At 65.4% G+C, this 55,207-nt stretch carries 56 protein-coding genes (2 of these 56 running past the window's edge); 22 read left to right on the forward strand and 34 right to left on the reverse strand.

The annotated features are described in order from the left end of the window. Nucleotides 1–90: the 3' portion of an acyl-CoA dehydrogenase family protein gene (locus ACM1PE_RS22985; RefSeq protein WP_419341063.1), read on the forward strand. 1,062 nt of this gene lie to the left of the window's left edge; only the last 90 of its 1,152 coding nucleotides appear in the window; the start codon falls outside the window, past its left edge; its stop codon occupies nt 88–90. An 18-nt stretch (nt 91–108) separates the two neighbouring features. On the opposite strand, the gene ACM1PE_RS22990 is transcribed toward ACM1PE_RS22985, so the two are convergent. The 4 genes from ACM1PE_RS22990 to ACM1PE_RS23005 all read right to left on the reverse strand — a co-directional run bounded on the left by ACM1PE_RS22990 (nt 109) and on the right by ACM1PE_RS23005 (nt 4,107). Next, nucleotides 109–1,047 (reverse strand): VOC family protein, encoded by a 939-nt coding sequence (locus ACM1PE_RS22990; RefSeq protein ID WP_118931318.1) that lies wholly within the window; start codon nt 1,045–1,047, stop codon nt 109–111. Between the two features lie 47 nt (nt 1,048–1,094). Next, complete coding sequence (locus tag ACM1PE_RS22995; protein WP_419341065.1) at nt 1,095–2,081, reverse strand: Bug family tripartite tricarboxylate transporter substrate binding protein; 987 nt, start codon at nt 2,079–2,081, stop codon at nt 1,095–1,097. 69 nt (nt 2,082–2,150) lie between these two features. Next, the gene (locus ACM1PE_RS23000) at nt 2,151–3,137 is read right to left on the reverse strand and encodes a Bug family tripartite tricarboxylate transporter substrate binding protein (RefSeq protein WP_419341067.1); all 987 of its coding nucleotides are present in this window, start codon (nt 3,135–3,137) and stop codon (nt 2,151–2,153) included. Nucleotides 3,138–3,252: 115 nt separating this feature from the next. After that, entirely contained in the window at nt 3,253–4,107 is an 855-nt protein-coding gene (locus ACM1PE_RS23005) for a fumarylacetoacetate hydrolase family protein (RefSeq protein WP_118931321.1), read from the reverse strand. Nucleotides 4,108–4,221: 114 nt separating this feature from the next. Here ACM1PE_RS23005 and ACM1PE_RS23010 point away from each other — a divergent pair, with 114 nt between their 5' ends. The 3 genes from ACM1PE_RS23010 to ACM1PE_RS23020 all read left to right on the forward strand — a co-directional run bounded on the left by ACM1PE_RS23010 (nt 4,222) and on the right by ACM1PE_RS23020 (nt 6,286). After that, the gene (locus ACM1PE_RS23010; protein ID WP_059371445.1) at nt 4,222–4,929 is read left to right on the forward strand and encodes a GntR family transcriptional regulator; all 708 of its coding nucleotides are present in this window, start codon (nt 4,222–4,224) and stop codon (nt 4,927–4,929) included. A 128-nt stretch (nt 4,930–5,057) separates the two neighbouring features. Next, nucleotides 5,058–5,678: an NAD(P)H-dependent oxidoreductase gene (locus tag ACM1PE_RS23015; RefSeq protein WP_059371444.1), complete on the forward strand. Its 621-nt coding sequence runs from the start codon at nt 5,058–5,060 to the stop codon at nt 5,676–5,678. Next, on the forward strand, nt 5,675–6,286 hold the full coding sequence (locus ACM1PE_RS23020; RefSeq protein ID WP_059371443.1) for a TetR/AcrR family transcriptional regulator: 612 nt from the start codon (nt 5,675–5,677) through the stop codon (nt 6,284–6,286). The genes ACM1PE_RS23015 and ACM1PE_RS23020 overlap by 4 nt, the downstream gene beginning before the upstream one ends. Nucleotide 6,287: 1 nt before the next feature. Here the strand turns inward: ACM1PE_RS23020 and ACM1PE_RS23025 are convergent, their stop codons facing one another. The 4 genes from ACM1PE_RS23025 to ACM1PE_RS23040 all read right to left on the reverse strand — a co-directional run bounded on the left by ACM1PE_RS23025 (nt 6,288) and on the right by ACM1PE_RS23040 (nt 9,524). Continuing rightward, nucleotides 6,288–7,301 carry a cyclase family protein gene (locus tag ACM1PE_RS23025; RefSeq protein ID WP_059371442.1) on the reverse strand — a complete coding sequence of 338 codons (1,014 nt, stop codon included), beginning with the start codon at nt 7,299–7,301 and terminating at the stop codon, nt 6,288–6,290. A gap of 85 nt (nt 7,302–7,386) precedes the next feature. Next, a complete protein-coding gene (locus ACM1PE_RS23030; RefSeq protein ID WP_419341071.1) occupies nt 7,387–8,064 on the reverse strand; it encodes a DsbA family oxidoreductase in 678 nt (225 codons plus the stop codon). 80 nt (nt 8,065–8,144) lie between these two features. Beyond that, complete coding sequence (locus ACM1PE_RS23035) at nt 8,145–9,053, reverse strand: LysR family transcriptional regulator (protein WP_419341072.1); 909 nt, start codon at nt 9,051–9,053, stop codon at nt 8,145–8,147. A gap of 6 nt (nt 9,054–9,059) precedes the next feature. Beyond that, the gene (locus ACM1PE_RS23040) at nt 9,060–9,524 is read right to left on the reverse strand and encodes a MarR family winged helix-turn-helix transcriptional regulator (protein WP_054451854.1); all 465 of its coding nucleotides are present in this window, start codon (nt 9,522–9,524) and stop codon (nt 9,060–9,062) included. Nucleotides 9,525–9,713: 189 nt separating this feature from the next. Between ACM1PE_RS23040 and ACM1PE_RS23045 the strand changes: the two genes are divergently transcribed. From ACM1PE_RS23045 to ACM1PE_RS23055, 3 genes are read left to right on the forward strand one after another with little or no spacing between them, the layout of a single operon-like run. Next, the gene (locus ACM1PE_RS23045; RefSeq protein WP_059371440.1) at nt 9,714–10,166 is read left to right on the forward strand and encodes an Ohr family peroxiredoxin; all 453 of its coding nucleotides are present in this window, start codon (nt 9,714–9,716) and stop codon (nt 10,164–10,166) included. Nucleotides 10,167–10,178: 12 nt separating this feature from the next. Beyond that, entirely contained in the window at nt 10,179–10,310 is a 132-nt protein-coding gene (locus tag ACM1PE_RS23050) for a hypothetical protein (protein WP_255423697.1), read from the forward strand. Between the two features lie 39 nt (nt 10,311–10,349). Continuing rightward, complete coding sequence (locus ACM1PE_RS23055; RefSeq protein ID WP_419341073.1) at nt 10,350–12,062, forward strand: redoxin domain-containing protein; 1,713 nt, start codon at nt 10,350–10,352, stop codon at nt 12,060–12,062. On the opposite strand, the gene ACM1PE_RS23060 is transcribed toward ACM1PE_RS23055, so the two are convergent. Together ACM1PE_RS23060 and ACM1PE_RS23065 are read right to left on the reverse strand one after the other, a co-directional pair. Then, the gene (locus ACM1PE_RS23060; RefSeq protein WP_419341075.1) at nt 12,049–12,969 is read right to left on the reverse strand and encodes a LysR substrate-binding domain-containing protein; all 921 of its coding nucleotides are present in this window, start codon (nt 12,967–12,969) and stop codon (nt 12,049–12,051) included. The genes ACM1PE_RS23055 and ACM1PE_RS23060 overlap by 14 nt on opposite strands. A 92-nt stretch (nt 12,970–13,061) precedes the next feature. After that, a complete protein-coding gene (locus ACM1PE_RS23065; protein WP_419341076.1) occupies nt 13,062–13,811 on the reverse strand; it encodes an SDR family oxidoreductase in 750 nt (249 codons plus the stop codon). A 179-nt stretch (nt 13,812–13,990) separates the two neighbouring features. On the opposite strand from ACM1PE_RS23065, the gene ACM1PE_RS23070 reads away from it, so the two are divergent. Next, nucleotides 13,991–15,598 carry a winged helix-turn-helix domain-containing tetratricopeptide repeat protein gene (locus ACM1PE_RS23070; RefSeq protein WP_306635628.1) on the forward strand — a complete coding sequence of 536 codons (1,608 nt, stop codon included), beginning with the start codon at nt 13,991–13,993 and terminating at the stop codon, nt 15,596–15,598. A 24-nt stretch (nt 15,599–15,622) separates the two neighbouring features. On the opposite strand, the gene ACM1PE_RS23075 is transcribed toward ACM1PE_RS23070, so the two are convergent. The 3 genes from ACM1PE_RS23075 to ACM1PE_RS23085 are packed head-to-tail and all read right to left on the reverse strand — an operon-like array spanning nt 15,623 to nt 19,683. Then, nucleotides 15,623–16,657 (reverse strand): HlyD family secretion protein, encoded by a 1,035-nt coding sequence (locus tag ACM1PE_RS23075; RefSeq protein WP_059371435.1) that lies wholly within the window; start codon nt 16,655–16,657, stop codon nt 15,623–15,625. A gap of 6 nt (nt 16,658–16,663) precedes the next feature. Beyond that, on the reverse strand, nt 16,664–18,226 hold the full coding sequence (locus ACM1PE_RS23080; protein WP_419341078.1) for an MFS transporter: 1,563 nt from the start codon (nt 18,224–18,226) through the stop codon (nt 16,664–16,666). Beyond that, nucleotides 18,223–19,683, reverse strand: a complete 1,461-nt coding sequence (locus ACM1PE_RS23085; RefSeq protein WP_419341079.1) for an efflux transporter outer membrane subunit — start codon at nt 19,681–19,683, stop codon at nt 18,223–18,225. Before ACM1PE_RS23085 ends, ACM1PE_RS23080 begins: the two co-directional genes overlap by 4 nt. 368 nt (nt 19,684–20,051) lie before the next feature. On the opposite strand from ACM1PE_RS23085, the gene ACM1PE_RS23090 reads away from it, so the two are divergent. The 4 genes from ACM1PE_RS23090 to ACM1PE_RS23105 are packed head-to-tail and all read left to right on the forward strand — an operon-like array spanning nt 20,052 to nt 24,591. Then, nucleotides 20,052–20,573, forward strand: a complete 522-nt coding sequence (locus tag ACM1PE_RS23090; RefSeq protein WP_054451863.1) for a spore coat U domain-containing protein — start codon at nt 20,052–20,054, stop codon at nt 20,571–20,573. A gap of 12 nt (nt 20,574–20,585) precedes the next feature. Continuing rightward, entirely contained in the window at nt 20,586–21,314 is a 729-nt protein-coding gene (locus ACM1PE_RS23095; RefSeq protein WP_306635620.1) for a molecular chaperone, read from the forward strand. Nucleotides 21,315–21,346: 32 nt separating this feature from the next. After that, complete coding sequence (locus ACM1PE_RS23100) at nt 21,347–23,626, forward strand: fimbria/pilus outer membrane usher protein (protein ID WP_419343856.1); 2,280 nt, start codon at nt 21,347–21,349, stop codon at nt 23,624–23,626. Continuing rightward, nucleotides 23,623–24,591 (forward strand): spore coat U domain-containing protein, encoded by a 969-nt coding sequence (locus ACM1PE_RS23105; protein WP_306635616.1) that lies wholly within the window; start codon nt 23,623–23,625, stop codon nt 24,589–24,591. Before ACM1PE_RS23100 ends, ACM1PE_RS23105 begins: the two co-directional genes overlap by 4 nt. 3 nt (nt 24,592–24,594) lie before the next feature. On the opposite strand, the gene ACM1PE_RS23110 is transcribed toward ACM1PE_RS23105, so the two are convergent. Continuing rightward, a complete protein-coding gene (locus ACM1PE_RS23110) occupies nt 24,595–24,828 on the reverse strand; it encodes a hypothetical protein (RefSeq protein ID WP_059371429.1) in 234 nt (77 codons plus the stop codon). A gap of 229 nt (nt 24,829–25,057) precedes the next feature. Between ACM1PE_RS23110 and ACM1PE_RS23115 the strand changes: the two genes are divergently transcribed. Next, the gene (locus ACM1PE_RS23115; RefSeq protein WP_059371502.1) at nt 25,058–27,421 is read left to right on the forward strand and encodes a mechanosensitive ion channel domain-containing protein; all 2,364 of its coding nucleotides are present in this window, start codon (nt 25,058–25,060) and stop codon (nt 27,419–27,421) included. A gap of 86 nt (nt 27,422–27,507) precedes the next feature. Here the strand turns inward: ACM1PE_RS23115 and ACM1PE_RS23120 are convergent, their stop codons facing one another. Beyond that, nucleotides 27,508–28,212, reverse strand: a complete 705-nt coding sequence (locus tag ACM1PE_RS23120) for a glutathione S-transferase family protein (protein WP_059371428.1) — start codon at nt 28,210–28,212, stop codon at nt 27,508–27,510. A gap of 104 nt (nt 28,213–28,316) precedes the next feature. Between ACM1PE_RS23120 and ACM1PE_RS23125 the strand changes: the two genes are divergently transcribed. Next, entirely contained in the window at nt 28,317–28,646 is a 330-nt protein-coding gene (locus ACM1PE_RS23125) for a winged helix-turn-helix transcriptional regulator (protein WP_059371427.1), read from the forward strand. A gap of 27 nt (nt 28,647–28,673) precedes the next feature. On the opposite strand, the gene fes is transcribed toward ACM1PE_RS23125, so the two are convergent. The 5 genes from fes to ACM1PE_RS23150 all read right to left on the reverse strand — a co-directional run bounded on the left by fes (nt 28,674) and on the right by ACM1PE_RS23150 (nt 34,786). Beyond that, on the reverse strand, nt 28,674–30,269 hold the full coding sequence (gene fes / locus ACM1PE_RS23130; protein WP_419341080.1) for an enterochelin esterase: 1,596 nt from the start codon (nt 30,267–30,269) through the stop codon (nt 28,674–28,676). 42 nt (nt 30,270–30,311) lie between these two features. After that, nucleotides 30,312–31,940 carry a PepSY-associated TM helix domain-containing protein gene (locus tag ACM1PE_RS23135; RefSeq protein ID WP_280014569.1) on the reverse strand — a complete coding sequence of 543 codons (1,629 nt, stop codon included), beginning with the start codon at nt 31,938–31,940 and terminating at the stop codon, nt 30,312–30,314. Between the two features lie 15 nt (nt 31,941–31,955). Beyond that, on the reverse strand, nt 31,956–32,246 hold the full coding sequence (locus tag ACM1PE_RS23140; RefSeq protein WP_419341081.1) for a hypothetical protein: 291 nt from the start codon (nt 32,244–32,246) through the stop codon (nt 31,956–31,958). Then, nucleotides 32,233–32,520, reverse strand: coding sequence for a hypothetical protein (locus tag ACM1PE_RS23145; protein WP_419341082.1), 288 nt, complete (start codon nt 32,518–32,520; stop codon nt 32,233–32,235). Before ACM1PE_RS23145 ends, ACM1PE_RS23140 begins: the two co-directional genes overlap by 14 nt. A gap of 91 nt (nt 32,521–32,611) precedes the next feature. After that, the gene (locus tag ACM1PE_RS23150; RefSeq protein ID WP_059371422.1) at nt 32,612–34,786 is read right to left on the reverse strand and encodes a TonB-dependent receptor; all 2,175 of its coding nucleotides are present in this window, start codon (nt 34,784–34,786) and stop codon (nt 32,612–32,614) included. Between the two features lie 332 nt (nt 34,787–35,118). Between ACM1PE_RS23150 and ACM1PE_RS23155 the strand changes: the two genes are divergently transcribed. After that, on the forward strand, nt 35,119–35,790 hold the full coding sequence (locus ACM1PE_RS23155; RefSeq protein ID WP_419341083.1) for a lysozyme inhibitor LprI family protein: 672 nt from the start codon (nt 35,119–35,121) through the stop codon (nt 35,788–35,790). A 61-nt stretch (nt 35,791–35,851) separates the two neighbouring features. Here ACM1PE_RS23155 and ACM1PE_RS23160 read toward each other — a convergent pair whose 3' ends face one another. Both ACM1PE_RS23160 and ACM1PE_RS23165 read right to left on the reverse strand, forming a co-directional pair. Continuing rightward, on the reverse strand, nt 35,852–36,751 hold the full coding sequence (locus tag ACM1PE_RS23160; RefSeq protein ID WP_419341085.1) for an arginase family protein: 900 nt from the start codon (nt 36,749–36,751) through the stop codon (nt 35,852–35,854). A gap of 148 nt (nt 36,752–36,899) precedes the next feature. Beyond that, on the reverse strand, nt 36,900–38,081 hold the full coding sequence (locus ACM1PE_RS23165) for an MFS transporter (protein ID WP_059371420.1): 1,182 nt from the start codon (nt 38,079–38,081) through the stop codon (nt 36,900–36,902). 358 nt (nt 38,082–38,439) lie between these two features. On the opposite strand from ACM1PE_RS23165, the gene ACM1PE_RS23170 reads away from it, so the two are divergent. Beyond that, the gene (locus ACM1PE_RS23170; RefSeq protein ID WP_419341086.1) at nt 38,440–39,621 is read left to right on the forward strand and encodes a GGDEF domain-containing protein; all 1,182 of its coding nucleotides are present in this window, start codon (nt 38,440–38,442) and stop codon (nt 39,619–39,621) included. 71 nt (nt 39,622–39,692) lie between these two features. Here the strand turns inward: ACM1PE_RS23170 and ACM1PE_RS23175 are convergent, their stop codons facing one another. The 8 genes from ACM1PE_RS23175 to ACM1PE_RS23210 all read right to left on the reverse strand — a co-directional run bounded on the left by ACM1PE_RS23175 (nt 39,693) and on the right by ACM1PE_RS23210 (nt 46,468). Beyond that, nucleotides 39,693–40,709, reverse strand: coding sequence for a hypothetical protein (locus ACM1PE_RS23175; protein ID WP_419341087.1), 1,017 nt, complete (start codon nt 40,707–40,709; stop codon nt 39,693–39,695). Between the two features lies 1 nt (nt 40,710). Then, on the reverse strand, nt 40,711–41,292 hold the full coding sequence (locus ACM1PE_RS23180; RefSeq protein WP_419341088.1) for an SMI1/KNR4 family protein: 582 nt from the start codon (nt 41,290–41,292) through the stop codon (nt 40,711–40,713). Nucleotides 41,293–41,423: 131 nt separating this feature from the next. Beyond that, a complete protein-coding gene (locus ACM1PE_RS23185) occupies nt 41,424–42,032 on the reverse strand; it encodes a hypothetical protein (RefSeq protein ID WP_419341089.1) in 609 nt (202 codons plus the stop codon). Between the two features lie 128 nt (nt 42,033–42,160). Next, on the reverse strand, nt 42,161–42,559 hold the full coding sequence (locus ACM1PE_RS23190; RefSeq protein ID WP_419341091.1) for a hypothetical protein: 399 nt from the start codon (nt 42,557–42,559) through the stop codon (nt 42,161–42,163). Between the two features lie 11 nt (nt 42,560–42,570). Continuing rightward, nucleotides 42,571–43,500, reverse strand: coding sequence for a DMT family transporter (locus ACM1PE_RS23195; protein WP_059371414.1), 930 nt, complete (start codon nt 43,498–43,500; stop codon nt 42,571–42,573). Between the two features lie 257 nt (nt 43,501–43,757). Further along, nucleotides 43,758–44,249: a chromate resistance protein ChrB domain-containing protein gene (locus tag ACM1PE_RS23200; RefSeq protein WP_419341092.1), complete on the reverse strand. Its 492-nt coding sequence runs from the start codon at nt 44,247–44,249 to the stop codon at nt 43,758–43,760. Nucleotides 44,250–44,271: 22 nt separating this feature from the next. Then, nucleotides 44,272–45,468, reverse strand: coding sequence for a chromate transporter (locus ACM1PE_RS23205; RefSeq protein ID WP_280014560.1), 1,197 nt, complete (start codon nt 45,466–45,468; stop codon nt 44,272–44,274). A 34-nt stretch (nt 45,469–45,502) separates the two neighbouring features. Then, entirely contained in the window at nt 45,503–46,468 is a 966-nt protein-coding gene (locus ACM1PE_RS23210) for a chromate resistance protein ChrB domain-containing protein (RefSeq protein ID WP_419341093.1), read from the reverse strand. 129 nt (nt 46,469–46,597) lie between these two features. Between ACM1PE_RS23210 and ACM1PE_RS23215 the strand changes: the two genes are divergently transcribed. From ACM1PE_RS23215 to ACM1PE_RS23225, 3 genes are all read left to right on the forward strand, one after another. Continuing rightward, nucleotides 46,598–46,876: a metal-sensing transcriptional repressor gene (locus ACM1PE_RS23215; protein ID WP_059371413.1), complete on the forward strand. Its 279-nt coding sequence runs from the start codon at nt 46,598–46,600 to the stop codon at nt 46,874–46,876. An 11-nt stretch (nt 46,877–46,887) separates the two neighbouring features. Further along, complete coding sequence (locus ACM1PE_RS23220) at nt 46,888–48,051, forward strand: nickel/cobalt efflux transporter (protein ID WP_419341095.1); 1,164 nt, start codon at nt 46,888–46,890, stop codon at nt 48,049–48,051. A gap of 75 nt (nt 48,052–48,126) precedes the next feature. Then, a complete protein-coding gene (locus ACM1PE_RS23225; protein WP_419341097.1) occupies nt 48,127–49,383 on the forward strand; it encodes an MFS transporter in 1,257 nt (418 codons plus the stop codon). Nucleotides 49,384–49,447: 64 nt separating this feature from the next. Here the strand turns inward: ACM1PE_RS23225 and ACM1PE_RS23230 are convergent, their stop codons facing one another. After that, entirely contained in the window at nt 49,448–50,425 is a 978-nt protein-coding gene (locus ACM1PE_RS23230) for an alpha/beta fold hydrolase (protein WP_419341098.1), read from the reverse strand. Nucleotides 50,426–50,497: 72 nt separating this feature from the next. Here ACM1PE_RS23230 and ACM1PE_RS23235 point away from each other — a divergent pair, with 72 nt between their 5' ends. Further along, nucleotides 50,498–50,923 (forward strand): RrF2 family transcriptional regulator, encoded by a 426-nt coding sequence (locus ACM1PE_RS23235; protein ID WP_059371409.1) that lies wholly within the window; start codon nt 50,498–50,500, stop codon nt 50,921–50,923. Nucleotides 50,924–50,948: 25 nt separating this feature from the next. Here the strand turns inward: ACM1PE_RS23235 and ACM1PE_RS23240 are convergent, their stop codons facing one another. The 3 genes from ACM1PE_RS23240 to ACM1PE_RS23250 all read right to left on the reverse strand — a co-directional run bounded on the left by ACM1PE_RS23240 (nt 50,949) and on the right by ACM1PE_RS23250 (nt 53,636). Beyond that, nucleotides 50,949–51,932 carry a Bug family tripartite tricarboxylate transporter substrate binding protein gene (locus tag ACM1PE_RS23240; protein ID WP_419341100.1) on the reverse strand — a complete coding sequence of 328 codons (984 nt, stop codon included), beginning with the start codon at nt 51,930–51,932 and terminating at the stop codon, nt 50,949–50,951. Between the two features lie 310 nt (nt 51,933–52,242). Then, complete coding sequence (locus ACM1PE_RS23245; protein ID WP_059371407.1) at nt 52,243–52,599, reverse strand: hypothetical protein; 357 nt, start codon at nt 52,597–52,599, stop codon at nt 52,243–52,245. Nucleotides 52,600–53,027: 428 nt separating this feature from the next. Beyond that, nucleotides 53,028–53,636: a TetR/AcrR family transcriptional regulator gene (locus ACM1PE_RS23250; protein ID WP_059371406.1), complete on the reverse strand. Its 609-nt coding sequence runs from the start codon at nt 53,634–53,636 to the stop codon at nt 53,028–53,030. Between the two features lie 114 nt (nt 53,637–53,750). On the opposite strand from ACM1PE_RS23250, the gene ACM1PE_RS23255 reads away from it, so the two are divergent. Together ACM1PE_RS23255 and gcvPA are read left to right on the forward strand one after the other, a co-directional pair. Further along, nucleotides 53,751–54,908, forward strand: a complete 1,158-nt coding sequence (locus ACM1PE_RS23255) for an NAD(+)/NADH kinase (RefSeq protein ID WP_059371405.1) — start codon at nt 53,751–53,753, stop codon at nt 54,906–54,908. Nucleotides 54,909–54,942: 34 nt separating this feature from the next. Next, nucleotides 54,943–55,207, forward strand: partial view of an aminomethyl-transferring glycine dehydrogenase subunit GcvPA gene (gene gcvPA, locus ACM1PE_RS23260; protein WP_059371404.1) — the beginning only. Its footprint extends 1,139 nt past the window's final position; 265 of the gene's 1,404 nt are visible here — the first part of the coding sequence; it begins with the start codon at nt 54,943–54,945; its stop codon lies off the right edge, out of view.

A 55,207-nucleotide genomic window follows, 5' to 3' on the forward strand; every position in this document is an offset into this window, starting at 1 on the left:
ACGCGCGGCGGCATGATTCCCGAAGGCACGACGGAAATCCAGACGCTGATCGCGGGGCGGGAGATCCTGGGGATGAACGCGATAGCCTGAAGGGGAGCGCGCCCGCCCTCAGGCATCCCGCTCATGATTGGTGATGAAGTCCGGCGGCAACGCCGGACCCCACACATACAGCGAATCCTCCGGCGGATAATCCGCCGACGGCCACTGCTGTCCTTCGGCGATGAAGTCGATGTCGTACGAATACTCGGCGTAGCTGCCCCAGGGATCGCGCACATAGCGGAAGTAGTTCGAACCCAACACATGCCGGCCCACGCCCCAACCGTCCGCATACCCCGCCGCGCCCATCTGCTCCATGCCCTGCCCCACCGCATCGATGGACGGCACGCACCAGCTGCTGTGATGCAGGCCCAGGCCATGCGACTTGGCCAGCGCAATCAGGTGGTGATCGCTGCCGTGCGGACTGTGGATGAAGGCGATGGCATCGCCCGAGGTATCCGACACGCGCAGCCCGAGCGCATCCACGTAGAACCGCGTGGCCCGGACCACGTCGGCGCTGAACAACAGGATGTGCGACAGGTACAACGGCCGCACCTGCCGCACCTGGCTGCGCGCGGGCGCGCGGCCAGCGCCGCTGCTGGCCTGGGGCGGCTCTTGCGGCGCGGGGGCCGACGGTGAAGACTTGGCTGCAATCCGCAATTGCAGGGCCAGCCCGTCGGGCGCCTCAATCCAGAGCCCTGCGGGGTCGGCGCCCTGCGGCGCGTCGCGGCGGGCGATACCCTGGCGGTCCAGATGCACGGCGAACCGTTCCAGGTCGTCCGCGTGGATCCCCATGCTTACCCACAGCAGGCGCTTGCGCGCGCCCCGCAAGATGCGCGCCCAGCGGTGCGGATGGCCATGGGTGTACAACGCCAGGCAGCCGCCTTCATCCCGCACGTCCAGGCCGAAGCTCGAATAGAAGCGTCTGGCCTCTTCGAGATCGGGAACGCTGAACACGAACTCGTCCACCGAGTGCACGGCGAGCGGCGCTGTCTGCGCATTCGATTGCATGTCTGCCTCCAAGAATCTTGTTCTGGTTTTGACAGGCTGGCCTGTCCTCACTGTTCGACGGCGACCTTCTGCGCCAGCCCCTGGTACAGCGCCGTCTCCGTCTGGTAGAAGTCCCGCATGTCCGCCACCGAGTTCTGCGCCACCAGCTCCATGCCGGTGGAAACAACATACTCGCGAAACGCGGCGTCTTCCATGGCCTGGACGATCGCGCGGTTCAGGCTGGCAACGGTCGCGTCCGGTGTCTTGGCCGGCACCAGAAAGGCGATCCACGTGCCGTACACGAAATCCCGCAGCTTTTCGCTGGATGCGGACAAGGGCGGCACTTGGGGCAGCTTGGGACTGGGCGCGGCGCCGGTCGTGGCGTAGGCCCGGATACGGCCGGACTCGATCAGGTCCAGTGTCGACCCGCCCAGCGGCAGGAAGCTCAGTTCTATCTGTCCGCCCATCAGGTCCTGCGTGACGGGCGGGACGCCCCGGTAGACGACGTGGTTGAGCTTGAACTGGCTTTGCCGCGCCCATTGCTCGCCCAATAGATGGATCATCGAGCCCGGACCGATGTGCCCGAAGTTCAGTCCCTTGTCCCCCTGGGCCTGCGCCAGCTGGGTCAGCTCGCCCAGGTTCTTGGCCGCCAGCGCGTTGCCGCCCGTCAGGATGTAGGGCAGCCGCGCCACCACCGCCACCGCGCGCAGGTTCTCCGCCCGATACTTCACATGCTGCATCGTGGCCGGGGTCAGGATGGGTTCGGTCTGGGACGCGATCAACAGCACGCGTCCATCCGCCGGCGCATTCAACACCCGTTGCGTGCCGATGGAACCGCCCGCCCCCGGTTGGTTCTCGACGATGATGGTCCTGCCCAGCGCGGCCTGCAGCAGCGGCTGCAGCTTGCGCGCGACGCCGTCCGTGGGATTGCCCACCGGCTGCGGAACGACAATGGAGACGGGTGGCGCGTCGGCCTGGGCGTGGGCATTCACGCACGCCAGGATGCCGATCAGGAACTGCAGGCTCGCGGTCACGCCGCTACGCAGTGCTTTCATTGCTGGCCTTTCTGGTTGGACTCGTTGGAAAGCCGAAGCTGCCGGGGATCAAAGATCCTCGCTACGGCATCACTCAAGCTGCAGGCGCGACACCATGGGGCCGAACTGGGCGAACTGACTTTTCAGCAAAGCGCTCATCTGCTCGGGACTGGAACCGCTGGCCTCGGCGCCCAGCTCGGCGAGGCGCTGGCGGATGGCGGGCTGCTGAACAGCCTTGGACACGGCCTGGCCGATGCGCGCCACGACGGCGTCGGGCGTCTGCGCCGGCGCGAGCAAACCGTTCCATCCCTCGGTATCGATGCCGGTAAAACCCAGTTCGCTGGCGGTGGGCGTGTCCGGCAGGGACGGCGAGCGTTGCGGCGACGTGACTGCCAGCGCGGTCAGGGAGCCGGCCCGGATGTCGCTCAAAGACGAAGACAATTGGTCGCCGCCCATCTGGATGCGGCCCGCCAGCATTTCGCCCTTCAAGGGCGCCGCGCCCTTGAAGGGCACGTGCGTCATGGACGCGCCCGTCTGCTCCTGGAACCACATGCCGAATACGTGGATGTACGAACCGGGTCCCGTGGAGCCGTAGGCGTAGTGGGTGGAAGGATTCTTCTTGAGCAGGTCCGCGAACTCCTTCAGGTTGCGGGCCGGCAGCGAAGGAGTGGACGTGATGACCAATGGCACGTTGGCCACCACGCTCACGCTGCGCAGGTCGGCCAGGGGATCGAAGTTGAGCCGTTTCGCGCCCTGCGCCACCAGGGCGGCCAGCGGATAGGAGATGTTGGCCATCAACACCGTGTAGCCGTCGGGCGCCGCCTTGGCGACGGCATCCGCGCCCAGCAGCCCGCCCACGCCCGGGCGGTTCTCGACCACCACGGGCTGCCCCAGCTCCTGCGACATGGGCGTTGCGATCAGCCGCGCGATCAGGTCGGTGGTTCCGCCTGCGGCAAACGGCACCACGATCTTCACTGGCCGCGTCGGCCAATCCGCGGCGCTGGCCACACCCAGGCTGGATGCCAGGCCCGCGGCCAACAACAGTCTGGCCCAACGGCGCCGGGCGGGATTGCTCACGGATGACTTCACAAAAGCAGTTGCGATTCGCATGTCTGGAGTTCCAAGAGTAGATCGTGGCCGTACGCCCCGGCGCGCCGATGGCGCCGGGACCGCTGCAGGCGTGGTGACAAACCTAGGCGGACTTCGCCTCGTCGCGAATGCGGTTGCGCAGCGTGCCGATGCGCTCGATATCCACCTCTACCGTGTCGCCGTCCTTCATGTAGAGCTTGGGCGTGCGCCCGAAGCCCACGCCCGCGGGGGTGCCGGAGAAAATGATGTCCCCGGCCTGCAAGGTAATGGCCTCGCTGACGGTCGAGATCACGGTGGCCACATCGAACAGCATGTCGCTGGTGTTGGACGATTGCATGGTCTCGCCATTGAGGCGGGTCTCGATCCGCAAACCGCTGCCGCCGGCCGGCAGCTCGTCGGCCGTGACCACGTACGGCCCCCAGGTTCCCGTGCCGTCGAAGTTCTTGCCCACCGTCCACTGCGGCGACTTGAACTGGTATTCGCGCACCGAGATTTCATTGCCCACGGCGTAGCCGAACACATGGTCCAGCGCCTGTTCCTTGGCGATCCTGCGTCCGCCCTTGCCCAGCACCACGACCATTTCGCCCTCGTAGTCCAGGGTATCGCTGATGGCCGGACGCTCCACCACGGCGTCATGCGCGCCCAGGCTGGTCGACACGCGCAAGAACAGCGTCGGGTAATCGGGCTGGTCGTACGGGCTTTCCTTGGTGTGGTCGGCGTAGTTCAAGCCGACGCACAGGATCTTGGGAGGTTCGATCGACGGCGACAGAAAGGTCGCGGTGGCCGGATCGATGAACTGCGTGGCCGCGGCGGCCAGGCGCTCCAAATCGGCCAGCGTCTTGCCCTGGCGCAGCAGGGTGCCCAGATCGACGCCCGGAGCGGACAGCAGCGCCAGGCGGCCCTGCACGAGTGCGGCGGCGCGAGGAGCGCCGTCGATTTGTAGGGTGGCCAGTTTCACGAGATCTCCTGATGGGTGAGGGTTGGACGAAGAATATGTAATCCACAAAAATATATATATTCTGGTTTTCCCTGGATAACTTGAGCTTCATAGATAAAAACTTTATCGTTTCGCATGACTTCCGTTTCCACCCCATTCCGGACCGCGGCATCGGCCCTGGCCAATGACATCCGCGCAGACATCATCACGGGCAGCCTGCCCCCGGGAGCACGTCTGCGCATCAAGGATCTCTGCGAACGCTACGACAGCGGGGCGATTCCGCTGCGAGAGGCGCTATCGCGCCTGGCGACCAGCGGATTCGTGGTCGCGGAAGACCAGCGCGGTTTCCGCGTGGCGGACGTCTCGGCGGAAGAACTGCTGGACATCACCGAAACCCGCATCCACATCGAATGCGAAGCGCTGCGCCGCGCCATCGCGCGCGGCAGCCTGGACTGGGAAGAGCGGCTGGCCGGCGCGCACTACCGCCTGAGTCGCCTGCCCCTGCACGCGGCGGACGGCTCCGGCTTGTCGGCTGAATGGGAACAAGCGCATTCCGCTTTCCATTCGGCGCTGATCAGCGGCAGCGATTCGAAGTCGCTCATCGCCATCGCCGAACTGCTGCGCGACCAGACGGCGCGCTATCGCTACCTGTCGGTACAGCTGAATGCCGGCGCCAAGAACGCCGCCTCCCCAAAGAAGGGCAAGGAACGCAACGTCGCCGACGAACACCGCAAACTGCTGGACGCCGCGCTGGCCCGCGACGCCGACACCGCCGCCGAGCTGCTGGCCCAACACCTGCGCCAGACCACCCAGCTGGTGCTGGCGCAAATTCCCAGCCACTAGCAAGCGCCCCGCCCTGCGCCGGGCGGTCGGCCTCCCAGGGAGCAGCGCCGCTACTCACGTCAAAATCTCAATCTACCAAAAGTAAGTTACTATCGGTAGGTTAATTATTTTGATGGAGCGTAGACGCCATGCATGCGCTAATCGTTGTTGCACATCCCGATCCCGCGTCGCTGACCCACGCGGTGGCGCGACAGGTCGCGGCAGGCATTTCCGCTGCCGATGCCGGACACACATTCGAGGTCGCCGACCTGGCCGCGGAAGGCTTCGACCCGCGGTTCACCCAGCCGGACGTGGCGCTGGCCATGGGCAAGGGGGAAGCCCTGCCGGAAGTCGCCGCGGAACATGCACGGCTCGAACGCGCGGATGCGCTGGCGCTGGTCTACCCCGTGTACTGGTGGTCCTTCCCGGGCCTGCTCAAGGGCTGGATCGACCGGGTGTTCACCCAAGGCTGGGCCTACGAAGACACGGACGGCAAGCTGGTCAAGAAGCTGCAACGCCTCGACGTGCACCTGGTCGCGCTGGGCGGCGCCAACCAGCGCACCTACGCTCGGCACGGCTACTTCGGCGCCATGAAGACGCAGATCGACCACGGCATCTTCGGCTACTGCGGCGCCAACGTGGTCACGTCTGAATTGCTGCTGCCGTCGGACGCGGGTTTTCCCGCCGCGCATCTCGACGCCGCCCGGACCCTAGGCCAGAAGATCTTCTCCTCGCGTGCTGTAATCCGCGAAGAGGAAGTCGAATCATGACCGCAAAAACACCAAGCCCCGCCAAAGCCGCCCCCCAGCGCCGCCTGTCGCGCGACGAGCGCCAGCGCCAACTGCTGGACGTCGCCTGGAAGCTGATCAGCGACGAAGGCACGGACGCCCTGACCCTGGGGCGGCTGGCCGCGGAAGCGGGCATCACCAAGCCCGTGGCCTACGACCACTTCGGCACGCGCAACGGTTTGCTGGTGGCGCTGTATCAGGACTTCGACGTCCGCCAGACCGCGCTCATCGACGCGGCGATCGCCGCCAGCAAGCCGGCCTTGAAGGAAAAGGCCCGGGTCATCGCCGCAGGCTACATCGAATGCGTCATGACGCAGGGACGCGAAATACCCGGCGTGCTGGCCGCGCTGGGCGGCTCCCCGGAACTGACCGCGGTAAAGCATCAATACCAACAGGCCTTCATCAAGAAATGCCAAGCCATACTTGCGCCTCATGCCGGACCCGCGGGAGTTTCGCTGGCCGGCATGTGGGCGATGCTGGGCGCGGCTGACGGCCTGGCGCACGCGGCTGTGGCCCGGGACATCAGCGTGGATCAGGCGCGCGACGAGTTGACGGATACCATCCTGGCGATGGTCAAGCGCAGCAAATAATTCAGCGCAGCGGCATCGCCACCGGACGCAGCGGCGCCGCATCGCCGCCGCGGATCTTCAGCGGCCCGCCGATGAAGGCGAATTCATAGACCTGGTCGCGCGACAGCTCGTCCAGCGCCGCCAGCTCGATGATGGGCACGCCCTTCTGCGCCAGCAGATAGGTATGCAGCGGCACATAGTCGTCGGACACCTCCGACGGGAAGGTCTCGAAACTGAGGTTGTCCGCCCCCAGAATCATGGCGCCGCCCTCCTCGACCAGATAACGCGCAGCGTCCAGGCCCATGCCCGGCGGCTTGGCCATGTAGGCCGCCGGATCGTTGTACAGCTTCATGCGGCCGGTGCGGATCAGGACAATGTCGCCCTCGCGCAGCTCGGTCTTCTGGCGCGCCAGCGCGGCTTTCAGGTCCTGTCGGGTAATGCGGTACTGGTCGGGCAGCATCTCCACGCCCTTGAGCGCGGCCACGTCGATCAATACGCCGCGCGCCACCAGCGGCGGGAACTTCTCGATGCCCGTGCGCTTCCAGCCGCGGTCCCCCAGATGTTCGTCGGCGCGAAAGCCATTCCAGATCTTGCCGTGGATGCCGAAATGGTTGAGCGCATCGATGTGCGTGCCGGTGTGGCTGTACATCGAGAACGCCGTGCCGGTGTAGCTGCGCATCGCGTTCATGTCCTTGCCCACGCCCATGGGGTCGTCGACTTCGGTGCCGCGCGGCGTGTGCGTCATCCAGAACTGGTAGTGCGGATCGCCCGCGTCCTGCCAACTGGGCATGCCCACGTAGTATTCCGTGGCCAGGTCATAGACCTTGCCGCCGGCCACGCGCGACATGACCGCGGCGCGCGATTCGGGCGTGATCAGGTTAAGGCGGCCGATCTCATCGTCCGGCCCCCAGGGGCTGATGCCCACTTGCTGTCCGGAGGCAGGCGCGCGGGCGGGTGCGCCGTGCGCGAGTACGTTGAAGCTCAAGGCGGCGCCCAGCGCCAGGCCAAGAAGTTTGCGGGTGTAGCGGATAGTCATGATGCACCTTGTGCGTGTGGTTTCCGTCCTGCGGACGGAAAAATGGAAAGAAGGAAAACGTGGGCGGCGCCCCGATGCGCGGCGATCAAGCCTCGACTGCGGGCATCAGCGCCCGCAGCCTGTCCCGCAGATCGGCCGTGGACATGGTGTGCAGGCGGGCCCGGTGCGGCCCGGCGATCAACGTGGGAATGGAGTCGATGGCCAGCCGCGCGGCGGCGGCGCGATCGGCCTGCACGCGCTGCAAGACCTCCTCGCCCCGCATGAGGGCGGCGAATTCGCCCCGGTCATGGCCCAGCCCGGCGGCGATGTCCAACAGCACCGCGCTATCGCCGACGTTGCGGTGCTCGCTCAAGTGGGCATGCTGGATCGCGTCGAACATGTCCCAATGGCCCGCGTCGCCGGCCAGCAACTGCGCGGCCTGGCAAGCCAGCGCCCCGGCCATCCCGCTGGGATAATCGAATGATTCGGCGCGCATGCCCTCGACGTCGATGCGCGGCTGGTCTTCATGGCGGGCGCAGGCTTCCCAATGGCCCAGGATCACCTGCTTGGCGCGCGGCATCGAGCCGAACACCTGGCACATCTGTTCAGGCGATTCTTGCAGCACGAAGCTGCGCTGGCGCACGGCAATGCCCAGTTCGGCCGCGACCTGGCGCAGGCGGGGAGACATGACATAGCACCAGCCGCAAACTACGTCATGGAAGAAGTCCACGGTCAGCGGCGCGGCGGGTGCGTAATTGGAGGTCGAAGTCATGATGGCGTCCATCTCGTTTCAATGGACGCCAGCTTAAGGACGGGCCGGCGCGGGAGTAAGGTGTCCGCCGGCAGGACTTTATTAGCTGCGCGTCAACAATCGCCGCGCATGGCCGCCGGCAGATGCTCCGCCATGAAATCCACAAAGGCCTTGACCTTGGGCTGCAGGTGGCGGCTGGTCGGATAGACCGCGTAGACATGGCGAGGCGCGGCGGGTTGTTGGGGCAAAACGCGCACCAGCCTGCCGCTGGCGATGGCGGGCGCGGCCAGGAACGACGGCAAGGCGCCTATGCCCAGCCCCTCTTCCAGCAGGTCCCGCAGCATCAGGCTGTTGTTGACCTGCACCAGCGCGGGTCCGGCCAACGGATCCGCCTGCTGGCCCGCATCCTCGTCCGCAACCGCGCCAGGGCTTTCGGCCAAGGTATAGCTGAGGATGTCATGCCCGCGCAGCGCGTCCACGCTCTCCGGACGGCCGCGGCTGTCGAGGTAGGACGGCGCCGCGCACAGCACCTGCGTCAGCGACGCCAGCCGGCGCGCAATCAGCGAAGAATCGTCCAGCTGCGCGCGCAACCGTATGGACACGTCAAAGCCCTGTCCCACCGCATCGACCAGCCGGTCTTCCATCGCCAGGTCCAGGCGCAGTTCCGGATATTGGCGCAGAAAGCGCGCCAGCAGCGGCGTCAGCACGCTCAAGGCAAACGAGACCGGCGCGTTCACGCGCAGCCGCCCCGACACCAGGCGGGACTCGCGCTTGACGGATTTTTCCAGCGCGTCCAATTCGTCCAGCAGCCGGCAGCATTCGGCGTAATAGGCCGCGCCCGTGTCGGTCAGGCTCATCTTGCGGGTGGTCCGCTGGATGAGCACGGCCCCCAGGTGGGCTTCCAGCGCCCGCAACTGCTTGCTGAGCCCGGCGGACGACATATCCAGCGCCTCGGCCGCCTTGGCCAGGCTGCCCAGTTCGACGATGCGCCGGAAGGCGCGCATGTAGTTGAAGGTGTCCACCTGCGTTCAACCGCCGTCCGGCCGCGCCGCCTCGACCAGGTTGTCGCGCAGCGCGACAACCTGCTCCCTCAACGCCGCGAACTGATCGCCCGTGAGACCGCAAGCATCGCTCAGGTTGATGCTTGCGGTCTTCTCGCGCAAGCGCCGCCCTTCGTCGGTCACGCGCACCCGGACCAGCCGCTCGTCCACCGAGTCGCGCACGCGTTCCAGATAGCCCATGCCTTCGAGCTTCTTGAGTATCGGCGTGAGGGTGTTGGATTCAAGAAAGAGCTTTTCGCCCAGGCTGCCGACCGTCTGATCGTCCTCTTCGAAGAGGGCAATCATCGTCACGTACTGCGTGTAGGTGAGCCCGAGCGCGTCGAGGATGGGGCGGTACACGCGGCCGAACGCCAGGTTGGTCGAATAAACCGCGAAACAGAGGAATTCCGCCAGCTTTCTCTGGGACGGATCGTTTGGGGTCTTGGGCTTCATGTGCACCTCGGTATCTGGTCTGCCTGATGGCGCCACTTTACATCGCATGCGATGCAGTCGTAAACGATTTGATACGAATTTCCTCGCTTCAGCCTCTTGACGCCAGGACTCGCGCTTCTTACCATGCGCTTCAATCGCATTCGATTTAATCGAATCCGATTTAAATTCCAACTGACAAGGAAGTTCGCCATGCCCGCCCGTATCCAGAAAGTCCTTTTGACCGGCAAGACCCATACGACCCTCTCTCGCAACTATGTCTCCCAGGGCGGCGAGGAACGGCTCGATATCCGTCTTTCGACTCCCAACAACCCGGGCCTGGTCCAGGCTTTCGAAGACATCCAGCCGCATCCGACCGCCGAGCAGCTTTTCGCGGGCGCCTGGTCCGCCTGCTACACCAGTGCGCTGGACGTCATCGCCAAACAGATGAAGGTGCAACTGCCGAACGATCGCGCGGTGGACGTGGAAGTGGATCTGGGCATGGCGGGCAGCGCCTACCTGCTCCAAGCCCGCTTCAACGTGTTCCTGCCCGGACTGGACCAGGCGCTGGCCGAGCAGATTGCCCACGCGGCCGATGAAATCTGCCCGTACTCGAAAGCCACGCGGGGCAACATCGACGTGGCCCTCAACGTCCATGCGGCCTGAAGGGGAACCGACATGCGCAAGCTCCTGCTCGTACTCATTCTGTTTGCCGGCGGGCTGGCGCATGAGCTGCGCAACCCGCTGAGCTGCCAGACCATCACGGCGCGCAACGACAGCGGCGCGCGCCGGCAAAAGCGCGAGTCCTGACTCTCGCGCCCCTCTCTCCTTGCGTCGCGGTGCCTACCCATGCTGATCATTCTTGTAGCTTTTCTTGGCGGCGTTCTCACCATCGTGAGCCCCTGCATCCTGCCCATCCTGCCCTTCGTGTTCGCACGCGGATCAGGTTCATTCCGGACCCATGCCTTGCCGCTGCTCGCGAGCATGGCCGTCGCGTTCGCGGCGGTCGCCAGCCTGGCGGCGTTCGGTGGCGCCTGGGTCGTGACGCTCAATGAGGGTGCGCGCTACGCCGCGATGGCACTGTTGGCGCTCTTCGGACTTGCGCTGCTGCTGCCCGCCGTGGGCGACTGGATGAGCCGGCCGCTGGTTGCGCTGGGCAATCGCCTGGCAGGCGCGGCTCCCGGCTCGCCGCGCGCGGCCGGGCTGCTTTCCATCGGGCTGGGCCTGGGCACCGGCCTGCTGTGGGCGCCGTGCGCCGGCCCCATCCTGGGACTGCTGCTTACCAGCGCGGCGCTCAACGGCGCGAACATCCAGACTTCCTTGCTGCTGCTGTCATTCGCCTGCGGCGCGGCGGTGGCGCTGGCCGCGGCGCTCTGGCTCGGACGCGGCATGGCCGCGACGTTGCACCGCTTCCTGCCTGCGGCCCAAGGCCTGCGCAGGGTGGCCGGCGCCGCCGTCATGGCCGCAGTTGCCGTTTCCGCGCTCGGATGGAACCCGGCGCTTCTCTCCAGCGCCTCTGCCTCGGGCGCAGCGCGGCTGGAGCAGCAATTGGTCGAACAGCTACGCCCGAACAATCCGGCCAAGACGTTCGCAGCCGCGAACGGTCCGCTGGCATCCCTGCAGGATGCCAACGGCTGGCTGAATTCGGAACCGTTGGACGCCGCCGATCTCGATGGCAAGATCGTGCTGGTCGATTTCTGGACCTATTCCTGCATCAACTGCCTGCGCACGCTCCCCTACCTGAAGGCCTGGCACGACAAGTACAAGGATGCCGGGTTGGAAGTGATAGGCGTGCATTCGCCTGAATTCGCTTTCGAGAAGAGCGCCTCCAATGTGCGCCGGGCGGTCGCGGACCTGGGCATTCAGTACCCCGTCGCCCTGGACAACGGGTTCCGGATTTGGCGAGCGTTCCGCAATCAGTCCTGGCCCGCCTTCTATCTGCTCGATGGCCAGGGCCGCGTGCGGTACACGGTCGCGGGCGAGCACGATTACCAGCAGACGGAACGCATGATCCAGCGCCTGCTCGCGGAAGCGGGCCGGACGCTGCCCGACGCCGATGCCACCCGGCCCGCGGCGCGCGGCGTGGAAGCGCCGCCGCAGTGGTCGACGCTGCGTTCGGGCGAAAGCTACCTGGGCTATGGCAAGGCCACGAGCTACGCACCGGGCGGCGCGCCGATCAGGCAGCATAAGGACACGGTCTACCAGCCCGCGGGCGAACTGGGCGCCAACCAATGGACGCTGGCCGGATCATGGCGGCTGGAGCCGGAACTTGCGGTGGCCACAGGCGCCAACGGCCGCGTCATCCAGCGCTTTCATGCGCGCGACCTGCACATGGTGCTGGGCCCTGCGGCGGACGGCCGGCCGGTGCGATTCCGCGTCACGCTGGACGGCCGGCCGCCGCTGGCGGATCACGGGGCCGACATCAATGAGCAGGGAGAGGGCGTCATCGAGGGGCACAAGCTTTATCAGCTCGTGCGGCAACAGACGCCGGACCGCGACCGCGTCTTCCAGATCGAGTTCCTGGAGCCCGGCGTTGAAGCCTACGCCTTTACTTTCGGCTGATGGCGATCTGGGGTTGCTTCGGAACGCCCTGCAGCAACCCCTTGAACGTGTCCAGGAACGCCTGGGCGCGCGCGGAGACCACGCGCGTCTGAGAGAGCGCATACAGGGTCGTGGGAGGCAGTTCCCACTCCGGCAACACACGCTCCAGCGTGCGCCGCGCCCCCCTGTGGTTCAGCAGCAGATCACAGGGCATCCATGCGATGCCCGCGCCTGCCATCGCCAGCTGCACATTGAGCAAGGCGCTCTCGGTCACCACCATCGATGAAACCGGAATGCGGCAACTCTCGCCGTTTCGGCGCAGTTCCCAGTCCGTCTCGGTCGCGACCACAAGCAACTCATGGTTGTGCAAATCCGCCGGGTCCCTGGGGCGCCCCACGGCGTTCAGGTAGGCGCGCGATGCGATCAGGACGCGCCTGAGCTCCAGCACCGGACGCTGGATAAGCAAAGAATCGCGCTGAGGACCGCCCCGGATCGACAATTCAAAAGGCATCGGATTGTGGCCCGTTTCCCCTCCCCCCACCACGATGTCGAGCCTGACCTTCGGATAATCCCGGCGCATCGCCGCGACCAGGATAGGCAGCAACGCAGTGAGACTGGAAGGAATCGAAACGCGCAGCGTTCCTTCGGGTCGGCCGACATACGATTGAATGACCTCGTGCGCATTGAGCGCGGCCTCGACGTGACCGACGCATTCCTCGAAATAGCGGACACCGGCTGTCGTGGTGGACACCTTGCGCGTCGTGCGTACCAACAGCTGAGCGCCCAGCTGGCTCTCCAGTATCGACAGCCGCCTGGAAACCGTCGAAACAGGCATGTCCAGCATTGCAGCGGCGGATGTAAATCCGCCGTGCTTGACCACTTCCACGAAGATGAGAATGTCCTGCAGGGATATTCCGCGATTTTCCATGAGCATCCTCGGCGGCCCTTGACCCGAACAGCCCGACGCGCTTCCCCAGCCCGATCCCGCCTGCCTTGCGCCGCAGCTCTTTGCAGTTGCCGTCATGCTGCGGGGCGAGTGAGCCAATTCTGGAAGCGCGTCGGTCCGATGTGCGCATGCGCGCCCGCGACCAGCGAACGGTCGTCCAGCTCGCTGCCGTAGTAGCGCGCGTGCACGTCGGCAACAACGGTGCGGGCATCGCCGCGCGCGGCCAGGAACTTGCGGCCCAGCTCGTCAAGTGGAAAGCGGTCCGGCCCTCCCACTTCGACCGTGCGATCGACCGGAGTCGCGACGGCCAGGTCGGCCAGCACCGCCGATACGTCGTCGGCCGCGATGGGCTGGATCAGGGCGGGAGACAGCCGGATCATGCCATTTTGCGCACCCGCGCTCACGATGCCCTCTACGAACTGGAAGAACTGGGTTGCGCGCAGGATGGTGTAGGGAATCTTCGATTCCCGGATCAGCTTTTCCTGGGCCACTTTGGCGCGCATGTAGCCGCTGTCCGGCAATCGCTCAGCGCCGACCACGGATAGCGCCAGGTAATGTTCCACGCCAGCCCGGGTTGCCGCCGCCAACAGATTGCGCCCAGCGGTCTCGAAGAACGCCATCACTGCCTGATCCTCGAACGACGGAGAATTGGATACGTCCAGCACTGCCTGCGCCCCGGCCAGGGCCTCGGCCAATCCCGCGCCGGTCAAGGTGTCCACGCCCGTCCTGGGCGATGCCGCAACGGTTTCATGACCGTTTGCGCGCAGCCGTTGCACCACATTCGACCCGATCAGGCCGGTACCGCCGATAACCACGATTTTCATGTTCCGCTCCTTGCTTGATTGCCGTCCCGTCGCACATCCCGACCGGGTGCTTGCAGTATGCTTAGCACCCGGGCGGAAGGCTTTGCGGCCGCCTTGTTTTTCCCTTGGATTTGGCTTGCGCATTCGTCCAGCCGACTGACCTGAAGCCAGGCGCACAAGAACGGCACAAGGAGTACGGAATGCAATTCTCTTTTGACAACTGCGTGCTGGACCTGGACCGGCGCGAGCTGCTGCGCGCGTCCAGCGCCGTTGCCACGGCGCCCAAGGTTTTCGACGTACTCGCGTACCTGATGGAGCACCGCGACCGCGTCGTCAGCCGCGACGACCTGGTCAACGCCGTGTGGCAAGGCCGGATCGTGTCGGAGTCGACCTTGGCCACCCACATCAACGCGGTGCGCAAGGCTGTGGGCGACAACGGGCAACAACAGCGCGTGATTCGGACCGTCGCCCGCAAGGGCTTTCGCTTCGTCGCGGCAGTGACAAGCGAACAAGCGCCGCAGGCCGCAAGCCTTCCGACGGCTTCCGCCTCCGCGAGCCAGCCGGTAATGCACGCCACGCCTGCTGAAGTTTCCGCTTCCGCGCCGGCGGTTCTCGCCAAGCCCTCCATCGCAGTGCTGCCGTTCGTCAATCTCAGCGGCGACCCGGAACAGGACTATCTGTCGGACGGCGTGATCGAGGACATCATCTCGGCCTTGTCCCAATACCGCTGGCTTTTCGTCGTCGCCAGGAACTCGAGCTTCGCGTACAAGGGGCACGGCGTGGACGCCAAACAGGTGGGCCGCGAACTGGGGGTGCGCTATGTGCTGGAAGGCAGCTGGCGCAAGTCGGCAAACCGCGTGCGCACCTCGGCGCAACTGATCGACGCGACCACGGGAATACTCCATTGGGCGGGCCGCTTCGAGGGCGTGCTGGGAGACATCTTCGAACTGCAGGACCAGATCACCGAAAGCGTGGTGGGCGCCATCGCGCCGCAGCTGGAGCGGGCCGAGATCGACCGCGCCCAGCGCAAGCCTACCGGCAACCTGGACGCCTACGACTACTATCTGCGCGGCATGACCAAACTGCACCAGGGCACCCGCGAATCCGTCGACCAGGCGCTGCAACTCTTCCATACCGCTATCGCGACCGATCCGGATTACGCGTCGGCGTATGCAATGGCGGCGTGGTGCCACTGCTGGCGCAGGGTCAACAACTGGATGACGGATGTCGGGAAGGAAACCGCGGAGGGTATACGCCTGGGTCGCAAGGCCGTCGACCTGGGGCCGGACGACGCGGTTGCGCTGACTCGGGGCGGCCACGCGCTGGGCCAGCTGGGCGGGGACACCTCGGGCGCCATCGCGCTGCTCGACAAGGCGCTCGGCCTCAATCCGAATCTGGCCGCGGCATGGTTCCTGGGTGCGTTCCTCAGGCTTTGGCGGGGAGAAGTCGAGGACGCTGTGGAATTCTTGAAGCATGCAATGCGGCTCAGTCCCCGTGACCCGGAGCTCTACCGCATGCAGGCAGGCATGGCCACCGCGCATCTCTTCCTGAAGGATTTTGACGCGGCGGCGTCATGGGCGGAGAAGGCCTACCAGAACCTGCCGAGCTTCCAGATGGCGGTCGCGATAGGCGCGGCCAGCCACGCGTTGGCCGGACGGACGACGGACGCGCAACGCGGGCTGCAGAACCTGCGGCAGCTCAATCCCAGCCTGCGTCTGTCCACGCTTGCGGAATGGGTGCCCATCTGCGCGCCGCAGCACCTCGCAACGTTGACGGAAGGCCTGCGCGCGGCGGGCCTGCCGCAATAGCGACGGCCGTCCCCCTCGACTCCATCAGTCATCGACCAGGATTTCGGGCGTGACCGACATGCCCACCTTCAGATTGGCGGCTGCAGGCTGATCCGCATTGATGCGAATCCGCACCGGCAGCCGCTGGACGATCTTGGTGAAGTTGCCGGTGGCATTGTGCGGCGCGACTGCGGAATAGCTCACGCCGCTGGCTGGCCCCAGGCTTTCCACCGTTCCCGCCAGCACCTCGCCCGCCAGCGCATCGACCTCGATAGCCACCGCCTGGCCCGGCCGCACGCGCGCCAGCTGCGTTTCCCGGAAGTTTGCCGACACATAGACAGCGTCCAGCGGGACTATCGCGAGCAAAGGCTTGCCGACAGTGACGAAGGCGCCGACACGCACCGATTTCTGCCCCACGGTGCCGTCCACGGGCGCGGTGATGCGGGTGTACGACAACTTGAGTTCCTCCGCGGCCTGCACCGCCTGCGCCTGGGCGAAGGCGGCGCGGGCCTTTTCCAGGTCCGCCTGCAGTACATCCACCTGCTGGCGGGCAGCCAGCAGGCTGGCCTGGGCCTTTTCCAGGCTGGCCTGTTGAACGCTGGCCTGCATTTCGGCTTGCTGGCGCGCCTGGACGGTTCCCGAGCCGTCCGTCGCCAGGTTCCGATAGCGCGTCTGGTTGGCACGGGCCAGCTTCAGCGCGGCCTCGTCCACCGCCACCGCCGCCTGCGCCTGGCGGATGGAGGACTCCTGCTGGACCAGCCGGGCTTGCAGGCCGGCGACGCTGGCCTGGGCGCTGGCCGCCTGGGCCCGGGCGGCATTCGCCGCCGCGACGAAATCACGGTCATCCACGGTGGCGAGCAGTTGCCCCTGCTTGACGGGCTGGTTGTCCTCGACCAGCACCTTGTCGATCCGGCCCGCGACCTGCGGCGCCACCATCGTGAAATCCGCGTGCACGTAGGCGTCGTCGGTGGACTGGGTGGATGCCCGGGATTCGGAACGGTTGAAATACAGCCCGCTGCCGATCAACAGCATGAGCAGCAGCACCGTGGTCGTGATCTTTGCTTTCTTCGGTAATGCCATGATGGACTATCCCTGAATGGAAGATGGAACTGTGGAAGGACGCGAGACCGGGCGCAAATCGGGAGGGGGGATGTAGTTCAACCTCAACACGATGGGAATCAGCAGCAACGCCAGGACGCCCAATACGCGGTAGGCATCGGCGATCGACAGCACCAGCGACTGCTGGCTGACGATGCGCATGAGCTGCCCGGGTTCCAGGCTGTGCGGGACGTAGTTGCCGACGAGCGCCGCCTGGTCCAGCAGCATCTCCGCATGGAAGCGGCCGCGCACGGTCAACAGCTGCCCGACCACGGCGGCGCCCAGCACCGAACCCAGCGCGCGCAGCGTATTTATTGCCCCCGAGACATAAGGCCCTTCGTGCGGCTGCACCACGCTGGTGATCAGGAACAGCATGGACACCACGGCCATGGGCTGCCCCATGGCTTGCAATGCCTGGGCCAGCATGAACTGCTCGCGGTTCCACGTGACCGTCAACTGGGCGCCTGCCAGGCAGGCGAGCGCGATCAGGACCAGCCCCGCCGAAAACACCATCCGCGCATCCACCCATTTCCGATACAGCAGCAACGCCACCGCAAAGCCCAGGACCAACTGCGGCAGCGCCACGATCAGCCCGATGGATGCCATTTGCGCGGGCCTGTAGTCCTGGATCGGCGCCAGATAGCCGGCCGGCAGCAATGAGCCGGACAACAGCACCACCAGCAGGAAAACGAACAGCGTGAAACCCAACACCAGATTCCGGCGACCCAGAACCTGCAGCTTGATGAACGGCATGGGGTGATACCACTCCGTCAGCAGATAGACGACCAAAAGAATCACGCCCGCTGCCAGCGCAAATGTGACCAGGGGCGAGTTGAACCAGTCCAGCCGGACGCCCTGGTCCAGCGCGACGGCGATCAATCCGAACGCCGGCACGCCGCAAGCCATGCCGAACCAATTGGCCTGACGAAAGCGCCCTGCGTCCACAGGCTCGCGGTGCAGCCCCCAGCCGACCAGCGCCGCGGCGATCACGGCCAGAGGGATGATCTGCCAATACACCCAACGCCAGTCGAACAGCGCGTCGGTCCACAGGCCGGCCAGCCAGATGGAGAGATTGGGGGCAAAAGTGGCGGTCATCGCATACAACGCCAGGCCGTACAGCCTGATGGGCGGCGGCAGGAACTTCAGCGCCGCCATCATCAACAGGGGAATCGTGGTGCCGCTGGCGAGTCCCTGCAGGAACCGCAGGACCAGCAGCAGATGCAGGTCCTGAACACAAGGCAGGACCACGGCCAGCGTCGTGCACGTGCCCAGCATCCAGAGTTCGAAGCGGCGCACCGACAGCGTGATGGCGAACCACGCTGCAAACGGCATGGCGATCAGTTCTCCCGCACTGTATGCCGTCGTGAGCCAGGAGCCACCGTCAAAGCCGGCGCCCAGCGCGCCGCGCAAGTCCGCCAGCGCCAATGCGCCGACACGATTGTTCAAGCCAGCCATCATGGCCGCGATAAAGATGCCCAGAAGTCCGGCCATGGCGCGCATCGAAGGTTTGGGCTGGCCGTGCGCCGCTGGAGTGGATGGGGCAGCGCTCATGGCGTGGCCTGCGCTTGCGAATTCCAGCCGCCGCCCAGCGACTTGTACAGATTGACCACCGTAAGCGTGCCGTCGGTGGCGCTGGCGTTCAGACGGGTCTGGCTGGCAAGCAGGTTGCGCTGCGCGGTGAGCACAGTGAGATAGTCGGACGCCCCCTGTTCATAGCCGCGCTCGGCGGCGCGCAGCGCCTGCTGGTTCTGCTCATACGACACCAGCAGTTCATCGTGTTCGCGTTGCTGCTCGGCCCAGGCATCCAGTGCATTGTCCACCTCATGCCAGGCCTGCAGGACCGTCTGCCTGTAGGCCAGCGCCGCCGCCTTCTGCCGCGCTTCGTTGAGCGCCAGGCGCTGCACCAGCCTGCCGCCCTGGAAAATGGGCAGGTAGACCGTCGGGCCGATCGAGAAAAAGCGGGAGTCCCAGCTGGCCAGGTCGCTGCCATCGAACGCTTCCACTCCCAGTTGGCCGACCAGGGCGATGCGCGGATAGAAGTCGGCCTTGGCCACTCCTATCGCCGCCGTGGCGGCATGGAGCCGGGCCTCGGCGCGCTGGATGTCGGGCCGCCTGTGCGCCAGCTGCGAAGACACGCCGACTGGCACGCTGGCGGGCAGGGAGGGCAGCGGCATCGTGCCGCGCAACGTTTCGTCCAATGCGCGCGGCCGCTCACCCAGTAGCAGCGCCAACGCATTCAGCAGCGCGTTGCGGCGCTTGTTCAACTCAGGCAACAAGGCCCGCACCGTCGCCAGCTGCGCGCGGGCCGTGGCGGTTTCGAAACGGGTGGCCACGCCATTGCGTTCCCGGCTCTGCGTCAAGCCCAGAACCCGCTCGGCGACCGCCAGGTTCTGCCGGGCGATGTCGAGCTGGGCCTGGGTGCCGCGCAGTTGCAGGTATGCGCGGGCCACCTCGGCCGCCAACGCCACCTTTGCGGCCTCGCGGTCGTACACGGTGGCTTCCAGGGAAGCCTCGGCGCCTTCGCGCAGGCGCCGGGCGCGGCCCCACAGGTCTATCTCCCACCTGGCGTTGAACCCCAGCCGCCAGAAGTCGTCGGGGGTGCTGGACGCGCCCAACGCGACGAACTTGCCGCTCTCGCTGAGCGCTTCGCGCGCATAACTGGCGCCCGCGTCCAAGCTGGGCAAGAGTTCCGACGAGGCGATCCCCAACTGCGCCCGGCTTTGTTCGATGCGCGCGGCGGCCATCTGCAGATCGAGGTTGCCGGCGGCGGCCTGGGCCTGAAGCCGGGCAAGCACGGGATCTTCGAACAGCAGCCACCATTGCACCGGCACCTCGGCGTCGGACAGCCGCGCGTGGCCGGCAGGCTCCTGCCTCGGCGTGAGATCCACCTCGGCCAGTCCATCGGCCGGCCGGACGAAGTCGGGCCCGACCGCGCAGCCCGCCAGCATCGCGGCGCACAACGCCGCGCTGGCGCAACGCCATAGCGGCGAACGGATCGGTGTCAACATCACGGCAGTTCCTTGTAGGTGAGCAACGGATTCGTCGGGACAAGCGACGAGGCCAGTATGCTCAGCCCCTTACGGGAACGCTTCGCGTACACCTTGGATTTCCATTGAGTTTGGCTTGGGGATTCGTCCAATCCGCCCGCAATCCTGGACAACCGCTGTCGGCCCGAAGTTGTGTCTTTTCATGTCGGTTTTGGCTAGAGAACGGAACAAAGATCCGCTATGTCTCAGCAACGGCCCAAACCGGCTTGAGCTGGCGCCGAAAATTCGCGCCTGGGACAGCAACCGAAGAAGTTAGAAATAATGCGAAATAAATTGCACTGCCCCCTCCGCTAAGGTCGAGCTAGCCATTGACTTGGAGGAGAGCGAGCATGAAGGCCATCGGTTCTGCTGCGATTCTGTCCGCGACTATCGGCTTATCCCTGCCCGCCGCGGCCCCCGCTCAGGTCTACCAGAACGGGACCGCGACGGCGACTTTCAATGTTTCCCTGACGGTGCAGGCAAACTGCACGATTGCGGCCGATCCGCTGGTGTTTCCCTCTACCGGCCTCTTGAGCGCTGCGGTGAATCAGGAAACAACTGTCAGGGTCACTTGCACCAACACCACGCCCTACAACGTAGGCCTGGACGCCGGTACGGCGGCAGGCTCGACGATCGCCAATCGCCTGCTCGTTGGCACCGCGCCGGGCAACACCACCACCAGCGTGGGCTACCAGCTCTATCAGAATGCAGGCCGCACGACGATCTGGGGCAACACGCAAGGCACGGACACGGTGGGCGGCACCGGCACGGGCGCGGCCCAGACGCTGACCGTCTACGGCAGGGTGCCGCCCCAGGCCGCCCCCAAGCCGGATACGTACCAGTCGACGGTCACGGCCACCGTCTACTTCTGACCGCGGATCGATATGACGACGCTTGGGATCGTTCGCCAGGCGGCGGGGGCCTGTTTGTTCGGCATGGCGCTGCAAGCGCATGCCGCCAGCCTGCAGATCTCGCCGGTAATCCTGAACCTGGACGGCGCGGAACGCGCCGCCAGCATGACCTTGCGCAACGAAGGCGCCGAACCTATCTATGGCCAGGTCCGCGTGTACGCATGGAGCCAGACCGCGACCGAAGACGTGCTGCAGGAAACCTCAGACCTGGTAGCCAGCCCCCCGATGATCCAGATCGCGCCAGGCGGTACGCAAGTCGTGCGCCTCTTGCAGCCCGAGGCTGCCAGGCGTGCCGGCGAAGCGTCGTACCGCCTGATCATCGATGAAATCGCGCCGCCCGATCCCTTGCGCGCGACGGGCGTGCAAGTGCGGCTGCGCTACTCGGTACCGGTCTTCGTGGGCGCCGCCCCGCAAACTCCCGCGCAGCAGCACCTGACCTGGTCCCTGGTGCGCGACGGCCCCGCCTGGGCCTTGCGCGTCGACAACAGCGGCACGCACCGCGCGCAGCTCAGCGACGTCGCGCTGGTCTTCAACGGCCAGCGCCGCAGCCTGCGGGATGGTCTGCTCGGCTACGTCCTTGGCGGCAGCGCGCGCCAGTGGCCCCTGCCCTTCCAGCCCACCATGCACGGGGCGGCCACGGTCAACGCGCGGGTGAACAGCGTTCCCATCCAGGCCGACGTGCAAGCCGATACAGGGAAGTGAAACATTGCACGCGCGCCATGCAGCTGACTCTGATGCTCGCCGCCGCAGCGGTTCATGGCGGCGCTCGTGCACAGGCCGCGCCTGAGACGGCCGTGGGACGCGCAGCCATCGACGTCTATCTGAGCGTCAGCATCAGCGGCCAACCCAGCCATCGGATCGCGCGGTTCGAAGACGAGCGTGGCCGCCTGTCGGCGCGCGGCGCGGACTTGCGCAGCTTGGGGATCGATACCCGTGCCTTGGGAATAGCAGACGAGGCCCAGGTTCCCCTGGAAGGGATCCCCGGCCTGAAGTACCGCTACGACGCGGCCGCGCAGGACGTCGATCTCGACCTGCCAGACCAGTACCGCATCCCGAACCGCATTGATGCGCGGGGCTTGAGCCCGGTCGCCGCGGCCACGGCGGATCGCGGCCTGCTCATCAACTACGATCTTTATGCGCGCACCGACCGCGAAAATCCGCTGGCGATCTGGAGCGAACAACGCTATTTCGACCAATACGGGGTCTTCAGCAATACAGGCACGGCCTATCTGTACCGCGACCTGCGGCGCTATGTCCGCTTCGACTCCAGCTGGACCCATTCCGATCCCGCCACATTGACGGCGACCCAGGTGGGCGACACGATTTCCGGATCGCTGGCCTGGTCGCGCTCCATACGCATGGGCGGCCTGCAATGGCGGCGCAATTTCTCGTTGCGGCCCGACCTGGTCACGTTCCCCATGCCGGACTTCGCCGGCAGCGCCGTGGTGCCGTCCGCCGTCGATGTCTATATCAACAACATCCGCCGCTATTCGGGCGACGTCCCCAGCGGCCCCTTCGTGGTCGACAACGTCGCGGGCATCACGGGTTTCGGGCAGGCCAACGTCATCACGCGCGACGCCCTGGGCCGGCCGGTGTCGCAGTCGGTGCCCATCTACATCGATACGCGGCTGCTGGCGCAGGGCATGTCCAGCTATTCGGTCGAAGCGGGCTTTCTGCGCCGTGCGTATGGCTGGCGCTCGTTCGACTACAAGGACGATCCCGCCCTCAGCGGCACCTGGCAATACGGCGTCTCGAACGCACTGACCGTTGAAGCGCATGGCGAAGCCAGCGCCGGGCTGTACAACGCGGGGGCCGGCATGTTGGCCAAACTGGGCATGGCGGGCGTCGTCAACGCGTCGCTGGCCGGCAGCCTGGGCAGGAACAGCGGCCTGCAGGTGGGCCTGGGCTATCAGTACGTGGACGAGCGCTACTCCATCGACATACAGAGTCTGCGCGCGATTTCCGATTACGCCGATCTGGCAGCCAACGACGGCATCCCCGTATCTCGCGCCAGCGACAGGGCGACGCTGGCCGTGCCCTTGGGCGGCGGACAGACCGTGTCGCTGAGCTACATCGGCCAACGCTATCCGGGCGTCAAAGCCGCCCACATCGGTTCGGTGGCCTACAGCACCCGGGTGGGCAACCGCGCCACGCTGAGCATCAGCGCCTATCAAGACTTCAACGACAGCGACAGCCGCGGCGCGTTCTTCAGCCTGGGCATCACCCTGGGCGAAACCTCGTTCAATGCCATGGCTGGACGCCAGGACGGCGGCTCATACACCAACGCCAGCGCAATCCGCAGCCCCGATTACGGCGGCGGATTCGGCTGGGGCGTGCAGGCCGGCACCTATGAGGCGGGCCGCTACGAGCAAGGCTGGGGCCGCTACCTGGGACGCTACGGCGAGATCACGCTGGGCGCGCAGCGCTACGACGGACACACCACGGGAGAGCTCGATGTAAATGGCGCCATCGTCTTCATGGATGGCGCGGCGCAAGCGTCCCGGCGCATCGACGACGGCTTCGCGCTGGTCTCCACCGGCGAACCCGGCCTGCCCATCCTGTATCAGAACCGGGTCATCGGCCAGACGGCCTCGAACGGCCGCCTGGTGGTGCCGGACCTGAACAGCTACCAGACCAACACGCTGGAACTCGACGGCATGGACCTGCCGCCCAACGCGCAGGTGTCGGCCTATGCGCTCGACGTCGTGCCCCAGTCCCGATCCGGCGTGCTGGTGGAGTTCGGCATCACCCGCGAAGCAGCGGCCATCGTCGATCTCGTGGACAGCGACGGCAAGCCGCTGCCGGTGGGCGCGCGGGTCGTGCACAGGGAGAACGGGTCCGAGGGCGTGGTGGGCTACGGCAGCCAGACCTTCGTGCGCAACCTGGGCCAGAGCAACCATCTGGACGTCCAAGGTCCGGATCTTGCCTGCACGGCACAGTTCGACTTCCAGGCCCCCATCGACGGCAGCCTGCCGCGCCTGGGGCCGGTGACATGCGTGGAGGCCCGGCCGTGAAAACACTGATTGCCGCATTGCTGCTGGCGGCCCTGTGGCTGGGCGGGAACGGCGCGCATGCGCAAACTTGCACCGTGTCCATGACACCCATTACGTTTCCGACTTTCAATCCAGTGCTCGGCTCGTCGGTGACGCAGACCGGCACACTGACGGCGACCTGCACCTGGGGCCTGCTCACGCCGGGATATGCCCGCGTGTGCGTGAACCTGGGCATCGGCGGCGGATCGACAGTGCAAGACCCGCGGCAGATGGCCAATGGCGTCAATCGCTTGCAATACCGGCTGTCGCCGAACTCCTCCATGAGCCCGCTGTGGGGCTCGGCCGCCAACGGATCGACGCCCGTCATCATCGACCTCACTCAGCCCCTGCTGGGCAGCCAGGCCACCGTCAACCAGCCCATTACCGGGCAGATCCTGTCAGGCCAATACACGGTGCCCACAGCCAATAACGCCACGACCGCGTACTCGGAAACTTTCGCCGGCGTAGCAACCTTCGACTACGGCTTCTCAATCCTGGTCCGGCCCGCGTGCTCGTCGCTGACCACTCGCGGCAGCTATAACTTCACGGTGCGCGCCAACGTGACCAACAACTGCACCATTTCCGCCTCCCCGTTGAACTTCGGGTCGATGGCTGACTTTCGCTCGGCACGCCTGGCCAATACGACGCTGGCGGTGCGCTGCACCAACAACGACGCCTACCGGATACGCCTGAACGGCGGCCAGAACGGCACTGTAAGCCAGCGCTACCTGCGAGACGCCACGGGCACGCGGCTGGTAAGGTATGACCTGCACACGTCGGCGGACCGCACGATCCCCTGGGGCGACGGCACTGCGGGCACCACCTTCGTCACCGGCACGGGAACCGGCAACATCCAGCAGGTGCAGGTCTATGGACGAGTGCCCGCGCAGACGGCGCCGCCCCCCGGGCAATACAGCGACGTGGTAACCGCGACCATCGAATTCTGAGGGTCAGAACACCACGGTCCAGTATTGGTCATCCCCTGCGCGCTGCGCATGCCAGGGCGTTCCCTGGGAACATCGCACTGCGGGACGAGCTGGTCCCTGGCTGACTGTGCAGAGGCTGGGAACCGTGAAGCGCACGAGCATCGGCGCAAGCGGCGCGGACTCTGCCTGATAGGCCGCCAGCCCGATGCTGCCTGCAAGCAAGAGTCCCAACGCCGGGAAGACAAACTTGGAGGTCATGAAAAAGCTCCAGACCAGAGTTGAGCCATCTGCACTAACGGCGACGCGCCGGATTTCTTAAGCGCGGCACGACTTCGCCCCCTTTTTTTGCCCAGATCGCACAGGAGATTCACTAGTGGTTAGATCCGCAACAACAGCATCGCTTCCTTTCCAGCCTTCCGTTCTGGCAGCCCCATTGCGGCGGCGCCGATGGCCCAAGCCCTGGCTGGCGGCCCTGCTGCTGGCGGCAATGTTGTGTTGCCTTGCCCTTTCCTGGCAAGCCCAGGCCGCGGGGCTGCTACAGCCGCAAGCGGCGGCGGCGTCTACCTCGGCGCTGACTCCGGCGGCCCTGGCGGACTTGCTGGAAAACCCCGAAGCGCGCAAGGCGCTGGTCGACGAGCTGCGCGCCCAGGCCTCCGGCGCAAAACCCGCCGCCTCCCGTTCCGCGGGCGCGGCCTCCGCGTCCGCACAGCCCGCCGAACCCGGTTTGCAGGAACGCATGGCCGACAACGTCCAGCGCTTCCTGACCGGCCTGGCGACCGACATGGGCCAGGGCGTGGAAGACATGCGCGCGCTGGCTTCGGGCGGCAGCCTGCGCATGGACAGCGACGCCGCGGGCCATGCCTTGAAGCCGCTCGCGCTGGCCGCGGCCGCCACCATCCTCGCCTTCATCCTGCTGCGGATGATCGCCATGTACGTCTACGGACGCATCGACCGCTGGGTCGCCGAACAGCGCCACGCTCCCGAAGCGCCGCCCAGGCGCGGCGCGCCGGCCTCCATGCGAGTGCTGTCCCGGCGCGCGGGCGCGATCGTGGGCGCGCTGGCCATCGATGCGGGAGTGGTGCTGCTTGCCGCCATGGCAGGCGGCGCGGCGGCGCTGTGGGGCACGCCCGGCCGCGGCGCGCTGGACGCGCTGGCGGCGGTGTTTCTGCGCGCCTTCGTCTCGGTGGAAATCGTCAAGGTGCTGATCCGCACGGTATTCGCCGTCAAGCATCCGCACCTGCGCCTCTTGCCCATGACGGACGAAAACGCCAGATACTGGAATGCGTGGCTGCTGCGCATCGCCACCGCGGCCGGCTACGGCACGCTGCTGATCGACCCCGTGGTCTCGGCCTCGCTGTCGCCCGCGCTGGGCCGGCTGGCCAACCTGCTGATCATGCTGGCCGTGTACGTGTATGCGGTGCGCGTCATCTGGCGCAACCGCCAGACCGTGCGCGGGCACCTCGACCGGCGCGCCGCCAGCGCGACGACGTTCATGGGTTCGCGCTTGCACATCCTGGCGCGCGTGTGGCATGTGCTGGGCATAGGCTACTTCACCATCCTGCTGGTGGTCAGCCAGGTGGACCCGACCAACGCCCTGCCCTTCATGGCCCGCGCCACCGCGCAGACCCTGCTGGTCATCGGCGTGGGCAGCCTGCTGATCCTGCTGCTGAACGCCGCGCTGGCCAAGCCCATCAGGCTGCCTGACGACCTGCGCAAGCGCCTGCCGCTGCTGGAGGCTCGCGTCAACGCCTACGTGCCCGCCACCTTGAAACTGGTCGGCCTGATCATCCGCATCGTGCTGGTGCTGCTGGTCCTGGACGCGTGGCGCGCCTTCGACCTGTCGCGCTGGCTGGCCTCGGATGCCGGCGGCGCCGCCATCCGGATGACGGTGAACATCGTCATCGTGCTGCTGATCGCGGCGCTGGCCTGGACCGTGATCGCCAGCATCATCGAGCACCGCCTCAGCCAGAGCGAAGGACGCGGCATGCCCAGCGCGCGCGAACGCACCCTGCTGGCGCTGTTCCGCAACGCGGCGCTGATCGTCATCGTGACGATGACGCTGATGGTGCTGCTGTCGCAGATCGGCATCGATGTCGGCCCGTTGATCGCCGGCGCCGGCGTGGTCGGCCTGGCCATCGGCTTCGGCGCGCAGAAGCTGGTCCAGGACATCATCACGGGCATCTTCATCCAGCTAGAGAACGGCATGAACGAGAACGACGTGGTGCAGGTCGCGGGCGTGTTCGGCACGGTGGAGAAGATGACGATACGCTCGGTGGGCATCCGCACGCTGGACGGCGGCTACCATCTGGTGCCGTTCTCATCGGTGGACGTGGTCGCCAACCACATGCGCGACTTCTCGTACCACCTGGGCGAGTACACCATCGCGCATCGCGAAAGCGTGGACGACGCGATCGTGCATCTGCGCGCGGCCTTCGCCGAGCTGATGACCGACACCGTGCTTGGCCCCGAGATCCTGGAAGACATCACGGTTGCCGGCGTTACCGCGGTCAACGAGAAGGGCGTGACGATCCGGATCCTGATCAAGACCACGCCGGGCATGCAATGGGCCGTGCAGCGCGGCTACAACCGGCTGCTGAAGAAACACTTCGACGCCGCCGGCATCGAACTGCCTTATCCGCATACCGTGGTGTACTTCGGCCAGGACAAGCGGGGCTATGCGCCGCCGGCGAATGTCTTCGTGCAGGCCGAGCGTCCCGACGAAGGCGAGGACGCCCGCGCCGCCGGCCACACCCGGCGTCCGCTGGAGCCCGCGCCGCGAGGCGAGGACTCGGCCGAAGTGCTGGGCAACGAGCTGGAGGCGCGCGAGGAAGGGGAAGCGCCGCGCGCGTAGCAGACGCGCGTAGCAGACGCGCGTAGCAGACGCGCGTAGCAGACGCGCGTGGCAGAGGCGAGTAGCGGCGCGCTTGCGCGTGCCGCCTACTTCCCGTACGTGGCGATCAAGGTTTCCAGCGGCACGTGACCCTGGCACAGCCCCGAACAGGCGGGGCGTGCGCCATCTTCCAGCGCAATCGCATACTTCACCGCCGGATCGTGCTCCAGGCGCTGGCGCAGCGCCGCCAGTTTGGGCCAGCGGGACTTTGCAGCGACCTCATGGAAATCCAGCCAGCGCGCCACGCCGACCAGCACGGCGTCCGCCAGCGTCGGACGATCGCCTACGAGGAACGGCGTGTCGCCCAGCATCGCTTCGAGCTTGTCGTGCCGCTCGATGACGCGTTGCGCGCCCCAATCCCGCAGCGTTTTCTGCAAGGCCGGATCCGGCGGATCCATTTCCAGGGCGACCCAATGCGGGGTGAAGGCGGCGGTAAAACCGGTGTTCAGAAAAGCCATGAACTGGTGCATGCGGTCGGATTCCGGCGACAGCGGATCGAAGCTGATCCTGCGCTCGTCATCCCGGTTTTCGATCCAGCGCGCAATCGCCATGGTTTCCGTGAAAACCGCGCCTTGTTCGCTGACGAATGCCGGCGTTTCGTGGCGTGCGTTGATCCGCGCATAAGAAGGCAGACGCATTTCGTTCAGCATGTCCACACGGCACAGGCGATAGGGTTTGCCCAGCCACTCCAGCGCAGCGACGAGCCCCATGGAACTTCCCAGCGGAAAGCCATAGACAAGAATGGGTTCCAAGATTTCTTTCTCCGTAGATGAGGGTCACGCTGCGCAGCGGATTGAATTCTACGGATCTGCTAGGCTAAGTAAATTACGCACATTTTTGTCACCATGACTCTCCCATGAAAGACCTGGTTTCGCGCTGCCCCATCGAGGAAGTCATGCAGATACTGAGCGGCAGATGGCCGGCGCTCCTGATCTACTACCTCAAGGAAGGCACCAGACGCTTCAGCGACCTGCGCCGCGACAATCCGACCATCTCGCATCGGATGCTGACGCTGGAGCTGCGCAAGCTGGAGTTGGCCGGGATCGTCCTGCGCACTGATTTCGCTGGCTATCCGCGGCGCGTGGAGTACGAGCTCACGCCTTCCGGCAGGACTCTCGTGCCGCTGCTTGATGCGCTGGGCGACTGGTGGGACGAGCATGGCGAGGCGTCCGAAGACGCCTCCTGAGCAGGCCTGCCAGCTTTCAAACCGGGCTTATCCGCCCCCCTGCTTGCCGGTGCCGATCAAATCCAGCAAGCCATCCGACAAGGTCCCGCGCCAGACCAGGTAATCGTGCCCGCCCGCCACCTCGCGGTGCGTCACCAGATAGCCCTTGGCACGCAGCACGTCCCGCAGATGGCGGTTGGTCTCCAGGATGCCCGGCTGGCCGCCGCGTCCGGACTCGAACAGCCCCGCGCCGAGGAAGAAGCGCACCGGCAGCTTGCGCACCGCGACGAACTGCCGCGTCAGCCACTGATCCTCCTCGCCGGCCGGCGACCACCAATAGGAACCTGACTGACTGAGCACGTTGCCGAACACTTCGGGGTGGCGCAACGCCGCATAGGCCGACGCGAGCCCACCGTAGCTGGAACCGCCGATGACCGTACGCGCGGCAGGCGCGCTGATGCCTTGCTTGCGCGCCCACGGCATCAGCTCTTTCGCGAGAAAGTCCGCAAAGTCCGGATTGGGCGGCAACTCCTGGCTGCGGGACTCTGCCGTAGGGTTGTCGACAAGCAGCGCCGCTGTCGGGGGAATGACACCGGCGGCGATCATGTTATCCAGAATGGTGGGCGTGGGTACGCGGCCCAGATAGGCGCCGGCATCGAACAGCACCAGCACGTGATTGTCCGCCGCGCCAGGCTGCCAGCCAGCAGGACGGTACAGGTGGATCTTGCGCGTGTTGCGCATGAGATCGCTGCGCAACTCCTTGGTCTCGACCGTTCCCTGCCGCACGTCCGCGCGGGGCTCGACCCAGGGCTGCGGCGGCGCGTCCGCCAGCTCCAGCATGGAATAGGTCTGGTACGCGTCGATGCCGCGCACGGGGTATGCCTTGGGATTGTGCGGATCGGCCTGCGCCGTGGCCAGGATCGCGCGGCGCCGCGCCATGCCGGAGCCCGGAAGCTCCGGCACATCCGGCGCCAGGCGATAGGATAGGCGCGTGGACCGGGGAACGACGAAGCTGGCATGCCAGACATCGGAATTGCCCAGGCGCGCCAACTGAGCATGGTCCGACGATGGCCCGCCGAACAGGCGCACATTGCGTTCGGCGCCGCGCCACAGGAACGTGACGCGGTCATGCCTGGTGTCCACGGCCTCGACCAGTGGCGTGCCTCGCTGAGCCACCTCATCCCAAAAGGCATCCGTCGTGCCGCCAGCGGCCAGCGTCGCCGCCAGCGCGGCCAGGCGCGGGCTGTCGAACGCCGGCGCGGACGCACGTTGTTCCGCAAGGGGCAGGCGTTCCGTTACGGCCCAGCGGAACAGGCCCTGGCCCTGCGCGCGAACGGTGTAGAGGCCGTCCTCCGGCGCCACCAGCATCAGGGCTCCGGCCGGTTTCTCGCCGTCGCTCAGCCGGCGCACGTGCTGCCCGGCGCTGTCCAGCAGATCCAGGGTCACGCCGGATTCCGCGGCCCAAGTGCCCGCGAGGAACTCTCCTTTCCGTAGCGAAATTCGTTCGTCCATATGGGCCTCGGGTGAGACGACGCCCTGCCTGGACTGCGCCGCGGCCATGCCCGGCGCCATGCCCATCATCGAAACCGCCAGCGCGGCCGACGACATCCAATCCCGCCATTCCAATCTGTTCTTGTTACGCATGTTCATCCGTTCGGTTGTTCACGGCCCGTTCGCAGCGGTCCGCTATCCTTCGCGCGCGGCGAGCCTTCTGGGCGCCCATGCGCTGTCAGCATCGCCTCGTCCTATCCTGCGCGCGCTGGCCTTCGCCATCCAGGCAAATCCCAGCCCCGCAGCCAGGGCCGTCGCATCCACTGCCAGCGCCGCGGCCGACGTGTGCGCCCAAAGCCCGGATGCGGGAAACAGCCCGCCTACGAGCGAGGTCGCGGGTATCGCCAGCGTCAAGGCTGCCGCGACCCATAGCAGATGCACCCCTGCCGCGGCGCCCCCGCGCAGGAATGCCCAGGCCAGGCTGGCAAAGAACGCCACGTAGTACAGCGCCCGGAGCCAGGCATTCAGATCGCCTACGTACCCGCTCAACCATTTGGACGCGACCATCATCAACGAAATGCCACACACGCACCCCAGGCAGACGCCCACGGTCGCCGACGCCATCAGCCGCGTGTCCAAGCGTTGCACGGGAATCTCGCCCGTCTGCCGGTTGGCGCGCTTGCGACGGGTTTCTATCCACAGCAGGTTGCCGCTATAGAACAGCCATGCGCCCGCAAGTCCAAGCAGGAAATAGAGCCACTGCACTGCCGCGCCGCCGAAGGAAGCCATATGCAGCGCGAAGAAACTGCTGATCCAGAGGTTGGGCGCGTCCTGCCCGCCCGGCAGATAGTCGCGGTTGAGCACCTTCCCGCTGTAGGGATCGAGCGCCACGAATCCGCCTCGCGCCCGCGGCGATACCGCACTGTCGTCCTTGCCCCAGACGCGTACGATGGCGCGCGGGCTGGTGACCTGTTGATACTGCAGCGTGTAAGGCTCGAAACCCGGCGCGAGATCGCGCGCCTGGGCCAGCAGTTCCGCGGGCGTCAGCATGTCTGCGGGATTGCGGGCCTCTCCAGCGGGCGCGCCGCCGCCCGACCGCTGGAAAACGGATTCCAGCTTGCCTTCGTACATGAGCTTGTCCTGCAGATCGTAGATTCCGTCGTGGAACGCGAACACGACGGAGCTAAGCGCCATGACGATGTGAAATGGCAGCGAAACAATGCCCACCACGTTATGCGCATCCAGCCACATGCGCTTCAGGTTCTTACCGACCCGCAAGGCGAAAAAGTCCTTGACCAGCGACGGCAGCAGCACGATCACTCCCGACACCAGGGCGATTGCATAGAGCGATGCGACGATGCCCATGAACCAGCGGTTGGGATCGCTGTCGACAGGCAGGCCCACCACGCGGTGAAGCACGTCGATGAACGACATCAGCCCGCTCGGCGCGGACTCCTCCAACCGCAGCTCGCCGCCCGCGCCCAGATAGGCGACATGGTGGCGAATCGACGATTCATCGTGATCGTCGGCCTGCCCGTCACGGACTTCCCAGGTCATGCGGGCCGGCACGTGTTCGGCGTCCTGCAGATGGATGCTGAACCCCTTGGCCACATCCGGCCGCGCTTGCAGGGTTCTGGCGATAAGGGCGGGCGCTTCTTCCAGCGGCACGGGCGCGACGACCGCGGGCGGCGTCGCCCAACGGGTAAGCGGCTCCTTGAATACGGTCAGCGCGCCGGCGTAGAAGGCGATGAACAGCGCCATTCCGGTCAGGATGCCCGTCCAGGTATGGACGGATTTGTAGATGCGTATGTAGTCGGCTCTCATGATCGCGGACTCCCTTCAGATCGCCTTGACGACTAGCAGTCCGCCGTAGAGCAGCACGCAGGCTCCGCCCAGCCAGATCCACGCGCGCAGGCCGCTGGTGAAAAAGTAGACGGTGCTCGCGACGCCGAGCCAGACCGGCGGCACCAGCCACATGGCAAGCTGCGAACGCGTCGCCAATGGAATGCCGGCCGTCCAGGCGGCAAGCGCCGCGCTGGCGCCCATGGCCAGCGCGAAACCGAGCAATGCGCCCGCCAGGCTCTTCGATATCCAGTCACGCCGGATCGGCGCGGGCTTAACGGGCTTCATGCGTGTCCCTTCCGCGCAAGCCCGCCAGCACGCCCAAATACGGCATGAGGCTGAAGAACAGCATCAAGGCCGTGCAGAAAACGAACACGGCCGCGACGGCAGAGAATGCGCGCAGGCACCCCCAGCCGCCCAGCGCGAGCAGCAGAATGCCCGCGACGCGGGCGGACAGGACCGGCCAGGACGTGGCGGCCCATCGCTGATTGGGCGAAGCGCGATAGATACAGAAACTGCCCAGGAAAAGGCTTGCCAGGCTGAAAAGAATCAGGACTTCCATGGTCACCTCTGAATGAATTGCCCGAGACCTGCCTGCCTATCCCTGTCCTGCATCGACTGTCCGGAACAGGGACCGACAAAACATCCCGTATTCAGAAACTGATGCTGGCGGAGGCGGTCACGGTGCGCGCCGGCCCCAGCGTCACGATAGGCGTCGTGTCGCTGAAACTGCCGGCGTAATAGTGCTTGTCGAACACGTTGTTGACATTCAGCCGGTACACCACGTCCCGGCCGTTGATCTGCGTGGCGTAGCGGGCGCCCAGATCCAGTTGGCCCCAGCCCGGAATCTGCAGTTTGTTGGCCGCATCGGCGTACTGGCTCGAAGTCGCCTGCACGCGCGCGCTCAGCGTCACGCCGGGCACCCACGGCGTATCCCATTCCAGCCCGGCATTGGCCTGCCAGCGCGGCGCGCCCACCGCGGTATTGCCGTCATAGCGGCCATACGAGGTCTTGACCTGCGTGCCTTGCGTGTAAGTGACGCCGCCCAGCACGCGCACGCCCGCCGTCAACTCGCCGAAGGTATTCCACTCCACGCCGCGGACACGCTTCTCGCCGCCGTCCGCGTACGTAGGCTTGGCCGTGGAGCCCTCCGTCACCAGCATGGGCTTGTCGATCTGGAAGACTGCCAGGGTATTGGTGAAGGTGCCGGCATTCCACTTGACGCCCAGCTCCTGCTGCTTGGTCTTGTAGGGCGCGAACACCTGGCCATAGTTGCTGGCGCTGGTGTCCGTGACGCTATCGCCCTTGCTCAGGCCCTGCACGTAGTTGGCATACAGCGAAACGTCCGGTCCCCAGGGCTTGACGACGATGGCGACGGCCGGCGTCACGGCGTCCTCGTCATAGCGGGCTGTCGTCTTGCCGGTCTTGTCGAAGTTCGTCGTCTTCACGCGCTGGTTGCGCAGGCCGCCGGTCAGGAGCAGCTTGTCGTCGAAGAAGGACATGGTATCCACCAGCGCCAGGCTGGACAGCGTATTCTCCGCCGTCTTGGGCGCGCTGCCCGGCACCGCCGGCATGACCGGCGTGATCGGGTCGTAGATGTTCGACTTGAAGGTCGATGCCGTGCCGGTGGCCGACCCGTCCTCGAGCTTCAGCAAGGAGGCCTGGAGCACCAGCTCGTGCCGCACGCTGCCCGTGTTGAACCGCGTACGCAGCCCGCCTTCGGCCGAGGTGGCATCGGTGTAGGCGCGCTGGCCGATGATGGAGCCCGTGAAGTTGCCATTGGCGTCTATCTGCCGCGCGTGGGTGCCGTTGATCAGGCCCGATTGATGGCTGTCGCGCCTGCCCACACCGGCAAAGGCCGATACGCTGTCATTGAAGCGGTATTCAGCCCGCGCCATGACGGCGTTGCTCTGGATGCTGCCATAGCCGGTGCTGAACTGGTTGATGCGGGGATCGGGCGCGTCGGGCACGACGGAGCCGCCGAACCAGAACATGGCCGGCGTGCCGCCCGAAAACGACTCCTGGCTGTGGTAAGCGTCTATCGACGCGCTCAGGGCGCTGCCACGATAGTCCAGGCCGGCGGACAGGAACTCGCGCTTTCTGGATTGGCCGTCCAGCGTGGTGGCGCCGTCGCTGAAGGAACCGTTGACGCGCGCGCCCCATTCATTGGCGGAGCCGAAACGGCGGCCGGCATCGATGGTCGTGCCCAGCTGGCCGTCGGCCTGCCAGTTCACGCCGAAGGTGGCATTGGGCGTGTCTTCCGCCCGCTTGGGCACCAGGTTGATCGTGCCGCCCACCGCCCCGCTGGGCGCCATGCCGCTGAACAAGGCGTTCGGGCCTTTCAGCACCTCCACCCGCTCGACGAACTCCAGCGGCGTGCGCCCCATGGGCGCCAGGCCATACATGCCATTGATCGCCACGTCGTTCTGGTTGACGTCGAAACCGCGGATGCGGAAGTTCTCGTAGGCATGCCCGCTCGACGTCGTGAACCGCACGGAAGGATCGTTGGCCATCACGTCCGCCAACGTGCGCGCCTGCTGGTTCTGGATCAGCTCGGAGGTATAGCTGGTGACGTTGAATGGCGTGTCCATCACGTCCTGATTGCCCATCAGGCCCAGACGCGCGCCCTGCGCCACCTGCCCGCCGGCATAGGGCGCGGGCAAGTCTTCCTCCGAGACCGAACCCGCGGTCACGGTGACGGGCTGCAGCGTCGTGGTTTGCGCCGCGGTCTGGGCGGCGGCGCTGGCGGGAAGAATCAAGGACAGCGCGACTGCCGGGCTAAAGCACTGGACGCACAGCGAGATAGTCAACTGAGTTTTCTTGGCCACAATTCATCTTTCCGATATCTAAATGCGAATGCTTATCAGATGAATTATATATTTAAGAGAGCGCCACTGACCAAGAAATCAGGAGTCCGCAGCCAGAATCCGCTCGAATTGGCACGCAATTCAATAAGAATCAAAGGCTTATATTTTTTTGATTGACATACCCAACACAAATTCCGCGGCCTCGGTTTGGAAGTCGCCACCCCGGGCGCGGTTGGCAGAAGCGACAACGTCATCCCGCCGTCCCCAAGAACAATCCGCGCCGGTAAACTGCGCCGTCATCTCGGCGCCGACAGGCCCGCCGAACGCTTACACAACCTGGAGAGCTACACAAGATGATCCGTCATCTGGTCCTTGCAGCATCGTTGGCCGTGGCAGGCAGCGCCGTGGCTGCCCCCTCTTTCAACTGCGCCAAAGCCGCGACTCCGGTCGAAAAAGCCATTTGCGCCCACCCGGCCCTGGCCGACCAGGATGCGGCCATCGCGCAGCAGTACAAGGCGGTGCGCGCCAGACTCGACGCCGAGGCGGTCAAATCGCTGACCGCCGACCAACGTTATTTCCTGGGCGTGCGGGACAGGATCTACGACGAGCCCTTTTCGGGCGGCACGCCGGTCAAGGAGATCGGCACCAGCATGCGCTACCGCCTGAATTTTCTGAAGTCCATCAATCCGCAGCCGCCTGCCGGTTTTGTCGGCAAGTGGAAGAACGTCGAAGGTGAAATTGAAATCACCCGCGGCGCCGACGGTCAACTGCTCGTGGCCGCCAATTCGGCCGAGCCCTACAGCGGCCGCTGGGTCTGCGATCTGAGCGGCAAGGCGGTCGCCGTAGGCGACAGCATCATCGTCACCTATCAGGACGGGCCGCCGTGGACGCTGGACCTGACGCGCCGGGGCGCGGTGCTGGTGGTGCGCGAAACGCCACCCGCCGGAGTGGAGAAAGACGGCTTCGGTCCGCCGTTCTGCGGCATGAACGGCAGCCTGGCGGGAGACTGGTTCGCGGTGCGCTGATCAAAGGCATCCCGCAGCTGCACGCAAACTCGATGCGACTGCGTGCCGCCGGACACCGCGATTACACCGATGACGCAGCCGTTCCGAGGGCTGCAGCCAGCAAATCGGCCAGGCCACGCCCGGCGCTGCCATCTTCATCAAGATGCGGATTGTAGATAGTGATCTCAAGGCCGACAGCCTTGCCGCTCGACAGGACAATCCGCAGCGCGGCCGTCAGCTCTTCCCACGACAAGCCGCCAGGCACGCGGAAATCGACGGCCGGCATGATGGCGTCGTCAAGACAGTCTGCGTCGACGTGGATAAAGAAACCGTCCAGCTCTGCTCGCGTCAGATGATCGACTGCCTGCCGCGCAGCAGCCTCGATGCCCATCGAACGTACTGCGGGGAGATCAATCGTCTTGAGCGCTTCAGGGAGCGGCTGGCTGCCGTACTCTTCCTGATCCTCATGATCGCGATACGCGAACGCAACAGCGTCTTCTGGGCGGACCAAAGGCCCGCGCCCTTCGATGTCGGCCAATAGCGGCGGACCATGGCCGGTGACGAAGGCAAGATCCATAGAAGCGCCTTCGCCGTAGGGTTCCGCCTCAGGTTGGAAAAAGTCGGCGTTGCCGTCGATAAAGAGCAGGCCGTAACGGCCGCGCCTGCGCAACGCGAGCATGGAACCCAGCAGGATTGTGCAATCGCCGCCTAGCAGCACCGGAAACTCGCCCGCATCAAGCAACGCGCCCACCGCGTCGGCAAGCTTGGGCGACCACGCCGCAATGGCCTTGGCGTTCAGGGTGCCGGTCTCGGGATCGGGCGTCGGATTCTTGGGAGGCACGGCAAGTCGCCCGGCGCGGCGTGCATGGATGCGCTCAGCAAGGCCGTGGGCCAGGAGTTGATCAGGCAGACATTCCACACCGTCGGTCGCCAAGCCTAGCGTGGAAGGGGCTTCGAGGATTGCATAGGAGGGAGTCGGCATCAGCGCCTCCGGGGCGGCCATTCCGCAAAAAATATGATGCCAGACTACAAATTGCGGCGCGAAAGCTCAATCCGACACCGTATCTTCCGTTTCCCTACGGAGACGCGGGCGGCTCCCATGACCCGTGCGAGCCCTGGAGCAAGGCTCTTCAAGCCTGCGCGCGGCGCGGTAGCCAGCGCCAGAACACGCCGGCCGCCACCAGCCCCAGCGTGCCAACACCGAACGATGCGCCGCCGAGCGACACCAGGGCGGTCAGCACCGACAGCGCCACGGGCCCGCCGCTCGAGCCAAGGTCGGCCATGAAACGCCAGATGCCAAGGAACTGCGTGCGCGCGCCCGCTGGGGCGGCGTCGGCGCCCAGTGTCATGACGATGCCCGATCCGATGCCGTTGCCGAAGCCCAACAGCGCCGACACCAGGATGAAGCTCGCCACCCCGTCGGTAAGCGGGATCGCCATCAGGCTCAGCCCCATCAGCAGCGTGCAAGGCAATGCCACCCACAAGCGGCCGCGCTGGTCCATCACCTTGCCCGCCGGATAGAACACCGACATGTCGACTGCGGCGACCAGCCCGTAGATGAGCGAAGTGGTGGCGGCGTCGAGGCCCAGATGGTCTGCCCACAGGGGAATCACCACCTGGCGCGACGCGCGCAGCGCGCTGATCAGCATCACGCCCACGCCGAGCGTGGCGTACACGCCGCGATGGTCGCGCGCAACCTCGCCCATGCGCGCGCGCGGCGCGCCCGCGCTCACGCCCGCCGAAGGCTCGATGTCGGGCGCCTTGATGGCGATGAGTCCTGCGCCGAGCATGGCGCAGATGGCAACCCAATAGGCGCCATCCAGCCCCACGAAATGAATCAGCGCCGCCCCCGCGAAAGGGCCGAAGAAAGTACCGATCCGCGTCGTTCCGCCGAGCGTGGACAGGGCGCGCGCCCTGTACACCAGCGGCACGACCTCAATCATGTAGCTCTGGCGCGCCAGCTGAAACACCGACTGCGCGCATCCTTGCATCAGCATCGCCAGCGCCAGCACCCAGAGGTTGGGCACGCCAATCACGAGCAGCAGGCCGACCACGCTCAACACCGCCGCGCCAGCCATGGCGCGCTTCTCGCCGAAGCGATGCGTAATCAGCGCGGACGGAATATTGGAAAACAGCGAGCCGACCCCGATGAGGGCGGCGATCAGGCCGGCGGTGGCTATCGACGCTCCTTGATCGCGCGCGGTGAGCGCGATCACGGGAAGAATGGCGCCGTTGCTGATGCCATAGAGCAGCGATGGGCCGAACGCCGGCACGGCGATCTGCTTCAGATTGAACGAATCGGGTTGCGACATGGCGGGAGAATGGGAGACCGGCCGCCAGTCCGCCGCCTTGCCGCGGGGCACGGGACCGGTCCGGCGGACATTGGCGCGGGATGCCGGAAGTGTAGCTGGCGCCCCTCGCGCCCGCCTGTCGGCCAGCTGACAGCCGCCGCGTCTCTCGCCAGCTGTTCAACGTCCGGCAGACACCGGCTTTCCCTTCCCGGCGAAGCAGGCCGCAACGCTTGACAATCCTTGACTGTTGAGTCCTGGCGATACATTGCAACACACTGTAATCTTTTTCCATACAAATTGTGTCGGCCGAGCATGCGCTCGACTGTGTACCGTTCCACGTATTCGCCTGTCCATGCCCGCAACCCTTCTTGAATGGTCCGTGCCTGCAGCGATCCTGATGTGCGCCATCGGACTCTGCGCTGCACGCTTCATCGGCTTCAATACGCTCCGGTGGGGCTGCGCCCTGGCCTGCCTGGGCGCAGGCTACGCCATCATGCTGGTGCCGGCCAGCGCACTTTCCCCATATAAACAGGTCGTCGAGGATGCTTTCATTCTGGGCGGCGTCATCCTCGCCTGTCGCGCCCTTCAGAGCCGCAGGCGCAGCCAAGTTTCCCCCTACTTCGATGCTGCGGTCCTGCTTGCCTCGACGGCGATGGTAGTTGTCTCGGTAGTGCTGTTTGCCAGCGCGAAGCTGGAAACGTTCTTCGTGCAAGCCTGTTGCGCGCTCGTGACCTGGCGGGCCACGCTGTCCTTCGCCAGGCATGCCGTGACTACGTCGGACAGGGTGCTCACCGCCGCGTTCCTCTTCATCTCCCTCGTGTTGACGGGCCAGTGCATCCTGTACATTGCCGCCCCGATTCCGCCGCTCTCGACGGGCGAATGGAGAACGTCGGTCTGGGGCATCCTGATCCAATACACCGGACTGCTCGGAAGCATAGTCTTGACCTTCGCGGTCTTCATCGCGACGAGCTACGACGCCATAGAGAAGTACCGTCGCCATGCCCATACCGACGCCTTGACGGGCCTGCTGAACCGCCAAGGACTCGATAGTCTGCTTGCCTCCGGACGCGCATTCTCGGATGCGGCGACACCGACCGCGCTGATCATGGCCGACATCGACAACTTCAAGCGCATCAACGATGTCTTCGGCCACGCGTTTGGCGACATGGTGCTTGCCCGATTCGGCGCCCTGCTCAGGCCGCAAGCGGACACCCGCATCCATGCGGCCCGGCTGGGAGGAGAAGAATTCCTGCTGCTGCTGCCCACGGCAAGCCTGGAAAGCGCCACCGCAATTGCCGAAGAGATCCGTGCCAGTTTCGTGGCGCAGCGCTGGGCGCCACAGGTTCCAGATTCCCGCTTCACTGCAAGCATGGGAGTGACCCTCGTGCAGGCAGGAGAACCTTTCGCCAGCGCGTTGAAGCGGGCAGACGACCTGCTTTACGAGGCGAAGCGACAAGGACGGAACTGCACGGTTGCGGGTATGGCGCCGGCCGAGGCCGGGCATGGCCGCCACGCGCCTGGCGACAACGCAAGCACTCAAGCGTGTTGCGCACAGGCATGAAGTCGCTGGCTCGGCCCGCGCCGCACGCAGAGACCCCGAAAGAGTTCAAGGCGGCGGGCAGCGCGCCGCGCTCATAGCGCCATGACCGGCTCGTCTTCGATTCGAAAGAACAAGGCGCTCGGCCCCATGATGCCCGTTCCGTCGAGATACTCGAAGGCAACGCGCTGGCCCGGCGCGGCAGCTTGCCCTAAATGCTCGACCCGGTACATCACGCCCCCGATGCGATAGTTGTGGACCAGCGTGGAAATGTTCGAGTTGGTCGCGCGCACGCGATAGCTCACGACTTCCTCGACCAAGCCGCGTACCCCGAGCTTGTAGCGGGCCCGCTTCAGCCTGGGGCTGCGCACGCCCAGCGCGAATCCCGTGAGAACGAAGAATGCGGCCAGCAGGATCAAGGGCCCCAGGAACAGGCTGCCGACCAGCGGCGCCAGGGCGAGCACGTAGAAGAACTTGCGCAGGCTCAATTCTTCCTTGCGCACGGCCTCGCGGTCGGCATTGCTGACTTCCTCGACCGAATTCCAGGCCTGCGCGCTCATCGGGTACTCGGCCAGCAACAGCACGGGTGGCGCGTCGGGGTCCAGCGTCAGCAAGTGCAGGCGCACGGGTAGGTCCGTCAGCGCCACGGCCGTCACAGGCCGGAAACCTTCTCGAGTGTCCCTGGCGATCTCGTTCCAAAACGGCAGAGCTACGTCCACGCGCTGTTCGCCGAAGACGTAGCAGATGCCGGGACTCCCGGCCGGACCAAAACCGGTCAGGTGCCCGGAAACGATCTGCTTGGGTACACGCCCCTTCAACACCCGATTGAAGCGGCGCCAGGCTTGCGGCAGGCGCAGCAACCTGCGTCCAAGAAAGACCGCGAAGCAAGTCATCGCCACTGTGCACAACAGGATCACCACGCCGTCAGCGCCGCGGCGCAGGCTGCGATCGGACGCGCCAAGCACGACGAACATGATCGCGCTGCTCGCCAGCAGCAGGAACATCAGCCCCGCGAACACGGCCGTCAGGAATCTGCCGCGACGGCCACGGCGCAGCAGCACGATGTCCTCATCGGCCAGGGGTTCTTCCGTGACTTGCAGCATTGCGCTCATGCTACCCCGGCAGCTTGCGCTGCTTGCGCGCCGCGCGTTCGGCCAGCCGCTGCGCCATATCCTGCTGGCGCTGCAGCAGATCGGCTATCTGCTCGGCGTAGAGGTCGGTGAGGTCGCCGGCCAGCGGCTCCACTTCGGTCAAGTCATCGATCACCACGACGGTCCCCGTCTGATCCACGCCCCAGATCCGGCTGCCGTCGCCCACGATCTTCAGCACGGGCAGGATGCCGGGCAAACCGGCCTCGGCGAGCTGGCGCTGCTGCGCCGAGATGCTGGCCCATTCGGGCAACTCCGGCGCATCGATGCCCAACAGCACCAGGCCGCGCCAGAACGTCCAGGCGGGGCCGACCTCGAACTCCTTCGCGTGCGGCCAGACTTCCTCGCGCGCCATCACGCACAGGCCGTTGGTACGCTGGCAGAAGGCCGCAAACGCCGGAGGCAGCGGGAAGCCGACAGCGGCCTCCAGAGCGGCGATCGCCTCCGCATCGGGCGCGGGCGCGGCCACGACCTCGAAATGTTCGGTGTCCACGGGATCCAGGATTTCCCACATGCGTTGATGAAACTGTTCGGCGGTCATGGTCATGCAAGCATCCTGAAGCTAAGAAAAGTCCTGGTTCGCCGCGAAGGCGGGAGCGCTGGAGGGCGCACCACTATATCCCTGTTTGCGGCGGACCTGCCGATGCGAACGTACGGACCACGGCGTGCCCAGCGCCTTCAGTCCCGCCGGCCAAACAGCATCGTCAATCCGAACAGCGCTCCCAGCCCGCCAACGATAGCCAGCGACATCGACGGTTCGCGCAAGCTCAGCGCCATGACCGCCACACCCGCCCCCAGCATGACGATCAACAAGCCCACCAGGCGTCCCGCCGTGGAACCATAGAAATGTGTGCGGCGCGCCGCCTGCGTACCGGCGGGCTGGCGCGTATGCCACGCCGCCAAGGCCTGCTCAAACTCGCGCAACAGACGTTCACGTGTGGGCCGGTCCACTGCACTGACCAGCAACGTCGGCAGGCCGGGGCGGACCAGCTTGAGATAATCGTCGGTGCCCCAGCGGGACAAATGGGCGAAGGCGACGGCAGAGCGGCGCGAAAACTCCAGCCCTTCGGACGTCACCTTGACGGTATTGCGTGTGGGAAAGCCCTTGAACGCCACCAGCGGCGGCACCAGCAACCCCAGCACCGCCAGCACAACCGCCAGAACAATCGGCCCACGGTTGAACACCACCAGCATGAAGCTGCCCGCCGCCAGGGCGAAGGCCAACGGCACCGACAACTGGTGCCATCGGGTATAGACCGAGACCTGAATCCCGTCGTTGCTAGTCATGTTTGAGCCAATTGCATGTCGACTTCTCCGTGAATGACGCACGTGTCACGATCAGAGTGTAATCATGCGCCAGTGCGGAACCTGACGCGACATTGCCTCCAAGCGCCAAGAGGCCGCAGTGGCTCAGATCAGGATTCGCAGATCCAGTCCGCAGGCCGGTCATCCGCCGCGAAGCGTACGGCCGGCCAATAGCCATCCATGAACCAGGTCGCGTCGCGCGGCGCCAGGTGCAGCACGTAGCCCCCGTCGGCCGCGACGATCAGGTCGGATGGCGTGAAGTGTTCCAGGAACGTCGCAGGGGGATCTTCGGGGTCGCCCCTGTCGCGTCCCGCCTGCCAGAGGAATTGCAACGCGGCGTCGCGGTGCGTCGCCAGCGCTTGAGCGATCGAGCGGGCCCGCGCCAGCAGCGGCGCCGCCGCCTGCGGATCGGCTGCCAGCAGCACCACGCGCAGCCGGCCTCCGTCGGCGGTCGCGCAGTCCAGCCAAGTCTCCTGGGCCGGCATGTTGTCGTGGGTATAGGGCTGCATGGAAGGTCCGCCTATCGGCGCTGTCGCGCCTCGGCGCGACGCCGGCCGACGTGCATGATCGCCATGCCCGAGATCGCAAGAGCGGCACCGATGAACAGATTCGCGGGCGTGGCTTCACCCAGCCAAAGGCTGGAGAAGAGCACGCCGAACACGGGCACCAGCGTGATGTAGCCCGAGGCCGCGCCCGCGCCCAGCGCCTTCACGCCTTCGAAGTACCAGGCGTAGGCGATCGCGGTCGCCCCGAACGCCAAAGCCAGCAGGCTGCCCCAGGCGCTGGCCGGCGCCTGTCCCAGCTTCTGCCAGGCGGGAACGCCTTCCACGATCAGGCTGGTGAGCAGCAGCATCAGCGCGCCGATCACGGTGGTCACCGTGGTGGTGGTCAGGGCGTCCACGCCTTTGAGCACCAGCCGGCCGATCAGGGTGTAGGCCACCCAGCAGGCCACGCAACCGAGCAGCAGCAGTTCGCCGATGCCTACGCCGGAGCCGGCAGCGGCTTGTGAAACCCCGCCGCCGATGGCGATGTACGCACCAATGGCCGACAGGACCATGCCGGCCAGGATGGCGGGGTTGAGATGTTCGCGGAACAGGATCGCCGCCAGCAACAGCGTCGCGCCGGGGTTCAGCGTCACCACGATCGCGGCCTTGCCGGCCGGCACCAGCTGCAGGCTCAACATGAAGAAGCTGGAGTAGCCAAAGACGCCCGCCAACGCGGCGGCGGCCAGGCCGAGCCATTGGTTGCGCGTCAGGGACTTCAGGCCGCGCAGCGCCGAGGCGCGATGCATCCACAGGACCAAGACCACGCTGGCAAACAGGAACCGCAGGCTGGCCGCGGCCAGTGGCGCCATGGACTGGGCGACGACCTTGCCCCAGGACCACGACGCGCCCCAGAGCGCTGCCATGCCGAGCAGGCGCAGGTGCGTGGCCATCAATGTATTTTTCATTTGTGCTTTGAATGTGAGCCGCGGCGGCCGCACGAAGCGACGGAGCAACCGCAACGCATCGAGGTTGGCCATCCCTGACGGCCGTCTATGCGCTGCGGGATTTTAGCTGGCAGCGGCGGCCGCGCAGGGCGAGATGCATCCGTCGAGCCGCTTTTGGCCCGCAATGGGCGGAATTCCGCCACGCCCCACACGCGGCCTCGATCCACCCATTTGTTACAGACCTGGACTGGTTGGCGCAGTGCCGGAGGTGTCCGGCCCTACTTTGTGGTCTGCAAGCCATTCGATGGATACGCCTGCATCACGGGTGGCCATCCATGCGTCTCTGCCTGACACGCCTGGCACCATGCATAAAGGGCGTCGTACATGACCATTCCATGGCCGAGCATGGCGTGGTCGTCGGTAAACAGGTGCGACAGCCCCAGCGACAGGGCGTACAACCCGCCTGATTCCGAGGTCAAGTCCAGCCTCGAGGTGTCGGCGCCCCGAACAATCCTGGCCAACCGATGCAGTGCCGGGTTTCCCGCCAACTGGAACTTCTCAAGAAATGCGTCGAAGCTGCATAGGTCGCCCACATGCGTCAGTTCGACGCCGGGAATGTCGTAGGGAATCGCTCCCGTTTCCCGGGCCACGCGCAACACGTCCCCTGGCGGTACGTAGAGAAACTCGGGCGCCGCATCGATGAAGCGGGCGATCAGCCACGGACACGCGATGCGGTCGATCTTGGGGCGTTCTCGGGTGATCCATTGCATGATGGGCTCCTTGAAGGAAGGCCTAGTGCATCAGCGGATAGACGACCAGGCCAATGAGCGCGGCGCCTGCGACGATGGCCGGTTCGGGCAACTTCTTGAACCGCAGCAACAGCCCGATGGTGATGACGGCCAACGCCAGGGTGGGCGCATCGACGATCGAGCGCCGCGCAATCACGATGACGGCGCCGGCGATGGCGCCCACCGCCGCGGCCGTGACGCCATTGACGAAGGCAATGATGGCGGGCAGCTTGCCGTACTTCTTGAAGTACGGCGCCGGCAGAATAGTAAAGAGATAGCAGGGCAGAAAGGTTGCCGCCGCCGCCACGCTGGCGCCGGGCAGACCGGCCACCAGATAGCCGATGAAACCAACCGTGATGACCACGGGCCCGGGCGTGATCATCGCCACCGCCACGGCGTCGACGAACTGACCATCGTTCAGCCAATGGAACTGGGTGACGACGCTGCCGTACAGAAAGGGCACGATAGCCAGGCCCGAGCCAAAGACAAACGCGCCGGCCTTGGCGAAGAAGATAGCGATCTGCGTCAATAGCGGCCAGTCGATGGCGGCCAGCGGACTGCCGGCCGCGGGTAGCGATACGGCGGCAAGCGCCGGCAGATTGCCGGATTTCAGCCATAGGGGCGGCGCGCGCCGGAGCCAGTTGATGACGCCAGCCACCAGGAACAGCCAAGCGACTTCCGACTCCGTGATGACGGTAACGGCGGCGAGCGTCAGGTAGATCGCCCACAGCAGCTTGTCCTTGCCGACATTCTTGGTGGTGAGCTTATAGCCGCTGATGGCAATGATGCCAATCACGGCCGCGCCCACGCCGTAGAACACGGCCTGCATCCAGACCAGCCCGCCGAAGCGCACATAGGCCCAGCCCAGGGCGACGACCATCAGGAAGGACGGAAGTACGAACGCGATGCCCACCAGCGTGGCGCCGAGGACGCGGTAATGCACGTAGCCAAGGTAGATGGCGAGTTGCGCGGCCAGCGGACCGGGCGCAAGTTGAGCCAGGGCCAGGCCCTCCTTGTAGTCAGCCTCCCCGATCCAGCCCCGTCTTTCCACCAGGTCGCGGTGCATGTAGCCTGCCAACGCGACCGGGCCGCCAAAGCCCAGCGAGCCCAGGCGGACGAAATACCAGAGCAGTTGCCAGAGGGCGTAACGCGGCGGGGCAACGGCGTTTTGCGCGGTAGGGTCTTGGATCGAAGTCGTCATGGCAGGCGCCTTGAAGACAGATAGTTCAGAAAGCTCAGGCTTTGCGGCCGCCGGAAAAATGGGCGTACAGCGAATCCAGCATTGCGCCGGCTTCGGCCAGCAACGTATCGTCATCGGACCAGCGTTTGCGCGCGCCAGCCAGCATGGCTTCGAAGCCGGCGGCCTCTGGAGGCGCGGCGCCGCCCACGTCAAGCGCGTGCACCAGTGCTGCGAGGCGGGCGAGGCCACGGTTTTCTTCCAGGCCAAAGCTGGCGAGCAGAACCTCGAACGACACCCTGTCGCCCACGTGCGTGAAGGTGGCGCCGTCAAAATCAAAGCCCAGGGCATCGGCGGGGCACTCCGCCGGGTTCTCCAGCCATAGAAAGCGCGCGGACGGATCAATGAAGCGCTGGATCAGCCACGCACAGGCGACCCGGTCGACCCAGATATGGCGCCGGGTCGCCCAGAGTCGACCTTGATGGCGCATGGGATCGCGGCGCGCGATGCCGCCTTCGGCGGCGCGGGGTTCGCCAGGCGATTGCAGGGATTCGATGGCATTGGCGAAATCGCGCTGCTGTGTCTGAGCGCGCAGCGATGTTTCAGACGGGAAGAAATCGATCTGGCGCAACGCCTGGTAGCTGCGCTCGAAACGGCGCAGCAGGCGGTTCAGTTCCGCCACGTTCAAAGCGTCCAGCGTCTGACGCGCCTGGGCCAGCTCCGCGAGCCAGCCATCGTAGTCGGCCGAGCGATCGAACAGGGCCTGGAACGCGGCGGATTCGTCCTTGTCCTGGGGCTGGACCCGCAGCAGCCAAGCCTGGCCGCCTTCCTCGTTCGTTTCTGCGGCCAAATCGGCCAATTGGGACGCCTGCCCAGCGTGCGCCGGCAGTAGATAGGCTCCATCGCGTAAGGCGGCGCAGCCCAGGATCTTGAGCTTGCGCCAGATGCGCATGCGCGCCGTGGCTCCGCCGGTGGGCAGGCTGACGATCAGCAGAAGCCAGGAGGGTGTGAGCGAGGAGTCCATGGAGAGCAGAGTAAGAAAACGTCGTGATCGCTGCAATCATGTAGAGATCGCTACGGCAGTTTTTTGATTTCCCCGATTAGCTTCGTGGTTTCTTCCACAACATCCCCCCGGGGGGGATATGATCCATGCATGAACAGACCCGATCCTCATCATCATCACGACGCCGTGGCCAAACGCCTCAAGCGGGCCGAAGGGCATTTGCGCAGCATTCTGTCGATGATGGAAGAACACCGTCCCTGCCTTGAGTTGGCTCAACAGCTGTACGCGGTCGAGCGTGCCATTTCCCAAGCCAAGAAGATCCTCATTCAGGACCATATCGACCACTGCCTGCAGGATGCGGTGGGAGAGCTGAACGAGGACAGGCAGCGCACGATCGACGAATTCAAAGAAATCACCAAGTATCTCTAAGCGCGCTATCCATGTTGTCTTTTTCCGATCTGATCGCCCAGGGCGCGTCGCACGCCTGGCTGTTTATTCCCAGCGCCATTCTGCTGGGCGCTCTGCACGGGCTGGAGCCCGGCCATTCCAAGACAATGATGGCGGCATTCATCGTCGCGATCCGGGGATCGGTGTGGCAGGCGGTGCTGCTGGGCATCACCGCGACCATTTCGCACACCTTTATCGTGTGGGGGATCGGTCTGGGAGGAATGTATCTCTGGCGCGGGGTCGACGCGGAAGAGCTGGAGCCTTATTTTCAACTGGCGTCCGGGGTCATCATCGTGCTGATCGCGGCCTGGATGTTCTGGCGGACCTGGCGCGATCAGCATGGCGCGGGCCACGCCCATCATCACCATGACCATGACCATGATCACAGCCACGGGCATGAGGCCCATTCCCATGGCGCGGAGCGGCACGAGATCGATACCGGACACGGTCTGGTCGCGCTGGAGGTGTTCGAGAACGGCGTTGCGCCGCGCTGGAGACTCACCAGCCTGCGGGGCGGGAACTGGCAAGCGCAGGACGTTTCCGTGACGACAGAGAGGGTCGACGGTGCGCGCCAGGCGTTCCGTTTCGCGCAGAAGGACGGCTATCTGGAGTCGGTTGAAGACATTCCCGAACCGCACGAGTTCATGGCCCGCCTGACCCTGGGTCACGGCGGGCATGTCCACAGCTATGACATCGCGTTCATGGAGCCGGATGAGCACCGGCATGATCACCTCCACGAAGAGCTGCGAGGCCTGGAGGTCGCAGGCGAGGGATACCAGGATGCACACCAGCTCGCGCATGCCAATGACATCCGCCGGCGCTTCACGAACCGGAACGTGACCAACTGGCAGATCGCCCTGTTTGGTCTGACCGGCGGACTGATCCCCTGCCCGGCGGCGATCACCGTGCTCTTGTTGTGCCTGCAGCTAAAGGAGTTCACACTGGGTGCCGTGCTGGTGCTGTGCTTCTCGATCGGACTGGCCGTCACGCTGGTGACGGTTGGAGCCGTCGCGGCGCTGAGCGTGCGCCAGGTCAACAAGCGCGCGCCATGGTTCAGCGCTGTGGCCCGGCGAGCTCCTTATCTCTCCAGCCTGCTGATCATCGCCGTAGGCATCTATGTGGGAATGAACGGATGGCTGGGCCTCCCCGCCAGATGATGCGCCGGCCGGGAGCCGCGGAGCAGTACCCGAAGGGCAACGCGCAGCGTGCGTCCGGCGCCAGGGTGAAACGCCATGAGATCGAAGACGAATACACAAGACGCGTCGGACGGTACGGGCGGCAGGAAACGGACGCCTTGGCGGGAGATCCCGCCCGGGGTGTGGGCGCTGGGGTGCGTCAGTCTGCTGATGGATATCTCCTCGGAGATGATTCATGCGCTGCTGCCGGCCTATCTCGTCACCGTGCTGGGCACCTCCGTGCTGACGGTCGGCGTGCTCGAGGGGATCGCCGAGGCGACGGCGTCCGTTACCAAGATCTTTTCCGGGGCGCTTAGCGACTGGCTCGGCAAGCGCAAGCTCCTGGCGGCGATCGGTTACGGGCTGGCGGCCTTGACCAAGCCGGTCTTCCCTCTGGCTTCGTCCGTTGAATGGCTGTTCGCGGCGCGCTTCATCGACCGGGTCGGCAAGGGTATCCGAGGCGCGCCGCGCGACGCGCTCGTCGCCGACCTGTCTCCCCCCCGCTTGCGCGGCGCCAGCTTCGGCCTGCGGCAGTCGCTGGATACCGTCGGCGCCTTCCTGGGACCGCTGCTGGCCATCGGTCTCATGTGGCTGACAGCGGACCACTTCCAAGCCGTGTTCTGGGTTGCCGTTGTGCCGGCCTTCCTGTCGGTGGCGCTGATCGTAGTCGGGGTGAGCGAGCCTGAACGCTCCCCGGCGCTCCGGCAGGTGCGAATGCCGCTACACCCCGACGAGCTGCGCCGCTTGGGCGCGGGCTTCTGGTATGTGGTCGCCGTGGCGGCGGTGTTCACGCTCGCGCGCTTCAGCGAAGCCTTTCTCATCCTGCGGGCGCAATCGGCCGGGGTATCGCTGACACTGGTCCCGCTGGTACTGGTGATCATGAGCCTTGTGTACTCAATCTCAGCCTATCCGGTGGGAATCCTGTCCGATCACATGAACCGGCCCACGGTACTCGCCATCGGCCTGGCTGTGCTGGTGCTGGCAGATCTGGTCCTGGCCTGGTCGAGCGGCATCGCCGGGGTCGCTGCCGGCGTCGCGCTCTGGGGCTTGCACATGGGCTTCACCCAGGGCCTGCTGACGACACTGGTCGCCGATGTCGCGCCGCCAGAGCTGCGCGGCACCGCGTTCGGCGTCTTCAACCTGATCACAGGCGTTACCGTGCTCGTGGCGAGCGTCCTTGCCGGAGCGCTGTGGGACATGGGCGGTCCGCAAGCCACGTTCCTGGCCGGTGCGGGTTTCGCCTTGCTGGCGCTGGCTGGCTTGTGGGGGTTACGCGGCCGGCTGGGTGAAAAACCTCGGCATGTCGGTGGATGAACATCCATGTACAAGCTTGGCGAAGCGCGAAGCGATGGTCCTAATGCCGGGTCCTTCGCGCCCGTCAAAGACTCCTCAGGAAATCGACGAGCGCCTTGTTGACTGCCTCGGGGGCTTCCTGTTGCAACCAATGCCCCGCACCGGAAATGACTTCAGCAGCGCGCAGTTGGGGAACGAGGGCCGGCATGGCCGCGATGATCTGGTCCATGCCGGGAATCGCCAGGCCAGTATCCCTTTCCCCTACGAGATAAAGCGCAGGCACATCCACCGTCTTTCCCTCGAAGGCCCCCTGCAGCGCCCAATTGCGGTCCAGATTCCGGTAATAGTTAAGGCCGCCACGAAACCCGCTGGCGGTGTAGCTTTGGACAAAGGCAGCCAGATCCGACGGAGTTAGCCAGGCCGGCAACGTCTGGGGGACCGGCAGCGAATCGAGCAGGCCACGGCCAGCGGCTACCATGCCAAACGGATTGGGCGTAGCGGGGTCGTCGCGCGGCCCGGCGTCGCCCGATGCCGCGAAGTAGATGGCGCGAAGGGTTGCGCTGATGTCGCGCTCGAACTCCTCTTCAGCAATTCCCGGCTCGTTGAAGTAATGCGTGTAAAACGCGGCGGACTCGGTCTTGGGGAAGAGGCGGCTGGGCGCAGCCGGCGCTCTGCGCATCATGGGAACGCCCAGGGCGACGACGGCCCGAAAGCGGTCCGGACGCAGTTGGGCTGCCTGCCATGCGATGCTGGCCCCCCAATCGCTCCCCACGACCACCGCGTCATCGGCCCCCTCGCTTTCGATAAGCGCGACAAGATCGCCAATGACATCCAAGGTCGTGAACGCCGCCACATCCGCCGGGCTGTCGCTGGCGCCATAACCGCGCAAATCCGGGGCCACGGCGCGGAATCCCGCCCGGGCCAGGACAGGAAGCTGGTGGCGCCAGGCATAAGCGGTCTCCGGGAAACCGTGGCACAGCAAGACGAGGGGGCCTACGCCCTGGGCCGTGACATTGAGCGTGATGCCGTTGACGGTCACAGCGCGTGTTTCAAGGTCGATCATCGGGGAAGCTCTCAGGAAGTATCCGGTGCAGCTATAATACCGTAACACCTATAGTTACGGTAAATCGATCCCATGGCCAATGACACCCGTCTTGCCCGCCTGCTGCACGTCTTGATCCACATGCATTTGCGCGGCGGCACGACCACTTCTGGAACGCTGGCCCAGATGCTGCATACGAATGAGGTGGTGGTGCGCCGATCCATGGCGGCGCTGCGCACCGCCGGCATGGTGACCTCCACGGGCGGGCGCAACGGCGGCTGGGTACTGGCCAGGGGACTGGAAACCATCACCGCGCGCGACGTCCATGAAGCCATCGCCCACGGCACGGTCTTTGCCATCGGGCCAGCCGACGACAATCCTGCTTGCCCCGTCGAACGGGCAGCGAACCAGTTGGTGGCGGATTCCCTGCGCGAAGGCGAGCATGCCTTGCTGCAACGCCTGGGCGCGGTATCGCTTGCCGAGCTCGCCGCGGAGATTGCGGCGCGCGAGGAAGGATGACGCGGAGCCTTTATCGTTGTTCCAGCTACTGTTCCTTCAGCCCCAACGACTTCATCAGCGGGGCGAACAATTTCTTTTCGTCCTGCACGCGCGCAGCATAGTCGGCCACGCTCAGCGGTAGCGCCTCGGCGCCCGCATCGAGAAAGCGCGCCTGGATCTCCGGCCGCGCAAGCACCTTGTTGATTTCGGCGTTCATGCGATCGACCACATCATCGCGGGTGCCCGCGGCGGCATACATGCCGAACAGGCTGTCCGCGAAAACGCCGTCGATGCCGACCTCGGAAAAGGTTCGTATGTCGGGCGCCACGGCGGCGCGTTGCCGGCTCGCCACCGCCAGTACCTTCAGCTTGCCCGCTTGCACCATGGGAAAGACCGTGGCGGGTCCAAACGCGAAGTCGATCTGACCCGCTGCCAGGTCTTGTATCGCTGGCGCCACGCCGCGATACGGCGCATGGGTGGCCTGCATGCCAGTGGCCTGCTTGAGCAGCTCGCCAGCCAGATGCGGCGTCGTGCCGTTTCCGGCCGAACCGTAATTGAGAGGATCGGGCCGCTTGCGCGCGTATGCCACGAACTCTTCGAGCGTATCGACGCCCAGCGAGGACCGGACAAACAGGAACAACTGGCTGTTGGCCAGCAAGGCTACCGGCCGCAGGTCCCGCTGCGGATCGAACGGCATGCTGGCGAACATCAGCGGGTTGACCGATTCGGTCGTCGATGGATTGAGCAGGAAGGTATGGTTGTCTCCACCATTGCGCACCACCTCGGCTCCCGCCACGTTGCCGCCCGCACCGCCGCGATTCTCCACGATAACGGTCTGCTTCAAGGCCTCGGCCAGGTGCGGCTGCACTGTGCGCGCCAGCACGTCGACCAGCCCTCCGGGCGCCAGCCCCACGACCAGGCGCACGGGCTTGACGGGCCAGGCCGGAGATGGCGTTTGCGCATGGCTGCCCGTCGCCCAGCCAGTCAACGCCAGCATCATCACGGCCAGACAACGTCTACGCAACAGCATGCGATTCTCCTTTTGGGGGCTCACCCCGCGATCCCGCGCCCGGTGCGTCACGTGCCGCACCACGGAAAACCGCCTCGATGCCTCATGCGGCGGCGGTCCTGCGTCTGCCGCTCATTCTTCACAAAAGTTTAGGCTTAAAGAATCCCGGATAACCCTAATTCTCCGGCGGCAAGGGCGGCGTTTCGGAACAGCTTCAATCCGAACAAAAGAAACGGGATGACTCCGATTCGAGTCTCCCGTTCTTACTACAAGGTTTGCCGCCAAGCGTATTGGCAGCACTAGTCGCGCCCCGTTCCGATCCCTCTCTTGACTACGCCACCTCCCACAACGCCGCTGTCAGACCCAGCAACAGCAGCACCGCCGACGCGATGAACCATCGCACGGTTTTGCGGTATTCATTCTCGGCTTCATCCTCCAAACGCAAGGCGCGGTAAAGAGCTATTACCTGCAGCAGGCTGGCGAGCAACAAGCACACGCCCGGCAGCACGGACAGCGCGCTCCAATCGCCCGGCGCATCGAAGCCCCAGTAGCGCAGGAAACCCAGCGAAAAGCCCAGCAATACCGTGATGGCCGTAATCAATCCAGCCCGAAAGCCCTGAGGCAGGTCGCGTGGCCTGTGGCTGCGGGTCCGTACCAAGTCGTCGTCTGGCGTTTCCGGTGTCGTCATGGAGATACTCCGCACTGAGTACGCTACGGCCCGCCCGCTACCGGTCTATGTGGGAGCCAAAACTGAACTCCTGCCGTCACTCGGGGCCAGGGCTGAATTGATTATGGCTGATATCGCAGCGCACTAGGGGTGTTGACCTCCTCGTGTTGCAGGCCTGTGCCTTGTCGCCTTGCCTGCCGGCGGCTCGCCGACCGGTTCCAAGAATGCAGGCTGGGCAGAGTTCGACCGGAGCCATTGACCGTAGTGGCGCCCACCCTCATGGCAATGCTCTGGCCGGGCAGCGGCGGCGTATTCGAAATTGATGCCCTTTCCGACCAGGAACCTCTTGGCCTGCGCGCAGACCTTCTTGTGATCAGCGTGGCTGCCGATCATGGCCTCCTGGAGTCCAAAATCGCAAGCCCCGCCGCTTGGGCACCATTCCGATTGACTTACTGTCCGCCCACCTGCGGATCTCTGACCAAGAGGCCGGACAGGAGAACGGGAAGACTCTCCGAAACCCTGCGCGAAGACACGTGCGGATCCTCGGAGTTCGCCACCCACAAGGAAGCGCCAAGCGCGGCAGCGCTCACGAGTCGAGCGGTCGCCTCGGCATCAACTGGCTGGACAACACCTTCTTCGATGAGGCGCTCGATATGTCTCCTCGTGTTCCGGACACAAGCAATTTGCGTTGGCCACTGAGACGGCTCACCAAGTACGGCAGGACCGTCCAGAAGGACGATACGCTGGATTTCCGGTTCGGCCGCCATCGCAACATAAGCCACCAATTCGTCTATCAGCGCCGCCCACGTCGAGGTTGCCCGGCTTGAGATCACGGACAAGCGCTCCGTCATCTCCGCATCGATTTTCTCGATCACCGCCTCCAGCAAGCCCTTCTTGCCACCGAACTGATGGTAGAGCGCCCCGCGGGTCAGCCCCGCCTCCGCAGTGATGTCTTCCATCGGACTGTCGACAAATCCCCTTGCGGCGAACGTTTTCCGTGCCGCGGCGATCAGCTTCTCTCGCGTTTCCGCCATGGTCTCAGAACGACGTCCCATCATCTCCCCTTTTCACATACATAACGCATTTGACTTGACATACATAATGTATGTCGATGAAAATTCCACATTCACAATGTATGTGAAAGCCCAAGTTGTTGCAAGAGTGGAGGTTGCATGGCCGATTTCGAGAAGTCCGTTCACGTCGAAGTTCCCTCCCAGCTTATGGGACTCATCGTCAATCCGATCGCGGGCATGGGCGGTACCGTTGGGCTAAAAGGGACAGATGGAAGCGCTATTCTCTTGGAGGCTCTGCGCCGCGGAGCATCCCCGCTCGCCGGGTCGAAAGCGACCAAGGCACTGTGCCGAGCCGCACTTGCCTGCTCCGCTCTGCGGGTCCTGACCGTCCGCGGCAGCATGGGTGAAGACGCCGTTCGAAGCGCCGGACTTGCGCCGCTGCTCTTACCGTTTCAAACCTGCACCTCCTCCTCGAGCGCCGACACCCAAGCCGCTGCTGCGGCGATGGTGGATCAAGGCATCGGGCTGCTCCTGTTCGTAGGTGGCGATGGCACCGCTCGCGACATCATCGAAACCGTCGGCGATCGGGTTCCCCTCCTGGGTGTCCCCGCCGGCGTGAAAATGCATTCCGCCGTCTTTGGTACCAGCCCTGGCACCGCGGGCCTTCTGGCAGCGCTCTATCTTTGCGGGGATCCGGGCGTATCGCTACGCGACGCCGAGGTCATGGACCTCGACGAGGCAGCCATGCGAGAGGACCGGGTATCCGCGCGTTTATTCGGCTACGCAAAAAGTCCTTACGCACGTCGACTGGTTCAGAACGCGAAAGCCGGCGCTGGCCCCGACGAAGACGCGACGCTCGATGCGGTCGCTCGTCAAATTGCCGCCAGCATGCAGCCAGGCGTGCTTTACATCCTTGGGCCCGGCACGACCATCCGGCGTGTTTCGCAAGCGTTAGGCTTGCCCAGCACCTTACTCGGCGTCGACGCCGTGTTGAACGGCGCGTCTGTCGGCCAGGACCTGGACGAACAGACCCTGTTGCGACTGATGGAACATCGCGCGTCACACATCATCGTCGGCGTACTGGGCGGCCAAGGCAGCGTATTCGGACGCGGCAACCAACAAATCAGCGCCAAGGTCATCCGTCGAGTCGGCCGCGATCAGATCACGGTAATCGCCAGCACTGAAAAGCTCATCGCGCTCGGCAGCGCTCCATTGCGCGTAGACACCGGCGACGACGACGTCGACACCCTGCTCACGGGCCATATCCGGGTCGAGATCGGCCCCGGCCGCAGCACCCGCCTCAGGCTCGCAGCCTGATCACTTACCAACGTCAACAAGAAAGGAGCGTCCGATGCGACCATCCACAGCTCATCCCTACATGGCCAATTCAGTGCCATCGATACAGCAGGAAATGCTGGCCTCGGTCGGCGTCCAGACCATCGAGGAACTGTTCGCGCAAATCCCTGCGGACCATCGACTGGCGCGACCGCTCGCCTTGCCGCCGGCGCTCACCGAACGCGAACTGCGACGGCATGTTGTCGAAACGCTCGCCAAGAACCGGACCACCGAGCAGAACCTGAGCTTCCTGGGGGCCGGCATCTGGCAGCATCACGTCC

It is taken from the genome of Achromobacter sp. PD1 (genome assembly GCF_048541815.1).
In the GTDB taxonomy this organism is placed as follows: Bacteria; Pseudomonadota; Gammaproteobacteria; order Burkholderiales; family Burkholderiaceae_B; genus Achromobacter; species Achromobacter bronchisepticus_A.

Coding starts and splice junctions, on each gene's coding strand:
- ACM1PE_RS23115 (WP_059371502.1), top strand. CDS start 25,058: ATGTTGTGTTGCCTTGCCCTTTCCTGGCAAGCCCAGGCCGCGGGGCTG.
- ACM1PE_RS23015 (WP_059371444.1), top strand. CDS start 5,058: ATGCATGCGCTAATCGTTGTTGCACATCCCGATCCCGCGTCGCTGACC.
- ACM1PE_RS23110 (WP_059371429.1), bottom strand. CDS start 24,828: ATGACCTCCAAGTTTGTCTTCCCGGCGTTGGGACTCTTGCTTGCAGGC.
- ACM1PE_RS23100 (WP_419343856.1), top strand. CDS start 21,347: ATGCTCGCCGCCGCAGCGGTTCATGGCGGCGCTCGTGCACAGGCCGCG.
- ACM1PE_RS23255 (WP_059371405.1), top strand. CDS start 53,751: ATGGCCGATTTCGAGAAGTCCGTTCACGTCGAAGTTCCCTCCCAGCTT.
- ACM1PE_RS23060 (WP_419341075.1), bottom strand. CDS start 12,969: ATGGAAAATCGCGGAATATCCCTGCAGGACATTCTCATCTTCGTGGAA.
- ACM1PE_RS23200 (WP_419341092.1), bottom strand. CDS start 44,249: ATGCAATGGATCACCCGAGAACGCCCCAAGATCGACCGCATCGCGTGT.
- ACM1PE_RS23095 (WP_306635620.1), top strand. CDS start 20,586: ATGACGACGCTTGGGATCGTTCGCCAGGCGGCGGGGGCCTGTTTGTTC.
- ACM1PE_RS23040 (WP_054451854.1), bottom strand. CDS start 9,524: ATGAAGCCCAAGACCCCAAACGATCCGTCCCAGAGAAAGCTGGCGGAA.
- ACM1PE_RS23215 (WP_059371413.1), top strand. CDS start 46,598: ATGAACAGACCCGATCCTCATCATCATCACGACGCCGTGGCCAAACGC.
- ACM1PE_RS23080 (WP_419341078.1), bottom strand. CDS start 18,226: ATGAGCGCTGCCCCATCCACTCCAGCGGCGCACGGCCAGCCCAAACCT.
- ACM1PE_RS23010 (WP_059371445.1), top strand. CDS start 4,222: ATGACTTCCGTTTCCACCCCATTCCGGACCGCGGCATCGGCCCTGGCC.
- ACM1PE_RS23175 (WP_419341087.1), bottom strand. CDS start 40,709: ATGAGCGCAATGCTGCAAGTCACGGAAGAACCCCTGGCCGATGAGGAC.
- ACM1PE_RS23065 (WP_419341076.1), bottom strand. CDS start 13,811: ATGAAAATCGTGGTTATCGGCGGTACCGGCCTGATCGGGTCGAATGTG.
- ACM1PE_RS23195 (WP_059371414.1), bottom strand. CDS start 43,500: ATGAAAAATACATTGATGGCCACGCACCTGCGCCTGCTCGGCATGGCA.
- ACM1PE_RS23090 (WP_054451863.1), top strand. CDS start 20,052: ATGAAGGCCATCGGTTCTGCTGCGATTCTGTCCGCGACTATCGGCTTA.
- ACM1PE_RS23250 (WP_059371406.1), bottom strand. CDS start 53,636: ATGATGGGACGTCGTTCTGAGACCATGGCGGAAACGCGAGAGAAGCTG.
- ACM1PE_RS23210 (WP_419341093.1), bottom strand. CDS start 46,468: ATGGACTCCTCGCTCACACCCTCCTGGCTTCTGCTGATCGTCAGCCTG.
- fes (WP_419341080.1), bottom strand. CDS start 30,269: ATGCGTAACAAGAACAGATTGGAATGGCGGGATTGGATGTCGTCGGCC.
- ACM1PE_RS23225 (WP_419341097.1), top strand. CDS start 48,127: ATGAGATCGAAGACGAATACACAAGACGCGTCGGACGGTACGGGCGGC.
- ACM1PE_RS23180 (WP_419341088.1), bottom strand. CDS start 41,292: ATGACCATGACCGCCGAACAGTTTCATCAACGCATGTGGGAAATCCTG.
- ACM1PE_RS23230 (WP_419341098.1), bottom strand. CDS start 50,425: ATGATCGACCTTGAAACACGCGCTGTGACCGTCAACGGCATCACGCTC.
- ACM1PE_RS23235 (WP_059371409.1), top strand. CDS start 50,498: ATGGCCAATGACACCCGTCTTGCCCGCCTGCTGCACGTCTTGATCCAC.
- ACM1PE_RS23220 (WP_419341095.1), top strand. CDS start 46,888: ATGTTGTCTTTTTCCGATCTGATCGCCCAGGGCGCGTCGCACGCCTGG.
- ACM1PE_RS23020 (WP_059371443.1), top strand. CDS start 5,675: ATGACCGCAAAAACACCAAGCCCCGCCAAAGCCGCCCCCCAGCGCCGC.
- ACM1PE_RS23030 (WP_419341071.1), bottom strand. CDS start 8,064: ATGGACGCCATCATGACTTCGACCTCCAATTACGCACCCGCCGCGCCG.
- ACM1PE_RS23205 (WP_280014560.1), bottom strand. CDS start 45,468: ATGACGACTTCGATCCAAGACCCTACCGCGCAAAACGCCGTTGCCCCG.
- ACM1PE_RS23240 (WP_419341100.1), bottom strand. CDS start 51,932: ATGCTGTTGCGTAGACGTTGTCTGGCCGTGATGATGCTGGCGTTGACT.
- ACM1PE_RS23185 (WP_419341089.1), bottom strand. CDS start 42,032: ATGACTAGCAACGACGGGATTCAGGTCTCGGTCTATACCCGATGGCAC.
- ACM1PE_RS23165 (WP_059371420.1), bottom strand. CDS start 38,081: ATGTCGCAACCCGATTCGTTCAATCTGAAGCAGATCGCCGTGCCGGCG.
- ACM1PE_RS23245 (WP_059371407.1), bottom strand. CDS start 52,599: ATGACGACACCGGAAACGCCAGACGACGACTTGGTACGGACCCGCAGC.
- ACM1PE_RS23125 (WP_059371427.1), top strand. CDS start 28,317: ATGAAAGACCTGGTTTCGCGCTGCCCCATCGAGGAAGTCATGCAGATA.
- ACM1PE_RS23135 (WP_280014569.1), bottom strand. CDS start 31,940: ATGAGAGCCGACTACATACGCATCTACAAATCCGTCCATACCTGGACG.
- ACM1PE_RS22995 (WP_419341065.1), bottom strand. CDS start 2,081: ATGAAAGCACTGCGTAGCGGCGTGACCGCGAGCCTGCAGTTCCTGATC.
- ACM1PE_RS23045 (WP_059371440.1), top strand. CDS start 9,714: ATGCCCGCCCGTATCCAGAAAGTCCTTTTGACCGGCAAGACCCATACG.
- ACM1PE_RS23070 (WP_306635628.1), top strand. CDS start 13,991: ATGCAATTCTCTTTTGACAACTGCGTGCTGGACCTGGACCGGCGCGAG.
- ACM1PE_RS23055 (WP_419341073.1), top strand. CDS start 10,350: ATGCTGATCATTCTTGTAGCTTTTCTTGGCGGCGTTCTCACCATCGTG.
- ACM1PE_RS23190 (WP_419341091.1), bottom strand. CDS start 42,559: ATGCAGCCCTATACCCACGACAACATGCCGGCCCAGGAGACTTGGCTG.
- ACM1PE_RS23050 (WP_255423697.1), top strand. CDS start 10,179: ATGCGCAAGCTCCTGCTCGTACTCATTCTGTTTGCCGGCGGGCTGGCG.
- ACM1PE_RS23085 (WP_419341079.1), bottom strand. CDS start 19,683: ATGTTGACACCGATCCGTTCGCCGCTATGGCGTTGCGCCAGCGCGGCG.
- ACM1PE_RS22990 (WP_118931318.1), bottom strand. CDS start 1,047: ATGCAATCGAATGCGCAGACAGCGCCGCTCGCCGTGCACTCGGTGGAC.
- ACM1PE_RS23075 (WP_059371435.1), bottom strand. CDS start 16,657: ATGGCATTACCGAAGAAAGCAAAGATCACGACCACGGTGCTGCTGCTC.
- ACM1PE_RS23140 (WP_419341081.1), bottom strand. CDS start 32,246: ATGAAGCCCGTTAAGCCCGCGCCGATCCGGCGTGACTGGATATCGAAG.
- ACM1PE_RS23155 (WP_419341083.1), top strand. CDS start 35,119: ATGATCCGTCATCTGGTCCTTGCAGCATCGTTGGCCGTGGCAGGCAGC.
- ACM1PE_RS23145 (WP_419341082.1), bottom strand. CDS start 32,520: ATGGAAGTCCTGATTCTTTTCAGCCTGGCAAGCCTTTTCCTGGGCAGT.
- ACM1PE_RS23025 (WP_059371442.1), bottom strand. CDS start 7,301: ATGACTATCCGCTACACCCGCAAACTTCTTGGCCTGGCGCTGGGCGCC.
- ACM1PE_RS23160 (WP_419341085.1), bottom strand. CDS start 36,751: ATGCCGACTCCCTCCTATGCAATCCTCGAAGCCCCTTCCACGCTAGGC.